Source organism: Methylocystis sp. L43 (assembly GCF_015709525.1).
In the GTDB taxonomy this organism is placed as follows: Bacteria; Pseudomonadota; Alphaproteobacteria; order Rhizobiales; family Beijerinckiaceae; genus Methylocystis.
In genome coordinates this window covers 1-55,480 of sequence record NZ_JADNRA010000027.1, presented here as the reverse complement: position 1 = coordinate 55,480, position 55,480 = coordinate 1, and the positions used below count along the sequence as shown (strand labels likewise).

Sequence of the window (55,480 nt, the reverse complement as noted above, 5' to 3'; positions counted from 1 at the left end):
TTCGCTTCGACGTCGAGATAGTCGTCGGTGACGAGCGCCTCGACGCCGTAGCGCGCGGCGGCCTCGCGAACGTCGCGCGCAAATTCACGCGCATAGGTTCCAAGGCCGACGACCTCGAAGCCGAGTTCATCCTGCGCGATGCGCGCGGCGGCGATGGCGTGCGTCGCGTCGCCGAAGATGAAGACGCGCTTGCCGGTGAGATAGGTCGAGTCGACCGAGCGCGAATACCAAGGCAGGCGCGAGTCATTCGTCTCCAACGCCGTCGCGGGATCGATTTCGGCCATCCGGGCGACTTCCACGACGAAGTCACGCGTCGCGCCGACGCCGATCGGAATGCTGCGGGTGAAGGGCTGGCCATGCGCGCGCTCCAGCCATTGCGCGGCGGCGAGCCCGATTTCCGGATAAAGGAGCACATTGAAGTCGGCGTCGCCGAGGCGCGTCAGATCCTTCGGACTGGCGCCAAGCGGCGCGACGACATTGACGTCGACGCCGAGCGTTGCGAGCAGCTTTTCGATCTCGCGCACGTCATCGCGGCAACGAAAGCCCAGCGCCGTTGGGCCAAGAATATTGCAGCTCTTGCGAGCGCGTGATGGCCTATCGCGGCGCGCGCCAGCAAGGCCGCGCACGAGACGATAGAAAGTCTCCGACGCGCCCCAGTTCTCCTTTTTCTGATAGGCGGGCAGTTCGAGCGGAATGACGGGACATGGCAGATCGAGCGCCTTGGCGAGACCGCCGGGGTCGTCCTGCAGCAGCTCCGCCGTGCAGGACGCCCCGACGATCATCGCCTGGGGGGAGAAACGCTCATAGGCCTCGCGCGCCGCGCTCTTGAACAGTTCCGCCGTATCGGCGCCGAGGTCGCGCGCCTGGAAAGTCGTATAGGTCACTGGAGGGCGCATATCGCGCCGTTCGATCATCGTGAAAAGAAGATCGGCATAGGTGTCGCCCTGCGGCGCATGCAGCACGTAATGCAAGCCGCGCATGGCCGCCGCCACCCGCATGGCGCCGACATGCGGCGGTCCTTCATAGGTCCAGAGCGTCAGCTGCATGGCCTAGACCTCGAGCCGGGCGCGGCGGTTGAGCGGCCGCGCGAAGAGTTCGGCGAGATCGCCGGCCTGGTCGTACCCCTGAATGGGCGAGAACAGGAGTTCGATCGACCATTTCGTCGCGAAGCCTTCCGCCTCCAAAGGATTGGCGAGGCCAAGCCCGCAGACGACAAGATCGGGACGCGCGGCGCGACAGCGATCGAGCTGCTTTTCAACGTGCTGGCCTTCGACGATCGGCGCGTCCTTCGGCAGCAGATAGAGTTCGGCGGCCATGTGACGGCGATGCAGATAGGGCGTGCCGATCTCGACGATCCGCATCGCCATTTCGCGGGCGAGAAAGCGCGCAAGCGCCGGCTCGAGCTGCGAGTCCGGGAAGAGGAAGACGCGCTTGCCGGCGAGCGCGTCGCGATAATGGGCGAGCGCCTGCTCCGCGCGCGCGCGCGCCGGCGACGTCACTGCGTCGAAACGCGCCTCGGAAACGCCGAAGGCTTTAGCTGCGGCGCGCAGCCAGAGCGTCACGCCTTCAGCGCCGAGCGGAAACGGCGCCTCGATCCAGCGGGCGCCCCGCTCCTGCAGCGCATGCGCCGTATCGGCGAGGAAAGGTTGGGCGAGAAGAAACGACGTGCTGGGGCCGACCGGCGGCAGGTCGGCGGCGCGGCGCATGGGGAGGAAGCGTACAGGCGCGACGCCCAGCACGTCGAAGAGGCGGGCGAACTGGTCCTCGACGATATCGGCCAGCGCGCCGACGACCAGCAGCGAATGCGGAGCGCCTTCCGCCTCGGGCGGAAGCGTGGGCACGAGAGCGGCGAGACAGGCGTCTTCGCCCTGCGTGAACGTCGTCTCAATGCCGCTGCCCGAATAGCTCAGAATGCGCACACGCGGCGCGTGCTGTCTCGATTGGCGCGCGGCGGCGCGCGAAAGATCGATCTTGATCACTTCCGACGGGCAGGAGCCGACAAGAAACAGAAGCTTGATCTCTGGACGTCGCGCCAGCAGCCGATCGACGACGGCGTCGAGTTCGTCATCGATGTCGGCGACGCCGGCGAGATCGCGGTCTTCGAGAATGGCGGTGGCGAAGCGCGGCTCGGCGAAGATCATCACGCCCGCCGCCGACTGGATGAGATGCGCGCAGGTGCGGGAGCCGACGACGAGAAAGAACGCGTCCTGGATTTTGCGGTGCAGCCAGACGATGCCGGTCAAACCGCAGAATACTTCGCGCTGGCCGCGCTCCTGAATGACGGGCGCGGCGTCACAGGCGCCGTTGGCGAGTCCCGAAAGGGGCGCGAGCGCATTCATCGCGCGCATTCCATTTCGGTTTTTTCGCGTGCTGGCTCCTGCAGGCGCGCGGCGCGCAGCTTGAGCAGGAACTGCGTGGCGTTGACGACATAGGCCGCGTAAGCGGCGAGCGCGAGGAACATCAGGCCGCGCGCGTCGAGCCAGCCGAAGGCGAACGCGGCAAGATAGGCCGTGTGCAGCGCCAGCACCAGCATGCTGAACACGTCTTCCCAGAAAAACGCCGGCGCGAAGAGATAGCGGCCGAAGACCTCTTTCTCCCAGATGGAGCCGGTGATCATGATGGCGTAGAGCGCCAGCGTCTTGACGACGACCGACGCCGTCGCCGCGGCCTCGCCGTGTCCGGTCGCGAGATAGCGCAGCACGAGAATCAGGCTGACGAGGAAGATGAAGAACTGCGCGGGCGCGAGCACGCCCTGGACGAGGGTCCAAACCGACGCGTCGCGGCGGCGGCGTTCCTCGGCCGTATACAGCGGTCTGGCAATTTGAGGCCGGTGATCGCACATGCCCGCTTCCTCGCGCCGCATTGTTCTTGCGAGTGATTTGCCCCGTTTGCGAGCGGCGCGTTTCACCCTTGGAGGAAGCTTAAGGCCGTTTGGCGGAAAGTGTCAACTAAAATTGACGTTATGTTTACATGACAAAACCGCGGTCCTGGTTTATGGTCCTTAGAAAGTAGGCGCCGGCGGGCGTCCCAGTTGGACTCGGAAAAATTTTATCGGCGCGCGACGATTGCGACGCGTCCCGGCCATTACAGCGAGACTCGGCCGGAAGGTCTTGAGCAATGCGCGCGCTATCGCATGCGAGCGCCGGTTGCGGCGCGGGGCGGCCGAGAGGGGCAGCCTTCTTGCTAAGCTTTGGGCGAGTTTGTAAGCATCAACGCACAGACCGCTTGTCGGAGTATCTGGTCGAAACCGAAAGAAACTCTTTGTGAGCGACGCGCCCTCCTCCGCGACCACGACGGGATTTCTAAGCGCTGACGCACGACTCGGCGCGCTCGACGCGCAAGGAGTCGCCGGCCTTCTCGCCGCCGCCGCCGATATGACGCTCATCGTTGACGCGAAAGGCGTCATTATCGACGCGGCGGCCAGCGCCGAATGCAATGCGCCCGTGCGCGAATGGGTCGGCCGGTCTTGGCTCGATACGGTGACGATCGAGAGCCGGCCGAAAATCGAAGCGCTGCTGCGCGACGCGCAAAAAGGGACGACGCCGCGCGGGCGGCAGGTCAACCATCCGGCGGCTTCGGGTCCCGATCTTCCGGTCCGCTACAGCGCCGTGCGGGCCGCCGCCGGCGGCGCCATCGTCGCGTTCGGCCGCGATCTTCGGCCGCTCGCCGCGCTGCAGCAGCGCGTCGCCGAGGCGCAACAGGAGATGGAGCGCGAATATCACCGCATCCGCAACGCCGAGAAGCGCTATCGGCTGTTGTTCCAGCTCGCGTCCGAAGCGATCTTAATTCTCGACGGCGCCGGCAATCGAGTCGCCGAGGCCAATCCCGCCGCTCTCGCGCTGATCGGCAAGGGCGCCAAGAAAATCATCGGCGCGCAGTTTGGCGATCTTTTCGACGAAACGAGCCGCCGCGCCGCGCAGTCTTTCGTCACCGCGCTGCTCGTCGCGCCGCGCGTCGACAATGTCCACGCCCAGCTCGCCGAAAGCAGGGAATCGCTACTGCTTTCTGGCGCGCTGTTTCGGCAGGACGGCGCCGCCAACATCATTGTCATACTGTCGCGGATGAGCGGCGCAACGGCGCTCTCGGGCGAAAAGACCGGCATGCTCAACGCGCTCGAGCGGATGCCGGACGCCTTTGCGTTGACCGATAGCAACCGGCGGATTCTTGCCGCCAATGCGGCTTTCGTGGATCTGGCGCAAGCGGGTTCGGAGGAACAGTTGCGCGGCGAACCGATCGAGCGCTGGATCGGGCGGCCCGGGGTCGACGCCGAGGTGCTCTTCGCCAATCTCCAGACGCATGGCGTCGTGCGCCATTTCTCGACGCTCGCGCGCGGCCAATACGGCTCCTCCGAAGATGTCGAGATTTCCGCCGTCGACGTCGCCGAGGGCGCACGCCACTATCTTGGCTTTTGCATCCGCAGCGCCGGCTGGCGCGCCGGCCGCGAGCGGCTCGGCGGCCATGAGCTGCCGCGAACGGCCGAGCAGTTCGCCGATCTTGTCGGCCGCGTGCCTTTGAAGAATCTCGTGCGCGAAACCACCGATCTCATCGAACGCTTGTGCATCGAAGCCGCGCTGGAGCTGACGCATGACAATCGCGCCTCGGCGGCCGAAATGCTCGGCCTCAGCCGCCAGGGTCTCTACACCAAACTGCGCCGCTATGGGCTTGGCGACCTCGACGACGACGAAGCGGCGGGCGACGGCGAGTGACGCCACGTCCCGCATTTTTGTGTAAATCTAGATTGACATAAATTAGCGTCAAGCATAGCGTCGCATGATGCAGACGCCGAAACCTGCTGCCGTTCTCGAGCTTCTCAAGCCCATCACATGGTTCGCGCCGATGTGGGCCTTTGCTTGCGGCATCGTTTCGTCTGGCGTCTCGCCGCTCTCCCGCTGGTCCTTTGCGCTCGCCGGCGTGGTTCTCGCCGGACCGCTGGTTTGCGCGACGAGCCAGGCCGTCAATGACTGGTATGATCGTCACGTCGACGCCATCAACGAGCCGAACCGGCCAATTCCCTCGGGGCGCATTCCCGGCCGCTGGGGCTTCTACATCGCCTGCCTCTGGACCGTGTTGTCGCTCGCCGTGGCGGCGGCGCTCGGCCTTTGGGTGTTCGCCGCCGCCGTGCTCGGCCTCGTTCTCGCATGGGTCTACAGCGCGCCGCCGCTGCGATTGAAGCAGAATGGCTGGTGGGGCAATTCCGCCGTCGCGCTCTGTTACGAAGGCCTGCCCTGGTTCACCGGCGCCGCCGTGATGGCGGCCGCGCTTCCCGATTGGCGCATCATCGCGCTCGCCCTGCTCTATAGCTTCGGCGCGCACGGCATCATGACCCTGAACGACTTCAAGTCCGTCGACGGCGACCGTCGCATGGGCGTTCTGTCATTGCCGGTGCAGCTTGGCGTCGATGAAGCGGCGCGCTTCGCCTGCTACGTCATGGCGGCGCCGCAGTTCGTCGTCGTTGGACTTCTCGCCTATTGGGAGCGCCCTGTTTATGCGGCGATCGTCGCGGCGCTGCTCGCCGGACAATTCGCGCTGATGCGCAGACTTCTCGCACATCCGCGCGAACAGGCGCCCTTCTATAACGCCACGGGCACGACTCTTTACGTGCTTGGCATGCTGGTCAGCGCCTTCGCCATGCGTGGATAGGGGACATCGATGAACGCGCCGCCGCTCGCCTGGTCCGGCATTATCCGGCTCGGACTTGTCCAAACCGCGCTCGGCGCCGTCGTCGTTCTGATGACCTCGACCATCAATCGCGTTATGGCGGTGGAACTCGCGTTGCCGGCCTTTGTGCCTGGAGTGCTCGTCGCCTCGCATTACGCGATCCAGGTTCTGCGCCCCGCCTGGGGATATGGCGCCGACGTCGGCGGGCGTCGCACGCCCTGGATCGTCGGCGGCCTCGCGGCGTTGGCGCTCGGCGGAATTGGCGCCGCGCTCGCGACAGCGCTTGCCGCGACAAACCTCGCCGCGGGCTTGGCGCTCGCCGCTTTCGCCTTTCTTCTCGTCGGCATGGGCGCCGGCGCCGCCGGCACGTCGGTGCTCGCGATGCTGGCGACGCGCGTCGCGCCTGAGCGCCGCGCCGCCGCCGCGACGACCGTTTGGGTGATGATGATCCTCGGCTTCGCGGTGAGCGCCCCGCTCGCCGGGCACTTTCTTGATCCCTTTTCGATGCAGCGCCTCGTCGTCGTCACGGCCTGCGTCTGCTCCGTGGCCTGGTTGACGGCGACGATCGCCGTCATTGGTTTGGAGACGGACGCCCCATCGCCGGTTTCGGCGGCGCAGAGGCCGCCCTTCCGTGCGGCCTTCATGCAGGTGTGGAGCGAGTCGGCGGCGCGCCGGTTCACCATCTTCATCTTCGTTTCGATGCTCGCCTACAGCATGCAGGAACTGCTCGTTGAGCCCTTCGCCGGCGTCGTCTTTGGCATGACTCCCGGCGCGACCACGAAGCTCGCTGGCCTCCAGCACGGCGGCGTTCTGCTCGGAATGATCGGCGTCGCGTTCGCCGCGACCGGGATTGGCGGACCGCGTCTGGGCTCGCTGCGGATGTGGACCGTCGCCGGCTGCGCCGCGTCAGCCGCTTCGCTCATCTGCGTCGCGGCAAGCGGCTACGCCGGACTCACGCTGGCGCTGCGCGCATCTGTCTTCGCGCTCGGCGTTTCCAACGGCGCTTTCGCGGTCGCCGCGATCGGGTCGATGATGGGCCTCGCGAGCGAAGGCGCGCACGCGCGCGCCGGCACGCGCATGGGGCTGTGGGGCGCTGCGCAGGCCGTCGCCTTCGGCCTCGGCGGCTTCGGCGCGACGGTTCTGGTCGATCTCGCGAAACTCGCCGTCGCGACGCCGCTCGCGGCCTATTCGCTCGTTTTTGTTGGCGAAGCCCTGCTCTTCGTCGTCTCGGCCGCGCTCGCGAGCCGAGTCGCCTCGCCACAGCCCGCGCGCGCGAGCGCGCCATTGCCGCCGCATGTCGCGACGGCGCAATCCTAAAGGAGCCGCTGATGTGTGAAGACGCGCTCTTTGACGTTGCTGTCGTCGGCGGCGGACCCGCGGGCGCGACTGCCGCGCACGATCTCGCGCGGCGCGGCCGCAAAGTCGCGCTCATTGACAAGGCAGGCCGCATCAAGCCGTGCGGCGGCGCGATCCCGCCGCGGCTCATTCGCGACTTCGCCATTCCCGACCATCTGCTGAAAGCGCGCGTCTCCTCGGCGCGGATGATTTCACCCAAGGGCGTCGCCGTCGACATGCCGATCAAGGGCGGCTTCGTCGGCATGATCGACCGCTGCGAATTTGACGAATGGCTGCGCCGCCGCGCGGCTGCTTATGGCGCGATGCGCGTGACCGGCGCCTATGAGAGGATCACGCGCGACGAAGACGGCGTTGCGCGCGTGCATTACCGCGCCAAAGGCGAAACTGAGCCGCACTCTCTTCGCGCGCGCTTGGTCATCGGCGCCGATGGCGCGCTTTCCCAGGTCGGCCGCCAGGAAGTGCCCGGCGCCGATAAGACACGCTTCGTCTTCGCCTATCATGAAGTCATCGAAACGCCGCCTGCCGAAGCCAGCGACCCTGATCGCTGCGAGATTCATTATCGCGGCGCGCTCTCGCCGGATTTCTACGCCTGGATTTTCCCGCACGGCGACACGATGAGCGTCGGCACGGGAAGCGCCAACAAAGGCTTTTCACTTAAAAACTCTGTGCGCGATCTGCGTGACGGCACGGGCCTCTCCGATGCATCGACCGTGCGCCGCGAAGGCGCGCCGATTCCCCTGAAGCCACTGAAACGCTGGGACAATGGCCGAGACGTCATTCTCGCCGGCGATGCGGCTGGCGTTGTCGCGCCCGCGTCGGGCGAAGGCATTTATTACGCCATGCTCGGCGGCCGACTTTCGGCGGACGCTGTCGAAGAATGCCTGCGCACGGGCGACGCGCGCGCGCTTTCGATGGCGCGCAAACGTTTCATGAAGCTGCATGGGCGGGTCTTCTTCATTCTCGGGATGATGCAATATTTCTGGTATCGCAATGATCGGCTGCGCGAGGCCTTCGTCAATATCTGCAAGGATCCCGACGTTCAGCGCCTCACCTGGGAGGCCTATATGAACAAGGAGCTTGTGCGCGCCGATCCGATGGCGCATGTGCGCATCTTCTTCAAGGATCTCGCGCATCTCTTGCGGCTCGCATCGCCATGACGGATTCGCTCGCGGCCGATCGATGGACTCTCGTCGCCATCGCGACCGCGATCGTCGCGCTCGTGGCGCTGCTCGGCGGTCTCGCGACTGAAATCAGCGATTGGTACGAGGGCTTGAATTTTCCGTCATGGCGTCCGCCGAACTGGCTGTTCGGCCCGGCATGGACGGTGATTTTCCTGCTGACCGCGACGAGCGGCGTTCTCGCCTGGGAACAGGCGCCGGACGATGGGGCGCGCGTGTGGCTTTTGGCGCTCTTTGCGATCAACGCCGTGCTGAACATCGCCTGGAGCCCGCTGTTCTTCAAGCTGCGGCGGCCCGACTGGGCGCTGGTCGAGCTCATCTTCCTGTGGCTGTCGGTCCTGTCGCTCGTCGTCGCCGTCGGCGCGATCTCGACATTCGCCGCAGCATTGCTCCTGCCCTATCTCGCCTGGGTCAGTTTCGCGGGCTGTCTCAACTGGCGCATGGTCGAACTGAACAAGCCCTTCGCAACCTATTGGCCCAAGGCCAAACGCCCGGCGGAACGCGCATGAGCGCCTTCATGGTAGACCCGCAACTCATCGACTGGATCTTGATCCTCGTGGCGCTCGAAGCCATCGGCGTTCTTGGTCTGCGAACACTCACCCGTGGCGGGCCGCCGCCAGCCGGCTTTCTCTGCAATCTCCTGGCTGGGGCGGCTCTGCTCGTCGCGCTGCGCTGCGCCCTCGCGGGCGCGCCGACGCTGGCGATCGCCGCAAGTCTCGCCATGGCCTTCCTCGCGCATCTCGCCGATCTCGCGCTTCGATGGGCGCCGCGCGAGACTCAGTCGATGATCGGGAACGTGACGGCCAGCGCCCAGGCGAGGCCGAAGGCGGCGCCGAGCGCGCCGGCGCGGGGATCGCGCGTGCGCGCATAGACCCATCTCCCCACCAGCCCATAGACCGTCAGCAGAATGACGATGACGATGGCGATAATGACGAGAAAGAACAGCCGCCTTGGATTCAGCGCCACCGCGATCGCAAGTGAGGCGATGAAGCAGAACTTGCTGAAGACATAGCCGCCGCGCGCGGCGCCCGGGCCGCGCGTCATCCATTCGTCGGCAAGAAAATAAAGCGCGCAACCGATAAACATTATTGGGACAAGCGGCGCGCGCGCCCCCGTCGGCAGGAAAGCGATGACATAGGCGTCAAGCGGCAGACCGAGAACGAGCGTGTACATAGCGGCAAGCGCCACGGCCGCCACAAGCAGAGGCTTCCAACACGGCGGTCGAAGGACTGGCAAGCCTCCCTGTGCGAGCCATAGGCCGGCGAATATCAGGACGCCGTAGACCGCGAGATGAGCGACGAGGTAATCGCCGAGCAGGATCGGCAGGAAATTAGTCGGCGCCTTCCATAAGATAAGCGGTGTGAGCAACGCTGGCGCTATGGCGATGGGCGCCAAGCGCCGCCACGGCAGCCCTGCGCCAAGCGGAACGGCCGAGACTTGCGGCAGGAACTGCGCGAGCGGCCGCATCAGCGCGATGAGGCCTGCAAAGAGCAGCGCGAGCCACGGGCCGCGCGCGTCGATATAGCCGGCCTCGCTTCTCCCGAAGACGGCGTTCATCCAGTTGAGCGTCTCGGTCATCGCGTCGCGACTGTAGAGAACGCCGATATGTTCGACGCCCCGCGCGATCGCCAGCCGGCGCCCGGTTCCACGCGCGATGTCGCCATAGGTGACGCCCGCCTGCGCCGTCCCGCCGGCTGTTTGCGAAACGACGCGCACGCCGGCCTCGATCAGCCGTTGCGACTCCCATGCGCCGTCGATGATGACGAGATTTTTCGGGCTTTCGCGCGTGACGCCTTCGCCGAAGAAGGAAAACGCTGCGACCGCGGCGATCTGCGGATCGCGGATCGCGTGACGCACGACAAGATCCGTGGCCATCGAATGGCCGACAAGCGCGAGCCGCCCATCGGCCCAGGGCTGACGCCGCGCGAAGCGCACGACCTCGTCGATGTCGTTGAGGAGCGCCGCCGTGCTCGTTTCGAGTTTGGCGAGTCCGCCTGGCATAGGCGTCGGATTTCGGCCATGCCCGGAGAAGTCGAAGGTGACCGCCACATAGCCGTTTCGCGCGAGCGTCGTTGCGATCGGCGCCATCAATTGCTGAGAGCCGGAAAAGCCGTGGGCGATCACGATCGCCGGCGCCGGCGGACTGTCGAACTTGCGCATCACCGTGACAGGGGCGTCGCCGATGTGAAGACGTTCGATCACAAGACCGGCTTCGGACTCCCATAAACCGTGAAGCGAGAGCGTAACGGCGCTGAATGCGACCAGCGCAAAAAAAATCGAGCGCATCTTTTTCATCATGCTGCCCTGCGCGATTTCGCAGCGAACGGATTCTAAAGCCCATTGCCGGGCTCTCGCATGTGTCCGTGCTGCATGACACACTCCAGCTTACCGCAAAGCTACCGTCAATTGAGCTTTACTATCGCGTTTTTGTGCGTTTGAATGCTTTTACGCGGGCGATGGCCTGCTGTGAGCTCGAACGGCGCACTCAGGAAGCGTTAAAAAACTCTTCATTCTCATAATAATAGAGGCGAGGCCGCTCGCCCGAAAAAACCGGATGGCTGTCAAGCTGTAGCGCTTGAAATGTCCGTTCGGAAGGTCGGAACGCAACAACGATGATTTCGGGGCATGGGCGCCGGCGGGCCATCGCCGTGGCGACCGGCTCGGGAGGCCAGACGATGACCGATCTAGGCGAATTCGATCCCGCTTCAGCCCGACGCGCGATCCCTGGCGCGTCCCCATGCCCGAACGAATTTCAATGGCCCGAGCCTGACGTCATCGTTCGATCCGACCTCCAGGCGCGGCAGGCGCGACTCGCCTGCGTGATCCTCGACGACATCGTTCCACGTCTCCAGCTGATGCACCACGCGCTGTCGGCGCATGAACCGGAGAAGGCGTTTCAAACCGAGGAGATCGAAACCTTCGGCGCGCTGTTGACGCATGGCGACGGCGAAGAATCATCGGCTTTCTTCGACAAGATGCGGGCGAAAGGCCATTCGCTCGAAACGCTTTTCGTCGGCCTCCTCGCCGAAGCGGCGCGTCACCTCGGCGTTCTTTGGGAAGAGGACCGCTGCGATTTCATCGACGTCACGCTCGGCGTCGCACGCATGCAGAAGCTGATGTGCCGCTTCGGCGGCGTCGAGGAATCGGCGGCGTGCGATCCGCGCCAGCGCGCGCTGCTCGCGACGCTTCCCGGTGAAAAGCACGTCTTCGGCGTCGACATGGTTGCGGTGTTCATGCGCAACGCCTCCTGGGACGTACGCGTCGAGAGGGACCTCGACGCCGACGGCGTCGCCGACGTTTCGGCGAGCGGTTGGTTTGGCGTCTTCGGCATAACGCTGAGCGCCGAGTCGGAGCTGGAGACGCTGGCGCGCACCATTCGGGCGGTGCGCGAATCCTCCGCGAACGCCGACGTCGGCGTGATGGTCGGGGGGCCCCTCTTCAAACGCAATCCCAATCTCGTTGCGCAGGTCGGCGCGGACGCCACCGCGTCTGATGCGGCGACAGCGACGATTCTGGCGAAAAAGCTGGTCCTGCGTCAGCCGTGCGCGTCGACGCGCCAGGCTACGACGGAACGCCGCGTTTAGTTTCGCTGCTTGCGTCGATCGCGAAGCGTGCGAGGCCAGACGGAGCGGCGCGCCAATCGAACATCCACTCTTCGAAGATCCGAAAGGTTTCGACCGCAGCGTCGATTGCGCGCGCTTGTTGCACGCCAGGCGCCAGGGTCTCGACGCGCGCCAGCAGGCCTGGCCAGACCTCTAGCCGTGACGGGCCGCCGAGAAAAAACCGGCGCGCCTCGCCAACGACCGGCGCCAGCGCTTCGGCGATCAGCGCGCCGCCAAGCGCAGAGCCCTCGACCACATAGAGCGCGCCGAGCGCGCAAGCCTCGCTCGAAGGCTGACGCAGCGCCGCGCACTGCGGCAGGCGGCAAACATCGAAGCGCATGATCCCGAGCGCGGCGAGATCCAATGCAATAAGCTCAGCGCGCGAACTCGCGATAAAGCCGAGCTTCTGCATGGCGCTTGCGTGAGTATTCTCGAAGGCTAGGTGAAAACCATAGAGCCGCATGAGCAATTGACGGTAATCGTCAAGGCCGATCGCGCCGCGCGCCGCCGCCGAAAGTCCGGAATGCCGATGCAAACGCTGATGCGTCTCTCGAGTCGCGGCGCGCAGCGCCTCGCGAACGGACGCACGACTCGTCATTTTTTTCCGCCGTAGCTTTTCGAAGCCGAGCGTCCGTCCGCGGTCGAGGCGCCGTCGACCGAAATATGTTCGAGCACTTCCGCGGCGCGCGCGACCGAAGCCCGAACGCTCTCGAGGGTGTCCGGAATGCCGGCGGTGTCCAGACCGTCGGCGATTTCCAGCGCGGCGAGCTGCGCATTGTCAATGATGCTCGACATCACGTTCTCGATGGCGAGCGCCGCGCTCGAGTCGATGCGCCGCATCAGCCGCCGCTGGCTCAAGAGGAGATTATCGCGAAAATTCCGGCGCGCCGCCTCCGCCGCCCTGCGCTCGGTGAGATCGGTGAAAAGAATGACATATCCCAATATGCGCTCGCGCGACGCCAGCACGGGATCGGCGCGCACGGCGATGGGCCGCGTTTCGCCGATTCGATCGACAAGCAGCGCTTCGCCGCGCCAGGGCGTGTGGCTGTCGCGCAGCGCGCGCAACCTCTTTTCCACCTCGTCGGGATCAGCGAAATGGGCGCTTAATTCATCGAGATGACGAAGCGGTCGCGGCAGGCCAAGCAACAGATTGAGCGCCGAATTCGCTTCGATCACGGCGCCGTCGGCGGCTGCGACGACAATCTGCTGGTTGGAGGAATGAACCTGGCGCAGAACGTGCTCGAGCTGATCTTGCGCGACAAGAATCCGTAGAGAGCGAAACTGCGCGACGACGTCGGTGACGCTCTCGCCGATCAATCGCGCGGCCGCGCGATCCGCGGCGGTCCAAGGATCGGAGGTGCCCTCGACGACCTGGTGCCACTGGGCGAAGGAGCGGCGCGGCGAAAGCTCGTTTGGGTCGTCCCCATCGGATGGCGCTTTGAAGGGATTGCCGCCCCAAGTCACCGTTCGCACGCGCTCCTTGCGAAACCAGATCAGCAGTTCGCCCGGCTCGCTGGAAATGCGCGTCGCGATCACTCCGCTGGCGAGCCCTGTCAAAGGCGCGAAGGCGGGCTCTTGCGACGGGAGCGCGGATGTTGCGAAGACGCCGTCGTTGACGCGCCGTTCCAGCCATTGACCGAGATCGCGGATTTCTTCGGACCCGGGAACGTCGCCGACGGTTTGCGTCTTGCCTTCAAACAGCAGCGCGGCGCCGCTGGCGTTGAGCGGCAGCAACAGGGAGCGCGCTCTGTCGAACAGCGCCCCGCGCCAGTCTCCGTCGCGCGTCACGCTTTCGATCATGCGCTGCTCCAGACGGCGCACCGAGAGTTCGGCCTGTCCTTGCGCAAAACTCTCCAGCGCCGCGATGCGTGTCCCCATGACCTCAGCCAGCAACTCGCAGACCGCGCGCATCTCGAAATGAATCAGGCGCGGCGCGTAATGATGACAGGAGATCAGGCCCCAAAGTTCTCCGCCGACCATGAGCGATACGACAAGCGTCGCCGCCACATCCATGTTTTTCAAATATTGCAGATGGATGGGCGACACGCTGCGCAGGAAGCACATCGACATGTCGAGCTCTTCGCCTGTGAGCGGCGAAAGGCGCGGTTCGAGAACCGACGGCGTATAGCCGACGTCTGCGAGCAGCCGCACGCGGTTGCGCTCATAGAGACGACGCGCGATCTGCGGAATGTCCGAGGCGGGATAGCGGTTGCCCAGAAAAGCTTCAAGTTCCGGGCGCTTCGTCTCCGAGAAGACCTCGCCATGACCTTCGTCGTCGAAACGATAGATCATGACGCGATCATAGCCGGTCAAATCGCGAAACATCCCGGCGCAGGCGTCGCACAGGGCGCGCAGGGTCGAAGATGAGAGGATCGTGTCGACGCCCCGCTGAATCGCGAGCGTATAGTCGACCGGCGGGCCGGCATTTTCCAGTTCGACGATGAGGCCGCCATGCGACGCACGATGCAAGAGGGCGTTGAGGGGCTCTCCTCTGGCGCCGGCGGCGCACCGCAGGGCCACGGGGATGGCGTCTACCGGGCGGTCAAGGTAAAGGCGGCTGCGGCTCCAGAGGTCGCCGCCAAGCTTGCGCAGATGCGCGCCGCGCAAGGGTTGGGCGTAGCCAAGAAAGGAAGCTGCGTTGCCGCTCTCCTGCACGATGACGCCGTCCGACTCACGAACCGCCAGAAGTGCGCCGTGCGGTTGAATCGAGCCGGCGAAATGAATCTGCTCGCGTTCGCAATTCGAAAGATTCGCCTGACCGAAGGCCGGCGAGGCGGCGGGATCGAGGGTCACGGCTTAGCTTCCCCTGCCTGCGAATAGAATGGATGTTGTAACCTATTCTCGTTGGTATTTTTTTAGTTTCGCATGCAGGCTCTGCCGGCTCAAACCCAGATGGCGGGCGGCGACCGTGCGATTGCCCCGGAACCGTTCAAGCGCGCGCGCAATGGCTTTGCGCTCGATCGTTTCGGTGGTCATCTTGACGATCTGCTCGAGCGTGCGATTGTCGAAATCGTCGACTGCAACCGATGCCTCGGCGACCGGCTGTGGCGGCGCCTCTGCGGTCCCACGGCGATGACCAAGATCGCGGATGAGAAGCCCGAAGTAGCTCGGCTGCGAGGCCTCGTCGCCGATGGCGGAAATCTCGACGGCGGTCGATTGGCCAAGCTCTCCGTCAATCGTGGTCTGAAAGCGCCGCACATCGCCGTGTTTTTGAATGAGCCCGATCACCAGATTGGCGTCGGCGCCGGGGCTTGAGAGCCATCGCATCAATTTGCGGCCGATCGCCGCCGCCTCCGAACCGATCTGCACGAGATCGAGGAAAGCGCCATTTGCGGCCTGTATGACGCCGTCGCGATCGACGACGACAAAGCCGTCGGGCATCCGATCGACGAAGCTTCTCATCGAAAAGCCATCGGCCTTATCAGCTGCGCCCGGATCACGCATCGGCGCGAGCTGGAAAAGATAAAGCGCGCCGGACTCGGCATTCATCAACGACGCGCGCAGGCTCCACAGTTCGCCGAACGCCGTCACGCGCAGCACGACGCCAGGCGCGCGGCCTTCTTCGCGCGTCTTCGCCAGCATCTCATCGAGGACGCGCCGGTCGCGCTCATCGAGCCGCGCCAGGAAGGGCGCGCCGGGGGCGAGATCAAGATTCTTGGCGGCGCAGAGATTGGCTTCGACGACGCGAAGATCGGAGACGTTGACTAGCGCCACAGCTTCGCTCGTCGCATCAAACAGCGTGCGGTAGCGCGTCTCTATTTCGCGCATTTTCCAGTAGTCTCGCTCGCGCGCCTCCTGGGCCAGCTGAAGACGCGACTGCAATTCGCTGATCGCCTCGAGACTACGTCCGATGGCGACAAAACCCGCCGTTTTGCCAAGACTGAAGGTCGTATATTCCATCGCCAATTCGCGGCCGCTCGGAAACCGCTGACGCACCCGAAAACAAGAGGCGTCGCCACCCAAGCGCACATCCTCGATCTTCTGCAGCGCGCCCTGGTCGATCGCCGGCTCCATCATCTCGTCCCAGCGCCGGCCGAGCCACCCATCGAGCGGCTCCTTCGCCAGTGACTTCGCCCGCACGACATTCTGGATGACGCCGTCTTCGTCGAGCGTCAGCGTCAGATCGGGGCGCGTGTCGGACCTATCGGTCATAGCCGATCCCCGGCGGGCCGAAGGTAGGCCCGGCTAAGGCGTCCCACAGCCCCTCAAGGCGTCCGGCGTTGACGCCAGCAGACATGAACAGACCCCCGGTTTCATTCAGCCCCATCAGAGAATGGACCCTGTTGGTGGAGAATGCTACGCCACAGCCGTCAATTTCTGCCGATTAATTGACTAAATCTGTCACGCGAGCTTGCGCGGAGCGGCCAAAGGTGTCAATTTAAAATGACACATGGCGTGTAAGCACTTCGCGCCGAGCCGAGAGGACCGTGCATGTCGCCGCTTCCGGTCAAGCTTTCACGAACAACGACGCGCGCCATCGACGCGCGCCGCATGCAAGCTGAAGGCGCGCTCGCGGCGCAGAATTTGTCGCCGCCCGACTCGCTCGCGCCATTTCCCTTCACCGCGATCGTCGGCCAGGACGACATGAAGCTCGCCTTCGTGATCGCCGCGATCGATCCGTCCGTCGGCGGCGTGCTCGTCTTCGGCGACCGCGGGACGGGAAAATCGACGGCGGTGCGCGCGCTGGCGCGCCTGCTGCCGCCCATGCGTTCGGTCGTCGGCTGCGCCTATAATTGCGATCCCGCAGCGCCCGCCGCGCTTTGCGACGGCTGCAAAAAACGCGCCGCGCAGGGCGCGCTCAAAACGACGCTGCGCGGCGCGCCGGTCGTCGATCTGCCGCTCGGCGCCACCGAGGATCGCGTCGTTGGCGCGCTCGACCTGGAACGGGCGCTGACGCAGGGGGAGAAGTCCTTCGAGCCCGGCCTGCTCGCCAAGGCCAACCGCGGCTTTCTCTACATCGACGAAGCCAATCTTCTCGAAGATCATCTCGTCGATCTTTTGCTCGACGTCGCCGCGTCCGGCGAAAATGTCGTCGAACGCGAGGGGTTGAGCGTGCGCCATCCGGCGCGCTTCGTGCTGATCGGCAGCGGCAACCCCGAAGAGGGCGAGCTGCGTCCGCAGCTCCTCGACCGCTTCGGCCTCGCCGTTGACGTGAAGACGCCGACCGACATCCCGGTTCGGATTGAGGTCGTGCGCCGCCGCGACGCATTCGAGCGCGATCCGGCGCGCTTCGCCAAGGCCTGGTCGGTCGAAGAGCACAAGCTGCGACGCAGGATTGCGACGGGACGCGAACGCGTGGGCGCCGTCGCGGCGCCGGACGAAGCGCTGGAGAAGGCCGCAATGCTATGCGTCGCGCTCGGAGCCGACGGCCTGCGCGGGGAACTGACGCTGTTGCGGGCCGCCCGCGCGCTCGCGAGTTTTGAGGGCGTGGAGCGCGTCGGCGACGCGCAGCTGCGGCGCGTCGCGCCCTTCGCGCTCGGCCACCGGCTGCGGCGCAATCCGCTCGACGATATCGGCTCGGCGACGCGCGTCGCGCGCGCCATCGAGGAGATTTTCGGCGCATGAGCGGCGACGGCGAGGCCGCCGCCTGGGCGCGCGCGAGCCATGCCGCGGCGCTGTTTGCGGTTGACCCTTTGGGTTCCGGCGTCTCGCTGAGAACCCCGCCGGGGCCCGCGCGCGACGCCTGGGTCGCCCTGCTGCGCGACTATCTCCCGAGCGGCGCGCCGATGCGCCGCGCCCCGCTCTCCATCTCGGACGACCGCTTGCTGGGCGGACTCGATCTCGCCGCCACGTTGCGCGCGGGACGGCCCGTCGCCGAAACCGGCCTGCTCGCGCAAGCCGATGGCGGAGTCCTCGTGCTGACCATGGCGGAGCGCCTCGGCGGCGCGACGGCGGCGCGTATCGCGGCGGCGCTCGATTCAGGCGAGATCGAACTCGCACGCGACGGACTTTCGGCGCGCCAGCACACGCGCATCGGGGTCGTCGCCCTCGATGAAGGGCATGACGATGACGAGCGGCCGCCAGCGGCGCTGCTCGACCGCCTCGCATTTCATCTCGACCTCGGCGAGGTGAGCCATCGCGCCGTCAAAGAGCGTTGCGCAAGCGCCGCGCAGGTGGCGGCGGCGCGCGCGCGACTCCCGTCGGTCGTCGCGCCTGCCAAGGCGATCGACGCGCTCGTCGCCGCCGCCGCGCGGCTCGGCATCGACTCCTTGCGCGCGCCGCTGCTGGCGCTGCGCGTCGCCCGCGCGTCCTGCGCCCTCCGCTGCGCGGATGTGGTGGACGACGAAGACCTCGCGGTCGCCGCCTGCCTGGCGCTGGCGCCGCGCGCGACCTGCGCGCCGCCGATCGAAGAGAGCGAAGTCCCTCCCGAGGAGGCGGGTGACGAGCCCGGCTCAGAGAAAAATGACGCCGACCCCAAGAATGACAATGCGCAGCCGCGCGAGGCGCCGGCGCCCGACGATCTCATCGTCGCCGCCGCCCGCGCCGCCATTCCGGCCGATGTCTTGGCGCGGCTCGCAACCGACGCGCGAACGCGCGCGCCCGCCGCACGCGGCGGAAAGTCTGGCGCCGCTCTCGTCTCCGCTCGGCGCGGCCGGCCGATCGGCGCAAGGCGCGGCGCGCTGCGCGAGGGACGCCTCTGCCTCATCGAAACCTTGCGGGCCGCCGCGCCCTGGCAGCCGCTGCGGCGCGTGGATGCGCCTGACGACGCGGGGCTCGCCGTGCGCGTGCGCGCCGACGATTTTCGCGTCACGCGTTTCCGCGAGCGTCGCGAAACCACCGCCATCTTCGTCGTGGACGCCTCGGGCTCCTCCGCCATGCAGCGCCTCGGCGAGGTGAAGGGCGCGATCGAACTGCTGCTCGCCGATTGCTATGTGCGGCGCGATAGCGTCGCCCTCGTCGCCTTCCGCGGCAAGAGCGCGGAAATCCTGCTGCCGCCGACGCGTTCGCTGGCGCGCGCCAAGCGGCTGCTCGCGGCGCTGCCGGGCGGCGGCGGCACGCCGCTGGCGCACGGACTCGACGCCGCCGGCGCGCTGGCGGAAAGCGTCAGGCGCAAGGGCCAGACGCCGCTTCTGATTTTGCTGACCGACGGGCGCGGCAATATCGACCGCAAGGGCGCGCCCGATCGCGCCAAAGCGCTCGACGACGCGCTCGACGCGGCGCGGCGTTTACGCGCGCCTGGCCTCGCGGCGCTCGCCATCGACTCCTCGCCTGCAGCCGCGGCGCGCGCAGACGCCCCGACGCGCAAAATCGCCGAGGCGATGAACGGCCGCTATCTGAAAATGCCCTTCGCCGACGCGGCGACTCTGTCGCAGGCGGTGCGCGCGGCCGCGCCGGCGCCGTGATCCTCCCGCATCTCTTCGCGCCCGTCGTGCGGCTCACACTCGAGCGTGACGGCGCCGACTGGCCGAACCGAGAGGCCAGCCGCATGATCGAAGCCGGCGGCGTCTGCTGGCATGTCCAGCTCATGGGCGCTGGCCCGCCGCTGCTGCTGTTGCATGGCGCGGGCGCGTCGGCGCACTCCTATCGCGACCTCGCGCCGCTGCTTGCATCGCGTTTTTGCGTCATCGCCCCCGATCTTCCCGGCCACGGCTTCTCGACGTCGCCGGGCGCGACTACGCAATCGCTGCCTGGCATGGCGAAAGCGCTCGCCGCCTTGCTGCGCGCGCTCGGCGCCGCGCCGGAGATCGTCGTTGGCCACTCCGCCGGCGCCGCCGTGTCGGCGCGCCTCGAACTCGACAAGGCGATCGCGCCGCAACTGATCGTCGCGCTCAACGGCGCGTTCGCGCCCTTCGGCGGCGTCGCCAGCCACGTGCTGCCGTCGCTCGCCAAGGCGCTGTTCCTCAACCCTTTCGCGCCGCGCTATTTCGCCTGGTCGGCGGACCGCGCCGCGGTGGCGCGACTTCTCGCCGGCACCGGCTCGACGCTCGACGCGCGCGGCGTCGATCTTTACGCCAGGCTGATGCGCAATCCGGCGCATGTCGAAGGCGCGCTCGCCATGATGGCGCATTGGGATCTGCATGCGCTCAATCGCGACCTTCCGCGCCTCGCCACGCCGCTTGCCCTGATCGTCGCCGCCAATGACCGCACCGTGCGGCCGCAAAGCGCACGCAACATCGCCGCACGCCTGCCGACGTCGCGCGTCCAGGAGATCGGCGGCCTTGGCCATTTGGCGCATGAGGAAGCCCCCGCGCTGCACGCGAGATTGATTTTTGACCTCTGGGACGCCGCGCAGCGCCGCCCCATCGAAGAACTGGCCACCGTCACGCCGTGAGGCGATCCGTCGCGCGTTCATGGCGCCCTGAAATGTCAATCTCCGTTGCAAAACGTCAAGTATGATTTACGATCAGCGCAATTGACAAACGTCGGAAAGGGAAAGCATGCGCATCCTTTTCATTCATCCGAATTATCATTCCGGCGGCGCGGAGATCGCCGGCAATTGGCCGCCGGCCTGGGTGGCCTATCTTTCCGGCGCACTCAAGAAGGCCGGCTACGCCGACATCAAATTCATCGATGCAATGACCTTCGACATCGGCGAAGAGGATTTGCGCAGAGAGATCGCCGACTATGCGCCCGATGTCGTCGGCGTCACCTCGATCACGCCGTCGATCTACAAGGCGGAGCGCGTGCTGCAGATCGCCAAGGAGGCGGCGCCCCGGGCCGTCGCCGTGCTCGGCGGCGTCCATGCGACTTTCATGTATCGCCAGGTGCTCGCCGAAGCGCCGTGGATCGACGCCATCGTGCGCGGCGAAGGCGAGGAAATCATCGTCGATCTTGTGCGGACGATCGACGAAGGCGGCTGGCCCGCACAACGCGACGCCATCAAGGGCATCGCATATGCACAGGACGGCAAGGCGGTCGCGACCGCCGCGGCGCCGACGGTGAAGGATATCGATTCCATCGTCGCCGACTGGAGCCTGCTGAATTGGGACAAATACAGTTACATCCCGCTCGGCGTGAAGGTCGCCATTCCCAATATGGCGCGCGGCTGTCCCTTTACGTGCAGCTTCTGCAGCCAGTGGAAGTTCTGGCGGGATTACCGCATTCGCGATCCGAAGAAAGTCGTCGACGAGATCGAGACGCTGATGCGCGATCACGGCGTCGGCTTCTTCATCCTCGCCGACGAGGAGCCGACGATCAACAAGAAGAAATTCGTCGCCTTCTGTCAGGAGCTGATCGACCGCAAGCTCGATATTCTCTGGGGCATCAATACCCGCGTCACCGACATTTTGCGCGATGAAGCGCTCCTGCCCTTCTACCGCAAAGCGGGATTGATCCATGTTTCGCTCGGCACCGAGGCGGCGGCGCAACTAAAGCTGGATCTCTTCAACAAGGAGACGACCGTCGCGCAGAATAAGAAGGCGATCGAGCTGCTGCGCAGCGCCGGCATCGTCGTTGAGGCGCAATTCATCGTCGGCCTCGAAAACGAGACGGCGGAAACACTGGAAGAAACCTATCAGATGGCGCGAGACTGGAAGCCGGACCTCGCCAACTGGTCGATGTACACGCCCTGGCCGTTCTCCGATCTCTTCAAGGAGCTTGGGGACAAGGTCGAAATCTTCGATTATGAAAAATACAATTTCGTCACGCCGATCATCAAACCGCAGGCGATGGACCGCGGCGAACTGCTCGACCGGGTGATGAACAATTATCGTCGCTTCTACATGAAGAAGGCGCTGTTCTCCTATCCATGGGCGGGCAGCGGACAGCGACGACGCTATCTCCTCGGCTGCCTCAAGGCCTTCCTCAAGGCGGGCTTTGAGCGAAAATTCTATGATCTCGGCAAAGTCGACTATTGGGGGCCGCAGTCGCGCTCCAAAGTGAAGTTCAACTTCGACGCGACGCGCCTGCGCGCCGCCGACGAGGACGTCGAGTGGCAGGTCACGCATAAGCGCCCCGCCAGCACGATGCATGAGGCGGCGCAGGCCATGGCCTGCGGCGGCGGCAAGGAACAGCTCATCGAGCAGGCGGACGACGCGCCGTTCGAGCCGGCCATTATGCGCGAATCGGCGACGCCGCATGAGCATCGCGCTCGCTGAAGGCGAGACGGCGCGCCTCGGTCTGATCGGACCGAACGCCATCACGCAAATGGCGGCGGCGCTGTCCGACGCATGCGGCGCGCCGCTGCGCCGCGACATTTTTGAAGACGCGGGACTTGCGCGCTATCTCTGCGCGCCGCCGACGCAAATGATTTCCGAAGACGACGTCGCGCGGCTGCATCGGGCGGCGATTGACCGGCTTGGCGAAGCGAAAGCCGCCGAGGTCTCGCGCGAGGCGGGACAACGCACCGGCGAATATCTTCTCGCCAACCGCATTCCCGCGCTGGCCCAACGCGTTCTGAAGATCACGCCGCGTCCGCTTGCGGCGCGGATTCTCGTCGCGGCGATCGCCCGCCATGCCTGGACGTTTTCAGGAAGCGGCGAGTTCTCCTATGAATTCGCGCCGCATCTGCGCTTACGCATCGTCGGTTCGCCGATCTGCAAGGGTCTCCTTACAGAAGCGCCGGCCTGCACATATTTCGCCGCGACCTTTGAGCGTGTGTTCGGCGAAATGCTCGGGCCTTCGGTGAGCGTCACCGAAACCGAATGCACGGCGACGGGCGCCGCCGCCTGCGTCTTTGAGGCGCGCTGGTAAGCCCCGCGCCCCCTATGCGGAAAGCGAAGCAATCCCTTAGCCGCTCTGCCCGGGAGGGTCGCTTGCGCTCCTCGCAATCACGGCGCGCGATTAGTTTCCGGCTGGAACGAGCCAGTCTTCGGCTGGCGCGTAGCCTTCGCCCACCGCCTTGCGATAATGCATCGTGAAGCCGCTGATCGCTTTCCGCAATGCATCGCCTGGCGTATCCGCCTCCGACGCGCAGCTCCAAAAGGGGCTCGGCTGGCGCGGCGTCTTGATCGCGTGGCTCAGGCGATAGGCCGTGCGCGAACCCCAGGTCCGGCGCAATCGAATGGTGACGACGGTCTCGAGCGTCCCGATCCGGATCATATAGGCGCCTTCGTCGTCTCGCCTTTGAACGACGCTGACGCAATCATCTTGAAGCGCGCTTTCCACTGTGCACACGGCGTCATCCCCCCTGCTTTGCGCCCAGCGAAACGAAAGCAAAGCTCCAAACTGCCGGTATTGAGACGTGCGCGACCATCGTTGTCAAAAATGGCTAAAAAGCGCCCGGCCGACGTGGCCATCGGCCGGGCGAAAAGCCGACGGTCAGGGCGCGGCCTTGCCGCCGAGCTCGGGGAAGTCCTGCAACATGCTCTGACCGTAAAGCGGCTTGCTCACGCCCTGATGACAGGTCCCGCAATTGGCCTTCGGGCTGTCGCCGAGCGGCCCTAACCGATTGGCGGGATAGAGAGGTTTCAGCGTTTCCAGATAGACGGCGTTCAGTTCCCGCATCATCTGCAAGCCGTTCCAGGCGGCCGTGCGCTGCGGCGCGCTCTGGGACCAATCCAGGAATGCGCGGCTATTGTGACAGAAGGTGCAATTAACGCCGAGCGCTTGTGACATGTGCATCATCAGCGCATAGCTCTGCTCCGTTTGCTGGATGGAGGCGCCCCTTGTGGTCGGCAAGGCGGTTTTGCCCACAACGCGAATATTATCGTCGCCGAGCAGATGCGGCGTGAACGGATCGACGGGAAGCGCCGTCGTTCCATTCGACGTCGATGGATGGCCGAAGCCATAGTTATGCGCCGCCATGCCGCCGGCGTGCCGCGCGCCCGGATTTTCGTACCAGACGTTTTTGGGCACAGGCTGGCCGCGGTGACAGGTGTAGCAGGTCACGCCGACATCGCCGACATGCGACGTCCATTCCTTGTTGATGTCACGCGTCATTGCAATCATGCGCCGCGAGACGATCTTTGTGTAAACGCCGTCGTCGGCGAGATCGTCGGTGTGGCAATAGCCGCAGCCCTGGTCGGGCGACACCCATTGCGTGATGGCGACCATCAGACGGTTGAACTCATCCGTGCTGAGGTCGGTCAGCACTTTCACGTTCTTGTAGGCGCTGGTCGCGCGCTCGCCCGAGGGCGACGCCTTGTCGATCGGCGCCGGCAAAGCATTGGCCGCTTCCAGAATGCGCTTATTCTGGGCGCTGATGAGCTGCTCCTGGCCCGTGCCGCGGTAGCCGGTCTGTGTGCTGATGATCGGCGGGCGAACCCATCCGGGGGTGAACAGCATGGCGACCGTGAGCAGCGTCGCCACGACGATGCCGAGGAGAGAGAAAGCCAGTCTCATGGCGCGCCTCCGGTAGTGAGCGCAGGATCGACGACCGGCGCGAAGACATGCGGATATTCCGGCGCAATGCCATGCAGCACGCCCCAGAGATACCAATTGTCGACGACGGTGCCGGTGAGGAGAATGCCAATGCCGCCGCTCAACGGGCACAGCACGGCGAACCACCAGGCCCAACGGTGGATCGACTCCATCGTTGCGTTGAAGCCCATCGTCCAGCGCCAGAACAGCGCCGCACGCTCCGACGCTGTGCCGCGATCGATGATCTGCTCGATCTCGCGCTCGCCGCCGAAGCGCCCGACCGCCAGAATCGTCGCGCCATGCATGGCGAACAGCAGCGCCGATCCATAGAGGAAGGCGATCGAGAGCATGTGGAACGGATTGTAGAAGAGATTGCCGTAGCGGATGGAAAAGGCCGCGGTCCAATCCAGATGCGGGAAGATACCGAACGGCACCGCCTCACTCCAGCTGCCCATCAGCAGCGGACGGATGAAGCCCAGCACCAGATAGAGCCAGATCGCCGAGAGAAAGGCCCATGCGGTATGCGTGCCGAGACCCAAGGCCCGCGCCCGGCGATACATGCGCCACCACCACAGCAACACGGATGACGTCAGGAAGAAGCCGGCGAACAGCCACCACCCGCCCTCGCTGAGCGGCGGAAAAATTTTGATTCCATATTGCGGCTTTGGCGGCTCGAGCGCCAGCCACGGCAATTGCCGCACGAACTGCACCGGATCCCAATTCACCGACGCCCACATGTTGAGGCCGATGATTTCGAAGGCGATGAATCCGAAGACAAGCGACAGCGTGCCGAGATAGCCGAGATAGATCGGCCCGATCTGCGCATTGCCGATGCGTCCGAGAAGATGGGAAAACGTCGCCCAACTCGTTCGCTTCATTCCGGGAACGGGAACGCCGGGGTGCGGCGCATCGGCGCGGACCTGAACCTGCGTAAAGATGTTCTGATAATAGGCCACGGTTCGTCTCCCTACGCGTTAGCGCCAGACGGGAAGATTGAGCCACCAGTTCCACCACTCGGGCCAGCCGCGAGTCCAGAACGGGCCGCTGATGATCATGCACACCGCGCTCCAAAACGCGGAGGACACCGCCAGAAACAGGCCGAGCCGATGAATGCCGAGCGTGCCGATGGAGTAGCCGATCGAGTCGCGGAAAAATGTGTCTTCGTGTGCGGGCGTCTTCACGGCCTCGCCCTTGCCGGGATTGGTCGCCGAGAGCACCAGCGCGCCGTGCAGCGACAAGCCGAAACATGTCGCGAAGAAGAACGACACCGCGATCATATGCGCGGGATTGTAGTGAAAATGCAGATATTGGTAGCCGGTGTTCGACACCCAATCGAGATGACTGATGATGCCGTAGGGGAAACCGAAGCCCCAGGCGCCCAGCAGCAGGGGACGAATCACGACGAGCGACACATAGGCGAAGATCGCGAAGCCGAAGGCGATGGGCACATGATAGTTCATGCCGAGCTTGCGACAGATTTCGACCTGGCGCAGCGCCCATGAAATGAACGCGCCGGTTGCGCAGAAGGTGATGATCTGCCAGAGCCCGCCTTCCTTCAGCGGCGCCAGCGCCAGTCCATATTTAAGATCGGGCGGGGCGATGTTGATCTGCCAGATGTTCCAGGTCGGGCCCATCGCCGCGCCCCAGATGATCAGCGCCGTGCCGAGCGCCGAGAGGATGATTGTCGTCACGCCGAAAAACCCGACGTAAAACGGCCCGACCCAGAAATCGAAGAGGTCGCCGCCGATGAGCGTGCCGCCACGCACGCGATATTTTCGCTCGAAACTCAGCAGGGCCATGGCCGCGCCTCCCTCGGATGCCAGTCAAATTGTCTGCGTCCGCGGGCGGAAGCGAAACGCGTCCGTCCGCAGCGCGTGATGTGCGTCGAACCGATCAGCCGACTGCGGCGGGCGGGCCGCCGGGAATCGTCTGTTCGATCTGTCCTGTGCGCGCGGGACGCGGTCCTTCCAGCCAGTTGAAGCGGTCGGTGCTGAGCAGAATGAAATGAATCAGCAGCGCCAGCGTGAACAGGAAGGTAAAGAGCGCGACCAGCGTGCGACGCGGATCGAAAAGCAGCCATACTTTGTGCATGCCGATCTCCTATCAGCCGAGGAGCGACAGCGCCGCATGAGCGGCGTTCGTCACGCCGTCGAGCAGAGCGTAGCCCTTGGGACCCGGCAACCAGGGCCGCCAGAACCACACCAGCACATGCGCGATGATCGCGATGAAGGTGAAGATCAGGAAGCTCCTGACGAAGAGGCTATGAAATTCCATAGCCTCCGGCTCTGTCAGACCTGACAGAGAACTCCTTTCTCTCTCGATGGCCATCTATTGACCTCCGTTAGAATTGCCGCGCACGCCTTACGCGGCGGTAGCATCGCAACCCGAGAGTCACGACAGGCGTTCCGCCCGGCTTTCCCGGGCGAAGCTCTGCAACATCGCGCGCGCGATCAAGGCGTAGGAGATCACGATCAGCATGTTCTCGCGCGCTTCGGCGACGACCGACGCGGTCGATGGTTGCGGCGCTTCGCCATGGCTGCGCGCGCGCTGCAAAAGGCGCTGCGCCGCCGTCGCGACGAGGAACGCCGGGAACAGCACGCCGAGCAGCAGCTGGATTTTGAATTCGGTCGCGCGAAGATCGGGAGTCGAATAGATCGCGGAACTCATGGCTTCTCCTTCCATGCGAGAACGAGAGTTTTCACCGACGTCGGTCTGCGCCGCCTCATGCCCCCCGCCCTTCCATCACCAAATCGCGGGCGCGTTCGACGCGCGCCGCCGTCACCATGTCGTCGCCGGCGCTGCGCGCCGCGCGTTCGGCGGCGTCACGCAGGCGTTTGGCCGCAGAGATGCGCACCAGCAGCGGCGTCGCTTCGACAAGGTCGTCGAGCATCGATTTCGCGGCGTCATCCCATGCGATCTCGCGATGCAGCCGCGCGGGCGTCGGCTCGACCTTGTCGAGCTCAGTCCCGAGCGGCAGAATGTTGAAGAGCGCATCGAACAGCGCGTTGCAGACTTCCTGCACGAGATAGACGGCGCCCGAATAACCCATGAACGGCGTGCCGGCGTGGCGCCTGATGATCGCCCCGGGGAAGGACGCCGGAATATAGATTGAGCGTCCGCCGGCTTCCGCGCCGTACATGCGCTCATTGTAGCTGCCGAAGAGAACGAGCGGCGGCGTCTCCTTCACCGCCTTGCGCACCGCCGCGTTGTCCGTCTTCTCGCCGGGACGCCGGCCAATGGCGAAGGCGCAGGGCAGACCCATTTCGTCTTCGAGAAAATGCCGCACGCCGCGCGCATAGGTCTCTGACGCGACGATGCCGAATGTGGCGGCGCCGAAGAAATCCTGCGTCACCGATCGCCACAGATCCCACAGCGGCTTGATCGTCGTGTGCTTCTCGCGTTCGATGAACGACTCGGGATCGAGACCCAGTTCTTGCCCGAGCGTGCGCAGAAATTTCGTCGTGCTGTGCAGTCCGATCGGCGCCTGCAGATAGGGACGCTCCAGCGCCTCGCAGAGATGGCGGCCGAACTCGCGATACATGCAGATGTTGACGTCGGCGTCCGCGAGTTTCGGCGTGTCGGCGATGTGGCTGCCGAGCGGAAAGATCATGTTGATTTCCGCGCCGATTCCTTCGACCAGCCGCTTCATCTCCGCAAGATCGGAGGGCGTGTTGAAGACGCCGTAGCAGGGGCCGATGATGTTGACGCGCGGCTTCTCGCCGGCTGCGCGCGCTTTGCGCTTCGGAGTCTTGCCTTTCTTCAGGCCATATTCGCTCCAGAGCCAGCTCATCGCGCGATTGGCGCACTGCCACTGATCCTCGTCGATCGTGCGCGGCAGAAAGCGCTGAATGCCGGTGCCCTCAGGCGTCACCCCGCCACCGATCATTTCGGCGATCGAGCCGGTGACGACGACGCTCGGCAAGTCGGGATCAAGCGTCGCGTGGGCGCGCTTCATCGCGCCTTCGGTGCCGTGGCGCCCGAGTTCTTCTTCCGACAATCCGGTGACGACAATCGGCAGCTCATGCGGCGGCAGGGCGTCGGTGTAATGCAGCACCGAGGTGACGGGCAGATTTTCGCAGCCGACAGGACCGTCGATGACGACCTGTAGGCCTTTGATCGCCGTGAAGACATAGACGGCGCCCCAATAGCCGCCGGCGCGATCGTGATCGAGGACTAGCATGCGCCCATCTCCTCGATGGGCTTCGCCGCGGCTTTCGCGCGCTGCTTCTTAGCGAACTCGGGACGGTCCCGCGGAACATCCTGCCAAACGCCTGCCGCGAATCCCTTGCCCACGCCTTCGAAGAAATCATTCATTTCGTCGAAGCGCGCCCGATTTGCGATGGCCGTGTTGACGACTTTCGCAAGCGAGCCGGCGCCGGCGACGCCCATCAGCGGGCGCGCGGAGATGAGATTGGTGAAATAGAGCGCCGGCGTCGCATTCTGCTTCGCCTTCTGCACCACCGGCGTTGTGCCGATGGCGAGATCGGGCTTGAATTCGTCGAAGGCGGCGAAGTCCTGTTCGAGCGAGGCGCGAAACTGCACATGCACGCCCTTCGCTTCGAGCCAGTCGCGGTCGGCCTCGGAAAAGCGCGTGCGCGGACAGGCGGTGCCGACATAGCGAAGATCGGCGCCGGACTCGACGAGCAGGCGTCCGACGAGCAGCTCGGAGCCTTCATAGCCCGAGAGCGTCACGCGTCCGGAGATCGGGGCCGCTGACAGGGCGCCTTTTATTGCAGGCAGCAGGCGATTCTTCGCCGCGTCGATCGTTTCGCGCGCGACGTTGCAGGCGGCGCCGATCGCCTCGAGCCAGGCGGCCGTTCCGTCGTGACCGACGGGCGCCGAACCCACCACGGCGCGCCCAGCGGATTCAAATTCACGCACGCAGGAGGCGTAGAACGGATGAATCGCGGCGACCGCCGTGCAATCCAGCGCGCCATAAAGTTCGCGCCATTCGCGCGTCGGCGTCACCGGGCCGGCGGCGAGGCCCATGAGATCCAGCATCGCGCCGATCTGTATCGGATCGGCAGGAAACATTTCGCCGAGCAGTGAGACGGTCGGCTTCTCGGCGCGCGGCGCGCGCGGCGCCTGTACGGGTCCCTGCTCCGCCTCGAGCCGCGCGAAGCGCAGCATGGCGCCGGCGAGCACATCCTTTGCCTCGGCATGCGTCGGCACGCCAAAGCCCGGCACGTCGATGCCGATAATGCGCACGCCGTTGATCTCTTTCGGCAGCAGTCGAAGCGGCACGCCCGACGCCGTCGGCACACAGAGATTGATGACGACGATTGCGTCATAAGTCTCAGGATCGGCGAGGGCGTGAACCGCGTCGCGAATGTCCTCGAATAATTTGCCGGTGACGAGCGTCTCGGAATTGAACGGCACATAGCCGACGGTGCGCTTCGCGCCATAGAAATGCGAGGTGAAGGTGAGGCCATAGACGCAGCAGGCCGAGCCCGAAAGCACCATCGCCGTGCGGCGCATGCGCAGGCCGACGCGCAGCGATCCGAAGGCGGGACACATGCTCTGCGGCTGATCGTGCGGGCCTTGCGGATAGTCTTTCGCATATTGGCCGAGCGTCTCGCTCATGCCGGCGGCTTCGGCGGCGGAGCGCAGCCTCTCCTTGCCCGCATGACAGCCGAGCCCATCCGTCTGCAGCGCCGGGGCGGCGATATCATTCGCCGTGTCGAGAGCGATCGTGTTGGAGCCGAGATCATCCATCTTTCGCTTCCCTCAGATCGCTTCGTAGACGACTTCGAGAGAGGGTTTTTGCGTCAGCGTTCCGCCGCACATGTCCTGCGGCGTCGCAGGCTCGAGCACGACATCGCGTCCGACAGATTCGCCGGAGAAAAGGCCGAGCAGTTCGTCCTGCGTCAGCGGCGTCGGACGATGCGCCTTCGCGTCGGCGACATTTGCGGCGAGTTCGGCGAACAGCGCGCCCCAGCGTCCATCGGGACGGCCGATGATTTCGTAGTTCGCGCTCTTTCGGCGGATGTCGTCGTCGGCCGGGATTGACGCCAGAATCGGAATGCCGGCCGCCTTCGCAAAGGCCTGCGCTTCGCCCGTGCCGTCGTCCTTGTTGATGACGAGGCCGCCGACGCCGACATTGCCGCCGAGCTTATGGAAATATTCCACCGCCGAGCAGACATTGTTGGCGACATAGAGCGACTGCAGATCATTCGAGCCGACGACGATGACCTTCTGGCACATGTCGCGCGCGATCGGCAGGCCGAAGCCGCCGCAGACCACATCGCCGAGGAAGTCCAGCAGAACGTAGTCAAATCCCCATTCATGGAAGCCGAGCTTTTCCAGGAGCTCGAATCCGTGAATGATGCCGCGTCCGCCACAACCGCGTCCGACCTCCGGCCCGCCGAGCTCCATAGCGAAGACGCCGTCGCGCTTGAAGCAGACATCGCCGATCGCGACCTGGTCGCCCGCAAGTTTTTTCTTCGTCGATGTTTCGATGATCGTTGGGCAGGCGCGTCCGCCAAACAGCAGCGAGGTCGTGTCGCTCTTTGGATCACAGCCGATGAGCAGCACTTTCTTTCCCTGCTGCGCCATCATGTAGGAGAGATTGGCGAGGGTGAAGCTCTTGCCGATGCCGCCCTTGCCGTAGATCGCGATGATTTGTGTGTCTTTGGTCGCGGTCGTCGGCGCCGGATCTGGTTCTATTGCGGCTTCCTCGCGCAGAATATGCGCGGGCGGATTGGCGAGTTCGTCGGCGGTGAGAAAGCCTTGCGCGTCATTCATGCTACCGCTCTCCAATCGAGAACCATTTTTAGACAGCGCGGATCGTCGAAGGCGATCGGATAGGCGTCTCGCGCTTGCAGCGCGAAGCGCCGATGCGTGATCAACCCTTCGAGCGAAAGACGTCCTTCTTCGACGAGACGAATGACGCTCTTGAGATCGTCAGGGCGCCACTGGGCCGCGACCCGCAGGCGCGCCTCGCGCATGAAGGCGGGCGGAAAGGCGAAAGCGAGGGGACGCTCATAAAAGCCGGCGAGAACGATCTCGCCGCCAGGCGCGAGACGCGCGATCAGAGCGTCGAGTATCGTCGGATCGCCGCTGACGTCATAGATCACGCGATAGTCGCGGCGCGCATCTTCTTCCGGCGTCGTCACGAGATAGGTTTCGGCGCCTTCGGCGCGTTGCGGATCGCGCTCCCACACGGTCGGCGCGCCGCCGGCAGCGACGGAAAGACGCGCGAGCAACCGTCCAAGCACGCCATGTCCGACAATGAGCTCGGCGCCTTGCGCCGCGACGTCGCCGCGCGCGTGTTGCGCGGTGGCTGCGAGCGCAAGCAGCACGCCTCTGTCGCCAAGCTCCCTGGGAATGGCGGCGACGCGAGCGCCCTTGACGACAAGATGCGAGGCGGCGCCGCCAAACAGTCCTCGAACGGCGCCGTAGCAGGTCGCTCCCGGCGCAAAGACGCGCTGACCGACGCTATAGCCGCTGGCGGGACCCGCTTCGACGATTTCGCCGACGGTCTCGTAGCCGGGGACGAGCGGATAGCCCATGCCCGGGAAGTCCGGCATGCGCCCGCTATAGAGGAGTCGCTCCGTGCCAGTGCTGATTCCGCTCCAGGCGGTTTCGACGACGACGTCGTCGGCGCCGGGCGCGTCGAGCGGCAGGCGGCTGAGCGCCAGCCTTCCTGGCTCTTCAAGGACGATGGCAAGCGCTTCCAACATCATCGGCCTTTCGCGGCGCGCGCTTGGGGCAACGTAAACCTACCCCGACATTCTGTCAGTTTATAAAGACAGAATAAAACGTCAAGTAAATATTACACTCGGTGCGCGGTCAGAACGCTGGCAAAGAGCGGACGCGGCGATTTGAGGAGGCGAATGCGTTCAAAACCAGTGGCCTGGATGATCTGAAACATCTCAGCCTTTCGGCGCGGCCGACCGCTGCCCATGGCGAGCAGATAGAAGCCGAAATAGGCGTCGCCGATCTCCTCCGCCCCCCGCGTCTCCGCCAAGGGTTCCGCGACGAGCAGCCTTCCCCCCGGCGGCAGCGCCGCGTGGGCCGCGCGCAGCGCCGCGAGGGCCGTGGCGTCGTCATGATCGTGCAGCACGCGAATGAGCGTCACGACGTCGGCGCCTGTGGGCGGCGGCGCTTCGAGAAAGCTTCCCGCATGAACCTGGACGCGCGCGAGCCCTCGCCCAGCGAGCATGCGGCGCGCCCGCGCAGCCACCGGCGGCAGATCGAAGAGCTGCAGGCGCAGCGCTGGATGCCTTGCCGCGACGGCGGCGACGAACGCGCCCTCGCCGCCTCCCAGATCGAGCAGACACTTGTGGCGGCCGAGCGGATAGGCGTCGAGCACGTCTTGCGCGATGAGCTTTTGCGAGCGCGCCATCAGTTCGCTATAGGCGCCGCACGCCGCCTCATCCCCGGCGCCGCCTTTGGCGTAGGGCCAGAAATCCGAGAGCCGCGTCCTCGTTTCGCCGCGCAGCAGCGCGACCGGGTCGCGCAGATCGTCGTAAAGCAGCGTGTGATGCTCGACAAAGGCGGCGACCGAAGGATTGCCGAGCATCGAGGCGCCAAGATCATCGAGGGCGAAGCGATCATTCGGCAATGCGCGTAAGAGACGCAGCGACGCCGCGGCGCGCAGCAGGCGCTGCGCGGCCTCGGGCGAGAGTGCGAGTCGTGAAGCGATCTCGTTTACATCCTGCGGGCCGGCCGCGAGCGTCTCAAAGAGGCGCAGCCGCACGCAGGCGAGCAGGATCTGCGAATAGACGAAGCCGGCGCAAAGATCGAAAAGCGCCTTGGCGCGGCGCTGCGCAATGGATCGCGTGAACGGCGAAACCGCCGCCCAGCGCTGGAATCGCGGATCGGCGACGAGGCCGTTGCGCCAGTTGAGCCAGCGTTCGCGCCAAGCGGCGCGACCGCCAGGCGCGGGATGTGAGGCGGCCGACACCCGTCGGCCCCTCAGGCCGCTTCACGGGCGAGCTGTTTGGGAAAGAACAGCGCCGTCTGAGCCTTGATCAGCGCGCGCAATTCGGCCGCTCCGGGACAGTCGGGAATGGATTCGACCGCCCCCTTGACCAGCTCCTCGAGCCTCGCCTTGGCGCCGCCGACGCCGAGCTGCGCCGCGGCGTTGGGGCGCAGGCGCACGGCGTCCTGGCCGATGGGCTTGCCAAGTTCGTCAGCGTCGCACAGCACGTCGCGCAGATCGTCCGCGACCTGATAGGCCTCGCCGAGTTTGTCGCCGAGCATGCGCCAGGGCTCGGCGTCAACGCCGGCGGCGGCCGCGCCGGCACGCGTCGCGGCGACGAAAAGCGCGCCTGTCTTTGCCCGCTGGTAATCGGCCAGCGGCACGGCGACTTCGCATTCCCAGGCCTGCCCGGCGACGATGCCGCCTGGCGATCCGACCGCCTCGGCCACGATGCCGAGCAGCGCCGCCATCCGCGCCGGGTCGCGCGCCGCGACCGGCCGAAGCGTCGCAAAGGCGTGAACGATGAGCGCGTCGCCGGTCAGCACGGCGAGGGGCGCGCCATATTCGGCGTGGACAGAGGCCTTGCCGCGACGCAGGGCGGAATCGTCGAAACAGGGCAGATCGTCATGGACGAGCGAGGCGCAATGCAAAAGTTCGATCGCCGCCGCGGCGGCGTCGGCCGACTCCGGATCGGCGTCGCCACAGGCGCCTGCCACGGCAAGGCAAAGCTGCGGGCGGATGCGGTGGCCTGCGGGAAATACGGCGTAGCGCAGCGCCGACGCCAGCAGCGGCGGCGCGCCGGGACCCTGCGCCAGCGCCACGGCGCGGTCCAGCGCCTGTTCGATACGGTCGGCAATTTGCATGGCCCGCCTCCGCTATGTAATGTTTTGTGGTCTTCATTTATGTCAATATAGATTGACACAAGCTGGAAGTTCGATCAACTCTTTTTCCGACGTGGTGACGCAGCGGCGCGGCGCGCGTGCGCCGCTATCTGCTATCGGGATGGAAGCGAATGAGAACGCATCGCGTCGTCGTCATCGGCGCTGGCATCGGCGGGCTCGTCTCCGCGCTGCTGCTGGCGACGCGCGGTTTCGACGTCACATTGCTCGAGCGCGCGCAGTCTCCCGGCGGCAAGATGCGGGAGATCGAAGCGGGCGGCTTAGCGCTGGACGCCGGGCCCACCGTCATGACAATGCGATGGGTCTTCGATCAAATCTTTGATGACGCCGACGCCGATTTTTCCGATCGCGTAAAGCTGCTTCGCCTGGAAACGCTTGCGCGCCACGCCTGGAGCGAAAGCGAACGACTGGATCTTTTCGCAGATCCGGCGCGCAGCTTTGACGCCATCCACGCCTTCGCCGGCAAAAGAGAGGCCGAAGGTTTCGCGCGCTTCTGCGCGCGCGCGCGCGGCATCTACGAGACGCTGCGCGACTCCTTCATTCTCGCGCAGCGGCCGACCCCGATCGATCTCGTGCGCCGCGCCGGCGTTTCCGGCCTCGCCAATCTCACGCGCATTTCGCCCTTTGCGTCGATGTGGGACGAACTCGGCAAATATTTTCGCGATCCGCGGCTGCGCCAGCTCTTCGGGCGCTACGCGACCTATTGCGGCTCGTCGCCGTTTTTGGCGCCGGCGACTCTGATGCTCGTCGCGCATGTCGAAATGGACGGCGTGTGGCGCGTCGAAGGCGGCATGCATCGGCTCGCCGTCGCGCTTGCCGATCTCGCCCGCGCGCGCGGCGCGCGGATTTTCTATGGGCAAAACGCAAGACGCATTCTCGTCGAGGGCGGGCGCGCCACCGGCGTCGAGACCGAGCAAGGCGAGGTCATCAGCGCCGATGCGGTGGTGATGAACGGCGACGCCGGCGCGCTGCGCGCGGGGCTTCTCGGCGCGCCCGCGATCGCCGCGCTGAACAGCGCGACGCGCGCGCAGCCGTCGCTTTCGGCCGTGACATTCGCCATGCGTGCGCGGGTTCGCGGCTTTCCCCTCGCCCATCACAATGTGTTCTTCTCGCGCGATTACCGCGCCGAATTCGACGACATCTTCCGCGATCGCCGGCTGCCGCGCGCGCCGACGGTCTATGTGTGCGCGCAGGATCGCGGCGACGAAGACGTCCGTTCCAGCGACGAAAGGTTGTTCGCGCTCGTCAACGCGCCCGCCGTCGATGGCGCGCGAGACATCTCGACCGAGGAGTTACGCCAATGCGAGGAGACGACCTTGCGATTTCTCGCCGACTGCGGTCTCGACATCCAGGCGCCGCGGCAGGCGATCGCGCGCACGACGCCCAAGGACTTCGCGCAGCTCTTTCCCGCGACGGGCGGCGCGATCTACGGCCAGGCGTCGCACGGCTGGATGGCCTCCTTCACGCGGCCGGGATCGCGCACGCTTCTTCCGGGTCTATATCTCGCGGGGGGCAGCGCGCATCCGGGCCCGGGCGTGCCGATGGCGGCGATATCGGGTCGTCTCGCTGCGAAGAGTCTGATGGCGGACCTTGCTTCGACGCGGCCGTTGCGCCGAGCGGCTATCGCTGGTGGTATGTCGATGCGTTGAGCGATGATGGCGAATACGGTGTGACGGTCATCGCCTTCATCGGCAGCGTCTTCTCGCCCTATTACGCCTGGTCGGGTTGGGCCGACCCCTTCAATCATTGCGCCGTCAATGTCGCGCTTTACGGGCCGCGCGGCGCGCGCTGGGCGATGACCGAACGTGGCCGCCAAAGTCTTAAACGCACGCGCGACGTTCTCTTGATCGGACCGAGCTCGCTGGAATGGCGCGACGGCGCGCTGACAATTCGCGTCAACGAGATTGCGGCGCCCCTGCCCAAACCGATCCGCGGCGAAATTGTTGTGAAGCCTCTGGCGATCAACACGAAGGAATTTTTGCTGGAGACCAAGGGCAATCATATCTGGCAGCCGATCGCGCCCGTTGCGCGCGTGTCGCTTGATCTCGATGCGCCAGACCTGCGCTGGAAAGGCCACGGCTATTTCGACACGAACGCCGGCGACGAGCCGCTCGAAAAGGCCTTTGCTTTTTGGACATGGTCGCGCGCCAATATCGGCGACGCCGCCGCAATTCTCTACGACGCCGAGCGACGCCGGGAAGCTCCGCTGTCGCTCGCCTTACGATTCAGCGCATCGGGTATGGAGACGCTCGACCCTCCGCCCCTCGCCCCGCTGCCTTCGACGAAATGGCGCGTCCAACGCCGCACGCGCGCGGATGATGGAGTCGCGCAGGCGCTGCGCAGCTTCGAGGACGCGCCCTTCTATTCCCGCTCGCTTGTTGCGGCGAAGTTTGGGGGCGAGGCGGTCAACTGGATCAATGAGAGTCTCTCGCTCGATCGCTTCGCGAATCCGCTCGTCCGGCTGATGCTGCCGTTCCGGATGCCGCGCCGCGCCTGACGCCGCGCAAGTTCAGCCTCTCTCGTCAGGCTTCGACTTTTCGTCGCGCAGACGCTTTCTTGCCTTCTCCAGCGCCCAAAGCTGCCAGACGCATAGGCCGATGACCAGGCCGAAGGAAAGGACCATTTCGACGAGGCCGAAATATTCATCCGACATTGCGCTAGTCGCCGTAGCGTTCGGCCCGCTCCAAACGTTCAAACATTTCGAGCACGCGCAGGAACTGCGGCAGGGCGCCCTCGTCTGCCTCGCGCAGCGGGCGGACCGGATGATGCGCAACCGCTTCGATTAAAAACATCGCGGCGTCGAGCGGCGGCAGAGGCTTGCCGCCCGAAAGCCAGGGCGACGCGACGCCGGCTCTGGCGACGAGCGCCAGCTTTCGAGCGCAGCCGACGCGCGCGCGATGCGTGATCGAATCGAGCGCGCAGCGCGACGTGAGTTCGCGCCCGATTTCGGCATAAAGCATCGCAGCGGCGAGAATCGCGGGCCGACAGGAAAGAGGAAGTTGCGCGATGCCGCGCCGCGCGCGCGTGTAGAGCGCGTCAGCTTCGCGTAGCAGCCGCGCGACGACGCCTTTGAGCGCCGGCGTTGCGTTTGGGCGCGCGAGAAACCCTTCAGGATCGACGCCCGCCTCGCGCAGCCAGCAAAGCGGCAGATAGAGCCGGCCGGCGCGCGCGTCCTCGCCGACGTCGCGCGCGATGTTGGTGAGCTGCATGGCGATCCCGAGATCGCACGCCCGAGCCAATGTCTGCGGCGCGCGCGCGCCCATCATCAACGTCATCATCACGCCGACGGTTCCGGCGACGCGCGCGGCGTAATCGAAGAGTTCGTCGAGCGTCTCATAGCGGCGCCCTTCGGCGTCCCATGCGAGGCCATCAAGCAGCGCCTCCGGCACGGCGCGCGGAATGGCGTAACGGCGCACGAGATCCGCCATGGCGCGGTCCGCGGCGACGGGATACGGACGGCCCTCATAGGCGCCCGCCAATCGCTCCCGCAGCCGTTCCAAGGCGGAAAAGGAGCCGCCTTCGACATCGACGGCGTCGTCCGAGAGACGACAGAAGGCGTAAAGCCCATAGGCAGGCGCGCGCACGCGACGCGGCAAGATCAACGAAGCCGCAAAGAAAGAACGCGAGCCCTGTCTGATCGCCTCTCGGCAGGCGGCATGATCGTCTCGAGCGGCGAATGCGACGTCAGGCGAAAACGGATGCATCGGGCGCCACCTTGTCGAGTATCCGCGCCGACGACAGAACGCCCGGCAGTCCGGCGCCGGGATGCGTGCCCGCCCCGACGAGAAAAAGATTGCGCACGTCCTCGCTCGCATTATGCGGGCGGAACCAGGCGCTTTGCGTCAGTATCGGCTCCAGTCCGAAGGCCGCGCCGTGGAAGGCGTTGAGCTCCGCTTCGAAGCTCAGCGGAGTCGCGACCCGCGAGGTGACGATTTCAGAAGCCAGGCCCGGCAAGACCGTCTCTTGGAGGTTCTGTTCAATTCTCTGGCGATAGCGCTCCTCGAGCGCTGACCAGTCCTGGCCGCCTTCGAGATTGGGCACCGGCGAAAGAACGTAGAACGTATCGCAGCCCGGCGGGGCGAGCGACGGGTCGGTCGCCGTTGGCCGATGCAGATACAGGCTGAAATCTTCGGAGAGGGTCTTGTGCTGAAAGATGTCCTTCAGCAGCTCGCGATAGCGCGGCCCGAGCAGAATCGTATGATGCGCGACGTCCTCATATCTGCGCCGCACGCCGAAATACCAGAGGAAAAGTCCCATCGAGTAGCTGGCGCGATCGAGCTTGCGATCGCTCCACCGACGCCGAGCGGAAGCAGGCAACAGATAGCGATAGGTCCAGGCTGAGTCCGCGTTCGAAACCACGATGTCGGAGTCGATGCGTTCGCCCGACGCCAATTGCACGCCCTTGGCGACGCCCTTCTCGACGATGATGGAGCCGACCTCCGCATTACAGCGAATCTCGCCGCCCTGACTTTCGATGAGTTTGACGAGCCCGGCGACAAGACTGCCAGTGCCGCCCATCGCGAAATGCACGCCCCAACGCTTTTCCAGCGCCGCGATCAGACAATAAATCGCGCTGGCGCGAAACGGACTGCCGCCGATCAGCAGCGGATGGAAGCTGAAGATTGTGCGCAACCGCTCGTCGCGGAAGAATTGCGACACGAGCCCATAGACGCTGCGGTAGCCCTGAAGTCGGATGAGATCGCCGGCGATGCGCGCCATGTCGAGCGGCGACGAGAACGGAACATCGCCAAGCTCTTCGAAACCGATGCGACAGATCTCTCGGCTTTTGTCCATGAAGCGCGTAAAGCCGTCGACGTCCTGCGGCGAGAAGCGGGCGACCTCGGCCCGCATCGCATCCATATCGCCGCTGTAGTTGAAGCAGGCGCCGTCGTCGAAACGGATGCGATAAAAGGGCGACATCGGCCGCAATTCGATATCGTCGGCCATCTGGCGCCCACAGAGCGTCCAAAGCTCTTCGAAAAGGAAGGGCGCCGTGATGATCGTCGGCCCGGCGTCGAACGTAAATCCGTCTTGACGATAGACAGAGGCGCGGCCGCCCGGCACATCGCGCTTTTCCAGAACGGTGACGCTGTAGCCGCGAACGCCCAGCCGGATCGCGGCGGCAAGGCCCCCAAAGCCGCTGCCGATCAAGACGGCGCGGGGCTTCCTCCCGGTGGCCGCCGCCAAGCAGGGTCGCTCAGCAAGTGTCAACATAAGTAGACACTAGCGCGGTCCGGCGGAACGATCAAGGGTCTGCGATGGGCCGTGTCTACGCCATAAGGCGTCCACGCGCAGCCTTACAAATTCAGCACCAGCAGGTCGCTCTTGGCGCGCGAGACGCAGGCCAGAAAAAAGCCGTCCGCCTTTTCCTGATCGGAGAGACGCTTGTCGCGATGATCCGCCTCGCCTTCGATGACCTGGATCTTGCAAGTTCCGCACATGCCCTGTTCGCAGGAGGTGGGAATTTTGACGCCCTGCTCCTCGAGGAAAGCCGTGACGGTCTTGTCGCCGGGGACTTTGTATACGGCGCCCGTGCTGGCGATCTTGACTTCGAAGACCTTGTCGAGCACGGCCGGCGGCACTTTCGCAGTGAATCTTTCGACGTGGATTCGCTCCTTCGCCCAACTTTTCTGCTCGGCGAGGTGGATGATCGGATCCTGCCACCAATCCACGCCACAGATGAAGAGCTGCGTCTCTTCCGGTTGGTCCTGCAGAAGGGTCACCGGATTGAGCAGCTGATTGAGCTCGCTCGCCTCATAATAATATTTCGTATTCTCCGCGAAATTCGATGTCGCGATCATCTCGCTGAATGAACCCGGCGACATCATCGCGTAAACGTAGTGCAGATCGAAGGGAATCTTCTGACGCTTGAGATGGTCCGCGATGCTCAGGATCGGCGTCACGCCGATGCCTCGCGCCATCAAGATCGCGCGTTTCGTTTGCCGCGGCACGCGAAACCGATTTCTCGGCAAGCCCACCTGCAATTTGTCGCCGACATTCACCTGCGTATGCAGCGCCTTGGAGCCGCCGCGACTGTTCGCGTCGTTCCACACGCCAATGACATAGCGATGGCGTTCCGTGGCGCTGTTGCACAAGGAATATTGCCGCACCAAACCGCCGGGAAGCGTGACGTCGACATGCGCGCCAGGCGAGAAGGTCGGCAGTTCGGCGCCGGTGGGATCGACCAGTTCGAACGAGGCCATATTGTGGGCCTCCTCGCTCTTCTTGGCCACAATCACTTCACGCAGAGTTTCGTCCATCGCGTCGTCCGATCAAGATGCGGAACAGAGCGCAGAAAGTAGCAAGAAGCATACCCTTGCGGTCGCCGCAGGCCCGAGCCGCGGCGGAACCGACAATGTCACCTATCGGCCAAAAGCCCCGGGTTGCGTCTCCACTGTCGCGGTCTTGTGCGACATTCTTTCTCGCTATCTGGGCGCATTCCTTCCCGGTCCTTTAAAAGTCATTGATCTCGTTGGCTATTCTCAACCCACAAAACTGGGCGCCCTTCTTGAATTAAGAAGTCGACGAGGAGGCCGCATGGCGGACGCCGAAACCGAAATTCAGAGCCTGAAAGAACGCCCGCAGGACGCCGACGCTCTGCCAAGCGACATTCGCGGCTATCACCGGCGCACGAAACATGCCCCGACGCGCTACGCGCTGGGGCCGGCCTTTCTCGATTGGACCTCGCAGCCTTCGCCCTTCCGGCGCTTCGAGGGCGCACCGCGCATCGAACTGCCGTTACGCGATCGCGAAGAGACCGCGCCTTTCCCCGGCCCTGCGCTGCGCGCCGCGCCGCTCGACCGCATGGCGCTCGGCCTGTTCATGGAGCTCGGCTTCGGGATCAGCGCCTGGAAAAGTTACGAAGGCTCGACGTGGGCGCTGCGCAACAATCCTTCTTCCGGCAATCTGCATCCGACCGAAGCCTATCTCCTCGCCAACGCCGCCGAGGGGCTCGGCGAGACCGCCGCGCTTTATCACTATGCGCAGGAAGATCATGCGCTGGAGCGGCGCGCTGATTTTGAAACGCCGCTGGTTCTGCCCGAGGGCGGCTTTCTGCTCGGTCTGAGTTCCGTCCCCTGGCGCGAGAGCTGGAAATATGGCGAGCGGGCGTTTCGCTATTGCCAACTCGATGTCGGCCATGCGATCGGCGCCGCCGCGCAGGCCGCCGCCGCGCTGGGCTGGCGCGCGCATCTTTTGTGCGAACCGGGCGACGCCGACGTCGCGGCGCTGCTCGGACTCGATCGGCCGGACGCTTCTCATCGGCGCGAAGAAGAACATCCTGATGCGCTCTTGTGGATCGCCGCTGATGGGAACGCGCCCCCCGCCATCGACGTCTCCAACCTTGCGCGCGCGCCGCGAACGTGGACGGGCGCGGCCAATCGCTTGAGCGAAGATCACGACGGCTGGCCGCTCGTTGACCGGGCGGCGCGGTTCTGCGTCAAGCCGCGCACGCCGACAGTGGAGCCCTTGTCGCGCATGGCGCCGAAACCCGCCTTCCCGTTCCCGCTGCCGGACATCGGGCGCGTGGTGCGGCGTCGGCGCAGCGCGCAGCGCATGGACGGGATCGCCCGCCTCTCGCACGAGGCGTTTTGCGCGATGCTGACGTCGACGCTTCCCGGCGCCGAGCCTTGCCTGGCGCCTTTCCCCTGGCCGCCGCGCCTGAATCTGCTGCTCTTCGTGCATCGCGTCGAGGGCGTGGAGCCGGGTCTCTATCTGCTGCAGCGCGACGCCGAAACAACGGCGCGGCTGCGCGAGATGTCGGCGCTGGCGCTGCTTTGGACGCCGATCGAGATCGGGCCGCTCAAACTCTTTCGTCTGCGGCGCGGCGCCGTCGAACGCGAGGCGAGCATGAACGCCTGCCGCCAGGCGATCGCCGGCAAGGGCTGTTTCGCCGTCGCGATGATCGCCGATTTCGATCGCACGCTTCAAGAGGACGGCGGCTTCGGCTATCGCCGGCTGCACTGGGAGGCCGGCGCGATCGGCCAGGCGCTCTATCTCTGGGCCAGCGCCATCGGCCTCTCCGGCACGGGGATCGGTTGCTTCTTCGACGACGAGATCCACGCGATGCTCGGTCTGTCGCCAGAGCAATACGCCTTTCAGGACGTCTACCACTTCACCGTCGGCGCCGCGCTGGAAGACCCGCGCATGCTGACGCTCCCCGCCTACCCTGAAGAGATGCGCGAGCGAACATGAACATTCAAATCGAAAGGCCGCATGTCGAAGCGCTGATTGCGCGCTTTCCCGCCCATTCGGGGCTCTCGTCGCAACTGCGCTTCGGCGACAGAGTCGAACTCGATCTTGCGCATCTCTCCGGCGCCGAATTCGACTTCCTCGAAGAGCTGTATCAGCAATCGGGTCCCGAATTGCGCGCCAGAGCCGCGCAGCTCGCGACGCTGCGCTCGGCGCTGGAGTCGCAGGGCAAGCGCTTCGAAGCCGGCGATCTCGAAGACGTATTGCCGGCGCTGGTCAAATACATGACGACCGACGGGTTACGCGGCTGGCTGTTCACAGCCAGCGTCGCCGCCAAGGCGCTGCCCTATGTCGTGACGCGCTTCGACTATGTGCCGACCTCCAACGACGAGGCCGGCAAGATCCTGGTGGAACTGAAGGCCAACGCCAAGGGCACGCTGCAAACCAATCTCATGCGCATCATGGCGCCCGACATCGTCGGCCGAACCATCAGCGAAATCCTCGCCGCCAAAGGTTTTCTGCGCGAGACGCCGGCTTTGATCGAGGCCTTCGACGCGGCGAGCGAGACCTATTTCGATTGGCGCGGCCGCTATGGCGCGCAATTTTCGGGCAAGGGCTCCGGCTTTCACGCCGAAGACCCCAACGCCACGCATCGCGATACGGACTGGACGCGTAAGGACGTCATCGTGCTCTCGACGAGCGGCGGCGAGGCGCGTCTCGTCAATGACGAGGCGGTGCTCTCGGCGCGCAACCTGACGCTGGAGGCGCCAGGCGACGTGCTCGGGCATTTCCTGCGCAAGGCGGGCAAGAGCAACAATTTCTCCGGCGAGGACGAAATCGCCGAGCTGCGCGAACAGATTCCGCCGGGACTCTTCACGCAAGTTCCTGTGCATCCCTACATTCTGATGTTCCATCTCGATCTGCATCATCACGTCTGGGTGCATGTCGATGAGATGCGGCTTTATCGCTATCAGCCCGAGTTGAAGAGCAAGCTGGTGCTGCCGGAGGAGCAGACGGATCTCATCGACATTCTGACCGCCGAAATGGACGTGCTGATGGACGACATCGTCCAGGGCAAATCCGGCGGCACCACGGTGCTTTGCGCCGGCCCGCCCGGCGTTGGCAAAACGCTGACCGCGGAGGTCTATTCGGAAATCATCCAGCGTCCCTTGTACCGCGTGCATTCGGGGCAGTTGGGCCTCAACGTCGGCACGATGGAGACGGCGCTAAAGGAGATTTTGACGCGCGCCCAGCGCTGGGGAGCGGTGATGCTGATCGACGAGGCCGACGTCTACATCAAACGCCGCGACGACAACATCGCCATGAACGCCGTCGTCGGCGTTTTCCTGCGCGTGCTCGAATATTTCAATGGTCTGCTTTTCCTGACGACGAACCGCGTCGACGACATCGACGAAGCGATCGTCTCGCGCTGCATCGCGCTGATCAAATACAACCCGCCAGACGCTGACGCGAAGCGCCGCATCTGGCGCGTGATGACCGAGCAATTCGCGCTCAACGTCGATGACGCGCTCATCGACGACCTCGTCGAGATTTTCCCCGCCGCCACGGGCCGCGACATAAAGGGGTTGGCGAAGCTCACGGCGAAGTTCTGCCACCAGAAGAATGTGCCGCCGAGCGTCGCCGTTTTCCGCCGCTGCGCGATCTTTCGCGGCCTCGACACGGCGCATGCGGCGTAGCAGATTCAGCCGTCGAATCCGCCGGACAGTCGTTCGCGCCAGCGCTCGGCAAAAGCCTTCGCCACATCCGCGCTCGCAAAGACGACCTCGATCGACCATTCCGTGGTGCGCGTGTCGTCGGGCCACGCCCGTTCCACGCTACGCCAGATGATGTTTGGCCAGTCGGGATTGCGCTGCGGCTTGCCGCTCTCGCGCGACGACGGCCGGCCGACGCGTGCAATCAGCCAATCCATGATTTCCGGTCGAAAGGCGGCGCCAAAAAACAGCCCGTGCCGACCCATGCGGTCGGGCGTGCGAAAGATGCGCTGATTGAGCCAGGCGAAGGCAGGCGGATCAGGATCATTGTGATAGCAACGCAGCGCCAAAAGCCGGAACCCCATCGGAACGGAAAGCGCCGGCACAGCGTTGACGCAGCCCGCAGACTCCTGCAGCGCCGCCGTGTCGGAGCCATGATTTTCCGTCCTCACGCGCTCTCCCCCCGCGCCTCGGGCGGCGGCCGGTCGACGGCCTTTAGCGCATCGAGCACGGCGATCAGCGCCCGGCGTCCATCCTCCACCGCCTCCGCCTCGGTGTCGCCGACGCCAAAGCAGCCGGGAATCTCTGGATAAGACAGCACGTAATAGCCGCCCTCCTCTGGCGGTCCGCGGCCCAGCTCGGTTCGATAGCCGGGCGCCTCGCTCATTTGTCCAACTCATCCATGAGGTCCACCATCGCGACAAAGGCCTTCACGTGAACACTTCTCACCTTCGCCTTCATGGGGATGGCGACGCAATTCGGCACGGAAGGATGCGTGAACACGACATGCGTTCCCGTCACCTTGCGGAACTTGATCGCATATTGCGAGGCGGTGATTTCAAAATCGGCGGGCGTCCAGGCGCCGCCCGGATCATTGCGAAACGCCTCCAGGCGCTTGTTATGCACGGCGTCGCCTCCCGTCGGTCACGGCTCGAATCTTGCTCGCCGTCGATGCAAATTCGCAGCCAGCCTTACGGAGCGCCTTCATGTTTGTTCGCGTCTGCAAGGAAGACACACTCATGGAGGGCGGAATGCGCGTGGTCATCGCCGACGCGCAACTCATCGTTCTCGCCTGGCCGGAAGACGGCGTCGTAAAGGCGTTTCAGGGAGTCTGTCCGCACACCAATGTTCCCTTGGCGGACGCCGATTTCGACGGGACGACGTTGACCTGTCCGCTGCATTTCTGGTCGTGGGACATGAACAGCGGTCAACCCACCCACGAGCATGCGACGCCGCTCGCCGAATATCCGGTGCGGATCGAAGACGGCGTCGTCTATATCGACGCCGAAGGCATAGCGCCGATCTTCGCAGAACCCTGAACAACGCTGGTCTGCATATTGCGAGACCGCGATCACGCAAGGAAGGTGGGCGAGCATGGCGGTGGATCTGAAGACCGATTGGACGAATGACGATCTCGCCAGTCTGATGGCGTCCGTCGAAGACGACCGGGACTGGCGTCTTGAGGTCAGCGCCGCGGGAGTCGCCGATCTTAGCGACAAGACCGCCAATCCCACCGGCGCCGATTACGACGAGACGCTGCACTGCTTCTTCGAAACCTGGATGCAGGGAACTGATTTTGTCGGCGCCTCCGCCGCCGCCGACAAGACGCTCGTCGGAAAGATCGCGAACGCCTTGCGCGAAAATTATCCCGGACTGAAGGCGGGGAAATTCATTTACGTGGCTTTGTAGCGCATTCGGCGACGCCGCGAAGACGCGCGTCGCTTCAGTCGCTGGCGTGCGTCTTGCTTTCGCTGGGGCGCGGGGGGACGATGACACACGTGCGATTCTGCGAATTTCTGTCCAATCGAAGCGCCCCCTTCGTGGTCATTTTGGGCGCGAATGAGATTGCTTCGGCGGTTGCGGCGCGTCTGACGCGGGAGGGCTACCGCGTTGTGCTCAGTCACGACCCTTACCCGCCTGTCATTCGGCGTGGCATGTCGTTCCACGACGCTCTATTCCAAGATCGCGCCGAAGTCGACGGCATTCAGGGCTACCGCGGCGAGACTGCGCTGGAAATCGTACGGGTGTTGACGGTAACGGGCGTCGTCGCGGTGACCTCGCTGCAACTGACCGATCTCCTCGCGCTTCGCACGCCGGACGTGTTGATCGACGCGCGAATGCAAAAGAACCGTATGACGACGAATCTGCGGAAAATCGCCAATCTCGCCATCGGCCTCGGCCCGTATTTCGCCGCCGGATTGAACTGCGACGTCGCCATCGAGACGCATCCCGACCATGCCGGCGACCTCGTCGAAACCGGCGAAACTCGGCCCAACGACCATGTTCCACGCTATCTTGGCGGCGTCGGCCGCGGCCGCTTCGTCTATTCCGCCCGAGATGGCGTTTGGCGCACGCCCCTCGACGTTGGCGCGCGCATCTTCAAGGATTACCTCCTCGGCCTCCTCGACGGTCACCGCGTCCTTTCGCCGATGGACGGCTTCCTGCGCGGCATTGCGCGCGACGGGGTCGTCGTGCCGCAAAACGTGAAACTCGTCGAGGTCGATCCGCGCGGGCGCGCCTCGACTTGGACAGGCACCGACGAATATGGGCGCGCCATAGCGGACGCCGCCTATCGCGTAATCGCCAGGGCGGTCCACGCACGCCATTGGGCGCGGCCCATTACCGTAAGTTATCACTGAGGCTCGAGTCCGTGACGACGACCACTATCGACCATACCGTATCCATATACGATCGCATCGGCGGCTTCGACACGGTCGATCGGCTTGTCGAAACCTTCTACCGCAACATGGACGAACTACCGGAAGCGCGCGGCATACGCGCCGTTCACGCGGACGATCTTGGACCGACGCGCGCCATTTTGAAGGTCTATCTGGCCGAATGGCTCGGCGGCCCCAAGGATTATTCCGCCAAGAAAGGGCATCCGCGCCTGCGCATGCGGCATAGCCATTTGCGCATCGGTCCGGCCGAGCGCGACGCCTGGATGCTGTGCATGAACGGCGCGCTGGATGCGACGATCGAAGACGTCGGCATACGTGAAGGCCTGCGCGAAAATCTCGCAAAGCTGGCCGATTGGATGCGCAACGATCCGGATAATGCGCATGACAAGCGCCATTGAGCGTACAGTGGCGCATCCATCAACGTTGAGGTCGATGCGCTTACACGACTCTCACGCAGCCTATCGGCTGAGGCGCGCGCTTTGAATCAGCGATAGCCTTCTTCAGCGAGCACCTGACGGACGGCCGGGCGCGTTTTCATAAGCGCGTAATGCGCCTGGCAATTGCGCGGCAGCGTCATGCCCGTCTTGTCGGCCCAAAACTCCACATAGAACAGCGCCGCGTCGGCGACCGAAAAGCCGCCGGCGACATAGTCCTTGCCCGCAAGTTCCGCATTGATTGCGATCAGCGCCGAGGCGACGATTTCACGTCCTTCGGACTTGATCGCCTCGATGTCGGCCTGCCATCCGGCGTAGCGCTCCGGCGTGAACACGCGTCGAAAGCCGTCGCCGTGAATATGCTGTACGCAAAAATGCATGGCGGCCAACGCCGACTCGCGCGCATCCGCGCTCTCCGGCAGGAGCTTGCGGCGCGGATAGGCCTCCGCAAGCCAAAGCGCGATGGAGTGAAAATCCGTCAGCGCGACGCCATCGTCGCGCAACAGAGTCGGGATCGTTCCATGCGGGTTGATCGCCAGATAGTCCGGCTTGAGGTGATCGCCCTTGACCAGATTGACGATATAGGCCTCGAACACCAGCCCGATCTCTTCGAGCAGGATGTGTATGCCCGTGGAGCAGGATCCGGGCGTCATGTAGAATTTCATTCCCGGCTCGCCTTGCGCAGCTGATCGGCGTCGATTGATTTAGCCGAATTTGAACAGCACGCCGTAGCCGCCGCGCGGATAGTTCCATTCGATGTCGCCGCTCGGCTCGGCGATGATCCGACACGTGCCGCATTCGACGCAGCCGTCGGTCGTGATCTCGACTTGCCCGGTCGAGTTCATTTCATAGCAGTGCGCCGGACAGACGTTCACCAGACTGAGCAGTTGCGGCGAAGGCGTGGTGTGCGGACGCACCTTGATGTGGGCGCGGCCGGCGTCGACGAGATAGCGATTGAGGTAAAGCTTGTCCTCCACCCGGACTGCTGCTTCTGCGCTCATTGTCCTACTCCGTTGCTAGAGGGGCATCACGCCCAACTACCTCCACGCGCGCGCCAGCCGAAAGGCGTCGCCGACCAGTCCTGTCAGCGAACGCGCCGCCAGGAAGGAGCGGAACGTGGTCTTCTCTTTTTCGCGCTTCGGCGTGCCGTCGACGCGCAGGAAATTCGTCATCGCCTTCGAGACGAGCTGCGGATAGGTCAGGAAGAAGTTCTGCGCCTGAATGTGAAGCAGATCCGGCATGTCGCGATATTTCTTCAAATCCTTCATGACGAAGGACTCGTCGAGCATCTTCTTGTAGAGCGCCAGATTCTCCTTCGTCATCGGATCGCGGCGCGATTTGATCTGGAAGATCGCTTCCGCGGCGATCCGTCCGGAGGTCATCGCAAGATTTGAGCCTTCGCGATGTATGGCGTTGTTCAACTGCGCGGCGTCGCCAACGACGACCCAGCCGTCGCCATAAAGCTGTGGGATCGCCTTGAAGCCGCCTTCGGGGATCAGATGCGCGGCGTATTCCTTGACTTCCGAGCCTGCGATGAGCGCCGCCACCGATGGATGCTGCTTGAACTTTTCCAGCAGTCCGTACGGCGTCTGTCCCGTCTTCTCGAAGTCCGCGACGAGACAGCCGATGCCGAGCGAGATCGACTCCTTGTTGGTGTAAATGAAGCCCATCCCGGTCATGCCTTGCGAGATGGTGCCGACCGCCTCGATGACCGCGCCTTCGTCGCCGCGCAGATTGAAGCGGGCTTCCAGAGTTTCCTGCGGAAGGAAGTGCATTTCCTTCACCGCCAGAGCGACATTGCTCTTGTCGGGCGTCTTGCGCAGGCCGGCTCTTGTGCCGAGCAGCCCGCTCACGCCTTCCGCCAACACGACGACATCGGCGCCGACCTGTCCGTTCTTGCGGTCCGTGCGCACGCCGATGACTTTTCCATAGGCGTCCTGCAGCAGCTCCAGGACCGTGGTTTCGCACAGCACGACCGCGCCGGCCTCCTGAACCTTCTTGGAGAACCATTTGTCGAATTGCGCGCGGATGATGGTGTAGCGGTTGGGACGCTCCTCGTTGAATTCGTCCGAGCGATAATGGAGTCCCGTATGGGAGTTGTCGTCCATCATCCAAAAGCGCTGCTCGACGAGATGACGCTCCAGCGGCGCGTCCTCACGAAAATCCGGGACAAGCTTCTCGAGCATGTCGGAATAAAGGATCGCGCCCTGCACATTCTTGGAGCCGGAATATTCGCCGCGCTCCAACTGCAGGACTTTGAGGCCCTTGCGCGCCAGGGTCAGGGCGGCGGCGTTGCCGGCCATGCCGGCGCCAACTACGATCGCGTCGAATCTTTCTTCGATCATGCCTATCTCCCCTAGCTCGCTAGACGGTCGCGCTGATGCGGAGACAATCGTTTCGAGAACGCTTCCGTGAGTGCAGGCAAAAGCCGTACCGCGTCGGTGACGATTCCAACATGGGCGAAATCGAAGATTGGCGCATTTTTGTCGGTGTTGATCGCGACGATGTAATCCGCGCCCTCGACGCCGACGCGATGCTGGATCGCGCCGGAAATGCCCGCGGCGATATAAAGCTTGGGTCGGATGGTCTTACCAGTCTGGCCGATTTGCCGATCAGAGCTGACCCATCCCTTTTGCACCAGCGGGCGCGAACAGCCGAATTCCGCGCCGATCGTGCTCGCCAGCTGACGGATGAGCTGGAAGTTTTCCGGAGAGCCGAGGCCGAGGCCGCCCGCGACGACCACGTCGGCGAAAGCCAGGTTGGACTTTGTCGAATCGCGATCGGGCAGAAACGACAATACTTTCGTGACAATGTCGTCTTCCACCAGGCCGAGCGGATGTTCGATCACCCGGCCGAGCGGCTTTTCGACTCGCTCCGGCATCGGCATCACGCGCGGGCGAACGGTCGCCATCTGCGGGCGATAGTTCAGCGTGAAGATCGTGCAGAGCAGCGAGCCGCCGAACGTCGGACGCGTCGCGGCGAGCGAACCTTCCGCATCGACGTCGAGTTCCGTACAATCGGCGGTGAGACCGGTCAGCAGCGTCGTCGCCACCGAGCCGGCAAGATCGCGCCCCAAAATCGTCGCGCCCAGCAGCAGGATTTCCGGCTGATAGGCGTTGACCAGATCGGTCATCGCCTTGGTGTAGCTCTCATTGCGGTAATCGGTGAGGATGTCGTCCGCGACAAGATAGGCGAGGTCTGCGCCATAATTGAAGCTTTCGCGCACGACCGCCTGCGTCGCCTCGTTGCGAGCGCCGACGACGACCGCGGCGAGATTGACGCCGAGCTTATCGGCGAGAATCCGCCCCGCGCCCATCAGCTCCCAGGAGACCGGATGCGCTTGTCCACGCTCCTGCTCGATGAAGACCCAGACGTGCTTGTAGGCTTTGAGATGTTCGGGCAGCTCTTTTTTCGCCGCCGCGCGCCCCGCCGGAGCAGGAGCCTTAGCCGTGTCGTTCATGTGTCGCGCTCCTGTTTCAAGATCAATAGCCGCGCGTCAAGTGTCCGAGCTCGGATTCGAGTTTCGGCCGGCGCTTGAACAATTCATCGACGAAGACGTCTCCTGGCTTGTCGCCGAGTTCGATGAATTGGGCCTTTTCCGCGCGCGGCTTCGGCGCGAAGACGCGCTTGACGATCGTCGGCGAGCCGCGCAGCCCGCATTTGGTGATGTCCTCGACGCCGGCGTCCTGCGCGCTCCATTTGATGATCGTCGCGCGCGCCGCCGCCAACGCGTCGCTCAGCGAACCAATGCGCATCTCGTTGACGCCTTCGAGGACCGAGATCAGGCAGGGCATTTTACTGCGCAACTTCTGAACGCCGCCTTCGCTGCGCCGCTCGACGTCGATCGTTCCCGCCTCAAGATCGACGTTGTCGATGTGCGAGACATAAGTGAGCTGCATCAGGCCGAGCCGCTTGGCCACGCCGGGGCCGACCTGCGCCGTGTCGCCGTCGATCGTCTGCTTGCCGGTGAAGACGACGTGAGGCGGCCCAAACTCCACGCCGATCTTGCGGATCGCCGTCGCCAACGCATATGTCGTCGCCAGCGTGTCCGCGCCGGCAAAGAAGCGGTCGGTCAACAGCACCGCGCGATCGGCGCCAAAGCTCAGCGCCTTGCGCAGACTGTCCTCGGCGGAAGGCGGACCCATGGTGAGAATGGTGACCGCGCCGCCGAATTTTTGGCGCAGCCGCAACGCTTCTTCGATCGCGAACAGATCATATGGGTTGATGATCGTCGGAACGCCCTGGCGCATGATCGTGTTGGTCACCGGGTGAACGCGGATCTGCGCCGAGTCGGGCACTTGCTTCATGCAGACGACGATATGCATTAGAGTTGTCCCCGTTGTTCCTTAAGCGTTCACTTCAGAACGTTGAGCTGCACCAATGACGGCGGCGCCGCCGGCTTGACGGCGTCTTTGTGAACTTTGAACAGACGTTCGTCGATCGGCGTCGACGTTAGGAAGTCCTGGTAGGCGCGTTCCAAAAAGTCCTTGCAGCGCTGGGTGACCGTCGCGTCGTCCAGTTCGCATAGATCTTCGCTGAAGAGATATTGCCCCATGCGCCGCAGAATATGCAGGCGCGCGACATTGACCACTTTCGGATCATATTCGACGCCAAGCAGCGCGAAGAACTCTTCGGCGCAGGACGCCTTTTTCAATTGCTCCAGAACGGCGGGCTCCGACATTTTGGTCTCCTTCATGTGATTTCCGCCGGCTCCGCCTTTGGCGCGGCGCCATCAGGGGCCTTGATGGTCGATTGGCGTTCCCGCAGACGCCTTTGCAGATGTGACACGCGCGTCTCCAAGAACTCGACGCGATCGAGCAACACCGAGAATGCCTCGCCGACCGGATCCGGCATCAAATGGTGATTGAGGTTGATGCGGCCATCGAATGTGCAGCGGCCGACGTCGCGGTGCACGATCTTCGCCGGGATTCCGACCACTGTCGCGTCGCGCATCACACTTTCGATCACGACGGAATTGGCGCCGACCCGCGCATTGCGGCCGATCGTGATCGGACCGAGAATTTTTGCGCCGGCGCCGACGATGACTTCGTCCTCGAGAGTCGGATGGCGCTTGCCCGGCGACCAGGAGACGCCGCCAAGCGTCACGCCGTGATAAAGCGTCACGTCGTCGCCGACGACCGCCGTCTCGCCGATAACGACGCCGGCGCCATGGTCGATAAAAAAGCGTCGGCCAATCGTCGCGCCCGGATGGATGTCCACATTGGTCAGAAAGCGCGCGAACCAGGAGAGCAGACGCGCCCAGAAGCGATGATCATTGATCCACAGCCAATTGGCGAGGCGATGCCAAATGACGGCGTGCAGCCCGGGATAGGTGAGCAGCGTCTCGAAACGTCCGCGGGCGGCGGGATCACGAGTCGCCACGCACGCCAGATCCTCGCGGATCAGTTGCAAGCGCGTCGGCACGGGCGCCGCGGGCGCCGCCTTGGTCTGCGCTGCCTGGTTTGTCATCGTGGCGACTCGTTCGAGCATGACGCTCACATGCCTCTCGCGTGAGTGCTCGCACAGACGTTGCGCCAAATCGACGTCAAGGCTTCGCCGCTGACGGGCCCCTTGTGATCAAGCGCATGGGCGCGCACGCAGGAGACGATCTCGCCGAGCTCCTCGACGCTGACCGCCAAATCCAATTGCCGCAGTCTCGCGGTGACGGCCGCCGAACCGGAATGTTTGCCGATCACGATCTCATGCGCGCGGCCGAGCATGCTCGGATCGAAAGCTTCATAGGTGCGCGGGTCCTTGAGCAGTCCGTCGACGTGAATGCCGGACTCATGTGTGAAAACATGCTCGCCGACGATGGATTTGTTGAGCGGGATCGGCCGACGCGCCGCGGCGGAGACGAGCGCCGCAACGTTGCGCAATTCGGTGAGCACAATCCCGGTTTCGTATTTGTGCAGCTGACGCGCCGCCACGGCGACTTCCTCGAGCGGCGCATTGCCGGCGCGCTCGCCAAGCCCAATGACGGTGACTGACGCATGCGTCGCGCCTGCCTTGATGCCAGCCAAGGTATTGGCGGTGGCGAGTCCTAAATCGTCATGACAGTGGATTTCGATTTCAAGATCGCTCTGCGCGCGCAGTTTGCCGATCAGATCGAAAGTGGCGAAAGGATCAAGCACGCTCAACGTGTCGGCGACCCGGAATCGACGGGCGCCGGCGGCCTGAGCGACCGCCATCGTCTCCATTAGGAATTCCGGTTCGGCGCGCGAAGAATCCTCGCCGCCGACTGCGACGTCGAGCCCCTTGTCGCGCGCGTAGGCGACGACGCGCCGCGTCATCTCCAGCGCCTGGGCGCGCCCGCCGCGCAATTTCGCACGTATCTGCGTCTCGGAGACGGGGACGGAAAGATTGACCATCGAGACGCCCGACGCCAGCGCCGCATCAACGTCCTCGACGCGCATCCGGCACCAGGCGATCGCGCGCAACGGCAATTGCGCGTCGACGATCGCTCGGATCATCGCGATCTCCACAGCGCCCATCGCCGGCGTTCCGGCCTCGAGTTCAGTAACGCCGGCGCGCGCCAAGGCGCGTGCGATTTCGAGTTTTTCTTCGCAGGTGAAAGCGACGCCCGGGGCCTGTTCGCCGTCTCGAAGCGTGGTGTCGTTCAACACCACATCCAGCGCTCTCTGCGTCAGCGAAGCGACGGGAGGAAGCGAACTCTTTCGGGGCGCATATGTCGTCATCGACTCATACGAACGCTCGAGGCGCCCGCTTCCATGCAACCAAGGAACAACCGCACAACCGCTCCACGCATCCGCGCGCTCCTTCAGTTGAAGGATTTTTGACAGCCGCAGGTGGAGCTTGCGTTGGGATTCTCAAAGGTGAATCCGGATCCGGCGAGATCCTGTCGATAGCCGAGCGTCATGCCTTCGAGGCGCGGACGCGAGGCCGGATCGATTAGCACGCGCACGCCGTCGGCCTCGACGACGATGTCGTCGTTCCTCTGCTGCGGATCAAGATCGACGACATACTCGTAGCCGGCGCAGCCGCCTTCCTTGACCAGAATGCGCAGACCACCCTCTCGTTGAGAGGCCCGCGCCATCGCATCCTTTACCGCGGCGACGGCTGCCTGCGAGACCGTGATCATACTGGAGCCTCCGAGATGAACTTGCCTGTGCCTGTATCAAGCAATCGACATGCCATCCCCAGCGCGGGCAAAAACCGCCAGTCCGACCAGCAAATTATGAGATTGTCGAAAACTCGACAAAAGTTGTTCGAATGAACTTACACTGTCTGTTCGGCGGGCGTCGCGGGCGCCTGCGCCGCCGATGCGACGCGACTCGTCCCGGTTTCCGCGCCATAGCAGAGCGCGTAATCAGCACAGTTCGAGCACACCGGCGTGCTGCACATGACGAAACCGTCGTTCTCGCACATCATGCGGTAGATGAACCGCTTCCAGCGCATGTTCTTGTCGTTGCGTCGGGCGAGCGGCGCGAAATGGCGCGCGATCAGCCGCGTCAATTCGGATCTGTCGCGAAGACCGAGGTCCTCCCACAGATGGTTGGGCTCCATGGCGCGGCGCGCGATCATCGCGGCGAGCCAACGACCGAACTCGCCCTCGCTGGAGCGATTCTCAAGAAGGAGATCCCGCACGATTTCGATTTCGTCCGCGTCGACGAGACTCGTCTCGTGGTCGCCGGAAGATTCGATGTTTCGCGCAGCGAAGTAGTGAGAAAAAAGATCGCCGAGTTCAGCGGCCGTCAGACCGGCTCGCGCCGCAAGACTTCCGCCCTCGCTCGACGCTAAGGCGAGGATCGACGCCAGAACGTGGCGGTCGAAATGCGCATCGCCGTCGATATCCGCCGCGTCGGGCAAAACGCCAGTCAGATCGCGATAGGCGCTCTCAGCGTCACGAACGCCTGGCCCGCTCTCCGTCGCCGTGGATGCGGCGCCGCCGCTCTCGATATTGGGGAAGGCGTGCACCATTACGTCACGCTCCGCTGACAACATAACGTCGACCTCCCGCGTGCGGGAGGTCGACGCTTATGCGTTGACGGGTTAGGCGATCGCCTGGAGTTCGGCCGCAGTCTTGCCGATCTGGCTCTCGTCGACCGCCTTCATGATGCCGTGCTCCATCAGCATGTCTTCGAGCTCGTCCATCGTGATCGGCGTCGGGATGATGCCCTTGCCCTGGTTGGCGTGGATCTTCACCGCGAGATTGCGGTAATGATTCGCCTGCTCGGACTGCGGCGCATATTCCAGCACCGTCATGCGGCGCAGTTCCGCGTGCTGCACGATATTGTCGCGCGGCACGAAGTAGATCAGCGTCGTGCCGAGCTTCTTCGCCAGAGCTTCCGCAAGCTCGAGCTCCTTGTCGGTCTGACGCTCGTTGCAGACCAGACCGCCCAGGCGCACGCCGCCGGAATTGGCGTATTTCAAAATGCCCTTGGAGATGTTGTTGCCGGCATACATGGCCATCATCTCGCCCGACATGACGATGTAGATTTCCTGCGCCTTGTTCTCACGGATCGGCATGGCGAAACCGCCGCAGACCACGTCGCCGAGCACGTCGTAGGACACATAGTCGATGTCTTCGTAAGCGCCGTTTTCCTCGAGGAAGTTGATCGAGGTGATGACGCCGCGGCCCGCGCAGCC

At 64.4% G+C, this 55,480-nt stretch carries 58 protein-coding genes (1 of these 58 cut by a window edge); 20 read left to right on the top strand and 38 right to left on the bottom strand.

The features are described from left to right. The 3 genes in view from bchB to bchF are tightly spaced (at most 3 nt apart) and all read right to left on the bottom strand, a layout consistent with a single transcriptional unit that may run on beyond the window. Positions 1–1,046: the 5' portion of a ferredoxin:protochlorophyllide reductase (ATP-dependent) subunit B gene (gene bchB / locus IYX23_RS08880; RefSeq protein ID WP_196393115.1), read on the bottom strand. It extends 484 nt beyond the left edge of the window; the window shows 1,046 of its 1,530 coding nt (coding positions 1–1,046); the start codon lies at positions 1,044–1,046; its stop codon lies beyond the left edge, outside the window. 3 nt (positions 1,047–1,049) lie between these two features. Further along, a complete protein-coding gene (locus IYX23_RS08875) occupies positions 1,050–2,339 on the bottom strand; it encodes a ferredoxin:protochlorophyllide reductase (ATP-dependent) subunit N (RefSeq protein ID WP_196393114.1) in 1,290 nt (429 codons plus the stop codon). Next, positions 2,336–2,842, bottom strand: coding sequence for a 2-vinyl bacteriochlorophyllide hydratase (bchF, locus tag IYX23_RS08870; RefSeq protein ID WP_196393113.1), 507 nt, complete (start codon positions 2,840–2,842; stop codon positions 2,336–2,338). Before bchF ends, IYX23_RS08875 begins: the two co-directional genes overlap by 4 nt. 421 nt (positions 2,843–3,263) lie before the next feature. Here bchF and ppsR (IYX23_RS08865) point away from each other — a divergent pair, with 421 nt between their 5' ends. The 6 genes from ppsR (IYX23_RS08865) (at position 3,264) to IYX23_RS08840 (ending at position 9,063) form a co-directional block, all read left to right on the top strand. Further along, positions 3,264–4,706 carry a transcriptional regulator PpsR gene (gene ppsR, locus IYX23_RS08865; RefSeq protein WP_196393112.1) on the top strand — a complete coding sequence of 481 codons (1,443 nt, stop codon included), beginning with the start codon at positions 3,264–3,266 and terminating at the stop codon, positions 4,704–4,706. A gap of 67 nt (positions 4,707–4,773) precedes the next feature. Next, positions 4,774–5,640, top strand: coding sequence for a chlorophyll synthase ChlG (gene chlG, locus IYX23_RS08860; protein WP_196393111.1), 867 nt, complete (start codon positions 4,774–4,776; stop codon positions 5,638–5,640). Between the two features lie 9 nt (positions 5,641–5,649). After that, a complete protein-coding gene (locus IYX23_RS08855; protein ID WP_196393110.1) occupies positions 5,650–6,975 on the top strand; it encodes a BCD family MFS transporter in 1,326 nt (441 codons plus the stop codon). 11 nt (positions 6,976–6,986) lie between these two features. Beyond that, a complete protein-coding gene (locus IYX23_RS08850; RefSeq protein ID WP_196393109.1) occupies positions 6,987–8,171 on the top strand; it encodes a geranylgeranyl diphosphate reductase in 1,185 nt (394 codons plus the stop codon). After that, positions 8,168–8,701 (top strand): TspO/MBR family protein, encoded by a 534-nt coding sequence (locus IYX23_RS08845; RefSeq protein ID WP_196393108.1) that lies wholly within the window; start codon positions 8,168–8,170, stop codon positions 8,699–8,701. The genes IYX23_RS08850 and IYX23_RS08845 overlap by 4 nt, the downstream gene beginning before the upstream one ends. Beyond that, positions 8,698–9,063, top strand: coding sequence for a hypothetical protein (locus IYX23_RS08840; protein ID WP_196393107.1), 366 nt, complete (start codon positions 8,698–8,700; stop codon positions 9,061–9,063). The genes IYX23_RS08845 and IYX23_RS08840 overlap by 4 nt, the downstream gene beginning before the upstream one ends. On the opposite strand, the gene IYX23_RS08835 is transcribed toward IYX23_RS08840, so the two are convergent. After that, positions 8,970–10,490 (bottom strand): alpha/beta fold hydrolase, encoded by a 1,521-nt coding sequence (locus tag IYX23_RS08835; RefSeq protein ID WP_246716590.1) that lies wholly within the window; start codon positions 10,488–10,490, stop codon positions 8,970–8,972. The two genes, IYX23_RS08840 and IYX23_RS08835, sit on opposite strands and share 94 nt — an antisense overlap. 377 nt (positions 10,491–10,867) lie before the next feature. Between IYX23_RS08835 and IYX23_RS08830 the strand changes: the two genes are divergently transcribed. Next, the gene (locus IYX23_RS08830; RefSeq protein ID WP_196393105.1) at positions 10,868–11,776 is read left to right on the top strand and encodes a cobalamin B12-binding domain-containing protein; all 909 of its coding nucleotides are present in this window, start codon (positions 10,868–10,870) and stop codon (positions 11,774–11,776) included. Here the strand turns inward: IYX23_RS08830 and IYX23_RS08825 are convergent. From IYX23_RS08825 to ppsR (IYX23_RS08815), 3 genes are read right to left on the bottom strand one after another with little or no spacing between them, the layout of a single operon-like run. Then, complete coding sequence (locus tag IYX23_RS08825) at positions 11,754–12,392, bottom strand: biliverdin-producing heme oxygenase (RefSeq protein WP_196393104.1); 639 nt, start codon at positions 12,390–12,392, stop codon at positions 11,754–11,756. The genes IYX23_RS08830 and IYX23_RS08825 overlap by 23 nt on opposite strands. Next, positions 12,389–14,587 (bottom strand): GAF domain-containing protein, encoded by a 2,199-nt coding sequence (locus IYX23_RS08820; RefSeq protein ID WP_196393103.1) that lies wholly within the window; start codon positions 14,585–14,587, stop codon positions 12,389–12,391. Before IYX23_RS08820 ends, IYX23_RS08825 begins: the two co-directional genes overlap by 4 nt. A 42-nt stretch (positions 14,588–14,629) precedes the next feature. After that, complete coding sequence (gene ppsR / locus IYX23_RS08815; RefSeq protein ID WP_196393102.1) at positions 14,630–15,946, bottom strand: transcriptional regulator PpsR; 1,317 nt, start codon at positions 15,944–15,946, stop codon at positions 14,630–14,632. Positions 15,947–16,285: 339 nt separating this feature from the next. Here ppsR (IYX23_RS08815) and bchI point away from each other — a divergent pair, with 339 nt between their 5' ends. The 5 genes from bchI (at position 16,286) to bchJ (ending at position 22,426) form a co-directional block, all read left to right on the top strand. Next, positions 16,286–17,359 carry a magnesium chelatase ATPase subunit I gene (gene bchI / locus IYX23_RS08810; RefSeq protein ID WP_196393267.1) on the top strand — a complete coding sequence of 358 codons (1,074 nt, stop codon included), beginning with the start codon at positions 16,286–16,288 and terminating at the stop codon, positions 17,357–17,359. Then, complete coding sequence (locus IYX23_RS08805) at positions 17,356–19,137, top strand: magnesium chelatase subunit D (protein ID WP_196393101.1); 1,782 nt, start codon at positions 17,356–17,358, stop codon at positions 19,135–19,137. The genes bchI and IYX23_RS08805 overlap by 4 nt, the downstream gene beginning before the upstream one ends. Continuing rightward, entirely contained in the window at positions 19,134–20,066 is a 933-nt protein-coding gene (gene bchO / locus IYX23_RS08800) for an alpha/beta fold hydrolase BchO (RefSeq protein WP_196393100.1), read from the top strand. The genes IYX23_RS08805 and bchO overlap by 4 nt, the downstream gene beginning before the upstream one ends. Positions 20,067–20,172: 106 nt before the next feature. Then, entirely contained in the window at positions 20,173–21,831 is a 1,659-nt protein-coding gene (bchE, locus tag IYX23_RS08795) for a magnesium-protoporphyrin IX monomethyl ester anaerobic oxidative cyclase (RefSeq protein WP_196393099.1), read from the top strand. Beyond that, positions 21,812–22,426: a bacteriochlorophyll 4-vinyl reductase gene (bchJ, locus tag IYX23_RS08790; protein ID WP_196393098.1), complete on the top strand. Its 615-nt coding sequence runs from the start codon at positions 21,812–21,814 to the stop codon at positions 22,424–22,426. Before bchE ends, bchJ begins: the two co-directional genes overlap by 20 nt. Before the next feature lie 90 nt (positions 22,427–22,516). Here bchJ and IYX23_RS08785 read toward each other — a convergent pair whose 3' ends face one another. From IYX23_RS08785 to IYX23_RS08725, 13 genes are all read right to left on the bottom strand, one after another. Continuing rightward, positions 22,517–22,849, bottom strand: coding sequence for a hypothetical protein (locus IYX23_RS08785; protein WP_246716588.1), 333 nt, complete (start codon positions 22,847–22,849; stop codon positions 22,517–22,519). Between the two features lie 144 nt (positions 22,850–22,993). After that, on the bottom strand, positions 22,994–24,016 hold the full coding sequence (pufC, locus tag IYX23_RS08780; protein WP_196393097.1) for a photosynthetic reaction center cytochrome PufC: 1,023 nt from the start codon (positions 24,014–24,016) through the stop codon (positions 22,994–22,996). Next, positions 24,013–24,990 (bottom strand): photosynthetic reaction center subunit M, encoded by a 978-nt coding sequence (pufM, locus tag IYX23_RS08775; RefSeq protein ID WP_018406831.1) that lies wholly within the window; start codon positions 24,988–24,990, stop codon positions 24,013–24,015. Before pufM ends, pufC begins: the two co-directional genes overlap by 4 nt. An 18-nt stretch (positions 24,991–25,008) precedes the next feature. Next, positions 25,009–25,833, bottom strand: a complete 825-nt coding sequence (pufL, locus tag IYX23_RS08770) for a photosynthetic reaction center subunit L (RefSeq protein WP_196393096.1) — start codon at positions 25,831–25,833, stop codon at positions 25,009–25,011. Positions 25,834–25,927: 94 nt separating this feature from the next. Continuing rightward, entirely contained in the window at positions 25,928–26,125 is a 198-nt protein-coding gene (pufA, locus tag IYX23_RS08765) for a light-harvesting antenna LH1, alpha subunit (RefSeq protein ID WP_196393095.1), read from the bottom strand. A 12-nt stretch (positions 26,126–26,137) separates the two neighbouring features. Beyond that, positions 26,138–26,362, bottom strand: coding sequence for a light-harvesting antenna LH1, beta subunit (gene pufB, locus IYX23_RS08760; RefSeq protein WP_026222719.1), 225 nt, complete (start codon positions 26,360–26,362; stop codon positions 26,138–26,140). A 63-nt stretch (positions 26,363–26,425) separates the two neighbouring features. Further along, positions 26,426–26,701 (bottom strand): hypothetical protein, encoded by a 276-nt coding sequence (locus IYX23_RS08755; protein ID WP_196393094.1) that lies wholly within the window; start codon positions 26,699–26,701, stop codon positions 26,426–26,428. A 55-nt stretch (positions 26,702–26,756) separates the two neighbouring features. Beyond that, the gene (gene bchZ, locus IYX23_RS08750; RefSeq protein WP_196393093.1) at positions 26,757–28,214 is read right to left on the bottom strand and encodes a chlorophyllide a reductase subunit Z; all 1,458 of its coding nucleotides are present in this window, start codon (positions 28,212–28,214) and stop codon (positions 26,757–26,759) included. Further along, on the bottom strand, positions 28,208–29,749 hold the full coding sequence (bchY, locus tag IYX23_RS08745; protein ID WP_196393092.1) for a chlorophyllide a reductase subunit Y: 1,542 nt from the start codon (positions 29,747–29,749) through the stop codon (positions 28,208–28,210). The genes bchZ and bchY overlap by 7 nt, the downstream gene beginning before the upstream one ends. A gap of 12 nt (positions 29,750–29,761) precedes the next feature. Further along, entirely contained in the window at positions 29,762–30,778 is a 1,017-nt protein-coding gene (locus tag IYX23_RS08740) for a chlorophyllide a reductase iron protein subunit X (RefSeq protein ID WP_029648456.1), read from the bottom strand. Continuing rightward, positions 30,775–31,713, bottom strand: a complete 939-nt coding sequence (gene bchC / locus IYX23_RS08735; protein ID WP_196393265.1) for a chlorophyll synthesis pathway protein BchC — start codon at positions 31,711–31,713, stop codon at positions 30,775–30,777. The genes IYX23_RS08740 and bchC overlap by 4 nt, the downstream gene beginning before the upstream one ends. 95 nt (positions 31,714–31,808) lie before the next feature. Further along, positions 31,809–32,942, bottom strand: a complete 1,134-nt coding sequence (locus tag IYX23_RS08730) for a methyltransferase (protein WP_196393091.1) — start codon at positions 32,940–32,942, stop codon at positions 31,809–31,811. 11 nt (positions 32,943–32,953) lie between these two features. Continuing rightward, positions 32,954–33,823: a polyprenyl synthetase family protein gene (locus tag IYX23_RS08725; RefSeq protein ID WP_196393090.1), complete on the bottom strand. Its 870-nt coding sequence runs from the start codon at positions 33,821–33,823 to the stop codon at positions 32,954–32,956. A 149-nt stretch (positions 33,824–33,972) separates the two neighbouring features. Between IYX23_RS08725 and crtD the strand changes: the two genes are divergently transcribed. Continuing rightward, positions 33,973–35,508 (top strand): 1-hydroxycarotenoid 3,4-desaturase CrtD, encoded by a 1,536-nt coding sequence (gene crtD, locus IYX23_RS08720; protein ID WP_196393089.1) that lies wholly within the window; start codon positions 33,973–33,975, stop codon positions 35,506–35,508. 20 nt (positions 35,509–35,528) lie between these two features. Continuing rightward, positions 35,529–36,356, top strand: a complete 828-nt coding sequence (locus IYX23_RS08715) for a hydratase (protein WP_196393088.1) — start codon at positions 35,529–35,531, stop codon at positions 36,354–36,356. Positions 36,357–36,368: 12 nt separating this feature from the next. Here the strand turns inward: IYX23_RS08715 and IYX23_RS08710 are convergent, their stop codons facing one another. From IYX23_RS08710 to IYX23_RS08695, 4 genes are all read right to left on the bottom strand, one after another. Further along, on the bottom strand, positions 36,369–36,512 hold the full coding sequence (locus tag IYX23_RS08710; protein ID WP_196393087.1) for a hypothetical protein: 144 nt from the start codon (positions 36,510–36,512) through the stop codon (positions 36,369–36,371). Between the two features lie 4 nt (positions 36,513–36,516). Further along, positions 36,517–37,563 carry a phytoene/squalene synthase family protein gene (locus IYX23_RS08705; RefSeq protein WP_196393086.1) on the bottom strand — a complete coding sequence of 349 codons (1,047 nt, stop codon included), beginning with the start codon at positions 37,561–37,563 and terminating at the stop codon, positions 36,517–36,519. Then, positions 37,544–39,073, bottom strand: coding sequence for a phytoene desaturase (locus IYX23_RS08700; protein ID WP_196393085.1), 1,530 nt, complete (start codon positions 39,071–39,073; stop codon positions 37,544–37,546). Before IYX23_RS08700 ends, IYX23_RS08705 begins: the two co-directional genes overlap by 20 nt. An 83-nt stretch (positions 39,074–39,156) precedes the next feature. Continuing rightward, positions 39,157–40,119 (bottom strand): PDR/VanB family oxidoreductase, encoded by a 963-nt coding sequence (locus IYX23_RS08695; RefSeq protein ID WP_196393084.1) that lies wholly within the window; start codon positions 40,117–40,119, stop codon positions 39,157–39,159. 277 nt (positions 40,120–40,396) lie between these two features. On the opposite strand from IYX23_RS08695, the gene IYX23_RS08690 reads away from it, so the two are divergent. Next, positions 40,397–42,052: a SagB/ThcOx family dehydrogenase gene (locus tag IYX23_RS08690; protein ID WP_196393083.1), complete on the top strand. Its 1,656-nt coding sequence runs from the start codon at positions 40,397–40,399 to the stop codon at positions 42,050–42,052. After that, positions 42,049–43,746 carry an ATP-binding protein gene (locus tag IYX23_RS08685; protein WP_196393082.1) on the top strand — a complete coding sequence of 566 codons (1,698 nt, stop codon included), beginning with the start codon at positions 42,049–42,051 and terminating at the stop codon, positions 43,744–43,746. Before IYX23_RS08690 ends, IYX23_RS08685 begins: the two co-directional genes overlap by 4 nt. A 5-nt stretch (positions 43,747–43,751) precedes the next feature. Here IYX23_RS08685 and IYX23_RS08680 read toward each other — a convergent pair whose 3' ends face one another. Genes IYX23_RS08680 through IYX23_RS08670 form a run of 3 tightly spaced genes read right to left on the bottom strand, consistent with a single transcriptional unit; the run spans position 43,752 to position 44,667 of the window. Then, complete coding sequence (locus IYX23_RS08680; RefSeq protein WP_196393081.1) at positions 43,752–44,213, bottom strand: hypothetical protein; 462 nt, start codon at positions 44,211–44,213, stop codon at positions 43,752–43,754. Beyond that, positions 44,210–44,428 (bottom strand): type II toxin-antitoxin system HicB family antitoxin, encoded by a 219-nt coding sequence (locus IYX23_RS08675; RefSeq protein ID WP_196393080.1) that lies wholly within the window; start codon positions 44,426–44,428, stop codon positions 44,210–44,212. The genes IYX23_RS08680 and IYX23_RS08675 overlap by 4 nt, the downstream gene beginning before the upstream one ends. Then, positions 44,425–44,667, bottom strand: a complete 243-nt coding sequence (locus IYX23_RS08670; RefSeq protein ID WP_018406810.1) for a hypothetical protein — start codon at positions 44,665–44,667, stop codon at positions 44,425–44,427. The genes IYX23_RS08675 and IYX23_RS08670 overlap by 4 nt, the downstream gene beginning before the upstream one ends. Before the next feature lie 80 nt (positions 44,668–44,747). Here IYX23_RS08670 and IYX23_RS08665 point away from each other — a divergent pair, with 80 nt between their 5' ends. The 4 genes from IYX23_RS08665 to IYX23_RS08650 all read left to right on the top strand — a co-directional run bounded on the left by IYX23_RS08665 (position 44,748) and on the right by IYX23_RS08650 (position 46,837). After that, the gene (locus IYX23_RS08665; protein WP_196393079.1) at positions 44,748–45,080 is read left to right on the top strand and encodes a Rieske 2Fe-2S domain-containing protein; all 333 of its coding nucleotides are present in this window, start codon (positions 44,748–44,750) and stop codon (positions 45,078–45,080) included. Between the two features lie 55 nt (positions 45,081–45,135). Continuing rightward, positions 45,136–45,450 carry a hypothetical protein gene (locus tag IYX23_RS08660; RefSeq protein WP_196393078.1) on the top strand — a complete coding sequence of 105 codons (315 nt, stop codon included), beginning with the start codon at positions 45,136–45,138 and terminating at the stop codon, positions 45,448–45,450. Between the two features lie 80 nt (positions 45,451–45,530). Continuing rightward, positions 45,531–46,400 (top strand): xanthine dehydrogenase, encoded by an 870-nt coding sequence (locus IYX23_RS08655; protein ID WP_196393077.1) that lies wholly within the window; start codon positions 45,531–45,533, stop codon positions 46,398–46,400. 11 nt (positions 46,401–46,411) lie between these two features. Then, positions 46,412–46,837, top strand: coding sequence for a group II truncated hemoglobin (locus tag IYX23_RS08650; RefSeq protein WP_196393076.1), 426 nt, complete (start codon positions 46,412–46,414; stop codon positions 46,835–46,837). Between the two features lie 86 nt (positions 46,838–46,923). On the opposite strand, the gene IYX23_RS08645 is transcribed toward IYX23_RS08650, so the two are convergent. From IYX23_RS08645 to nifH, 11 genes are all read right to left on the bottom strand, one after another. Then, positions 46,924–47,538, bottom strand: coding sequence for a glutathione S-transferase N-terminal domain-containing protein (locus tag IYX23_RS08645; protein WP_196393075.1), 615 nt, complete (start codon positions 47,536–47,538; stop codon positions 46,924–46,926). 39 nt (positions 47,539–47,577) lie between these two features. Beyond that, complete coding sequence (locus tag IYX23_RS08640) at positions 47,578–47,874, bottom strand: ferredoxin family protein (RefSeq protein WP_018406804.1); 297 nt, start codon at positions 47,872–47,874, stop codon at positions 47,578–47,580. A gap of 36 nt (positions 47,875–47,910) precedes the next feature. Beyond that, a complete protein-coding gene (locus IYX23_RS08635) occupies positions 47,911–49,218 on the bottom strand; it encodes an FAD-dependent oxidoreductase (protein WP_018406803.1) in 1,308 nt (435 codons plus the stop codon). Positions 49,219–49,229: 11 nt separating this feature from the next. Further along, positions 49,230–50,333: an electron transfer flavoprotein subunit alpha/FixB family protein gene (locus tag IYX23_RS08630; RefSeq protein ID WP_029649192.1), complete on the bottom strand. Its 1,104-nt coding sequence runs from the start codon at positions 50,331–50,333 to the stop codon at positions 49,230–49,232. Positions 50,334–50,355: 22 nt separating this feature from the next. After that, positions 50,356–51,198 carry an electron transfer flavoprotein subunit beta/FixA family protein gene (locus IYX23_RS08625; protein ID WP_196393074.1) on the bottom strand — a complete coding sequence of 281 codons (843 nt, stop codon included), beginning with the start codon at positions 51,196–51,198 and terminating at the stop codon, positions 50,356–50,358. A 29-nt stretch (positions 51,199–51,227) separates the two neighbouring features. Beyond that, positions 51,228–51,569 (bottom strand): nitrogenase stabilizing/protective protein NifW, encoded by a 342-nt coding sequence (nifW, locus tag IYX23_RS08620; protein WP_196393073.1) that lies wholly within the window; start codon positions 51,567–51,569, stop codon positions 51,228–51,230. After that, positions 51,566–52,372, bottom strand: coding sequence for a serine O-acetyltransferase (gene cysE / locus IYX23_RS08615; RefSeq protein WP_348643641.1), 807 nt, complete (start codon positions 52,370–52,372; stop codon positions 51,566–51,568). The genes nifW and cysE overlap by 4 nt, the downstream gene beginning before the upstream one ends. Continuing rightward, a complete protein-coding gene (gene nifV, locus IYX23_RS08610) occupies positions 52,369–53,568 on the bottom strand; it encodes a homocitrate synthase (RefSeq protein ID WP_196393071.1) in 1,200 nt (399 codons plus the stop codon). Before nifV ends, cysE begins: the two co-directional genes overlap by 4 nt. A gap of 83 nt (positions 53,569–53,651) precedes the next feature. Next, entirely contained in the window at positions 53,652–53,972 is a 321-nt protein-coding gene (locus IYX23_RS08605; RefSeq protein ID WP_196393070.1) for an iron-sulfur cluster assembly accessory protein, read from the bottom strand. A 137-nt stretch (positions 53,973–54,109) separates the two neighbouring features. Then, on the bottom strand, positions 54,110–54,811 hold the full coding sequence (locus IYX23_RS08600) for a nitrogen fixation protein NifQ (protein WP_196393069.1): 702 nt from the start codon (positions 54,809–54,811) through the stop codon (positions 54,110–54,112). A 72-nt stretch (positions 54,812–54,883) separates the two neighbouring features. After that, positions 54,884–55,480: nitrogenase reductase (gene nifH / locus IYX23_RS08595; RefSeq protein WP_196398842.1), on the bottom strand; the 597-nt coding region annotated here is incomplete at its 5' end.

Excerpts from the sequence above, each read along its gene's own strand:
- IYX23_RS08875 (WP_196393114.1), bottom strand. The coding sequence starts at position 2,339 with ATGAATGCGCTCGCGCCCCTTTCGGGACTCGCCAACGGCGCCTGTGAC.
- bchF (WP_196393113.1), bottom strand. The coding sequence starts at position 2,842 with ATGTGCGATCACCGGCCTCAAATTGCCAGACCGCTGTATACGGCCGAG.
- chlG (WP_196393111.1), top strand. The coding sequence starts at position 4,774 with ATGCAGACGCCGAAACCTGCTGCCGTTCTCGAGCTTCTCAAGCCCATC.
- IYX23_RS08855 (WP_196393110.1), top strand. The coding sequence starts at position 5,650 with ATGAACGCGCCGCCGCTCGCCTGGTCCGGCATTATCCGGCTCGGACTT.
- IYX23_RS08850 (WP_196393109.1), top strand. The coding sequence starts at position 6,987 with ATGTGTGAAGACGCGCTCTTTGACGTTGCTGTCGTCGGCGGCGGACCC.
- IYX23_RS08845 (WP_196393108.1), top strand. The coding sequence starts at position 8,168 with ATGACGGATTCGCTCGCGGCCGATCGATGGACTCTCGTCGCCATCGCG.
- IYX23_RS08840 (WP_196393107.1), top strand. The coding sequence starts at position 8,698 with ATGAGCGCCTTCATGGTAGACCCGCAACTCATCGACTGGATCTTGATC.
- IYX23_RS08835 (WP_246716590.1), bottom strand. The coding sequence starts at position 10,490 with ATGATGAAAAAGATGCGCTCGATTTTTTTTGCGCTGGTCGCATTCAGC.
- IYX23_RS08830 (WP_196393105.1), top strand. The coding sequence starts at position 10,868 with ATGACCGATCTAGGCGAATTCGATCCCGCTTCAGCCCGACGCGCGATC.
- IYX23_RS08825 (WP_196393104.1), bottom strand. The coding sequence starts at position 12,392 with ATGACGAGTCGTGCGTCCGTTCGCGAGGCGCTGCGCGCCGCGACTCGA.
- ppsR (WP_196393102.1), bottom strand. The coding sequence starts at position 15,946 with ATGACCGATAGGTCCGACACGCGCCCCGATCTGACGCTGACGCTCGAC.
- bchI (WP_196393267.1), top strand. The coding sequence starts at position 16,286 with ATGCAAGCTGAAGGCGCGCTCGCGGCGCAGAATTTGTCGCCGCCCGAC.
- IYX23_RS08805 (WP_196393101.1), top strand. The coding sequence starts at position 17,356 with ATGAGCGGCGACGGCGAGGCCGCCGCCTGGGCGCGCGCGAGCCATGCC.
- bchE (WP_196393099.1), top strand. The coding sequence starts at position 20,173 with ATGCGCATCCTTTTCATTCATCCGAATTATCATTCCGGCGGCGCGGAG.
- bchJ (WP_196393098.1), top strand. The coding sequence starts at position 21,812 with ATGAGCATCGCGCTCGCTGAAGGCGAGACGGCGCGCCTCGGTCTGATC.
- pufC (WP_196393097.1), bottom strand. The coding sequence starts at position 24,016 with ATGAGACTGGCTTTCTCTCTCCTCGGCATCGTCGTGGCGACGCTGCTC.
- pufL (WP_196393096.1), bottom strand. The coding sequence starts at position 25,833 with ATGGCCCTGCTGAGTTTCGAGCGAAAATATCGCGTGCGTGGCGGCACG.
- pufA (WP_196393095.1), bottom strand. The coding sequence starts at position 26,125 with ATGCACAAAGTATGGCTGCTTTTCGATCCGCGTCGCACGCTGGTCGCG.
- pufB (WP_026222719.1), bottom strand. The coding sequence starts at position 26,362 with ATGGCCATCGAGAGAGAAAGGAGTTCTCTGTCAGGTCTGACAGAGCCG.
- IYX23_RS08755 (WP_196393094.1), bottom strand. The coding sequence starts at position 26,701 with ATGAGTTCCGCGATCTATTCGACTCCCGATCTTCGCGCGACCGAATTC.
- bchZ (WP_196393093.1), bottom strand. The coding sequence starts at position 28,214 with ATGCTAGTCCTCGATCACGATCGCGCCGGCGGCTATTGGGGCGCCGTC.
- bchY (WP_196393092.1), bottom strand. The coding sequence starts at position 29,749 with ATGGATGATCTCGGCTCCAACACGATCGCTCTCGACACGGCGAATGAT.
- IYX23_RS08740 (WP_029648456.1), bottom strand. The coding sequence starts at position 30,778 with ATGAATGACGCGCAAGGCTTTCTCACCGCCGACGAACTCGCCAATCCG.
- IYX23_RS08725 (WP_196393090.1), bottom strand. The coding sequence starts at position 33,823 with ATGCAAATTGCCGACCGTATCGAACAGGCGCTGGACCGCGCCGTGGCG.
- crtD (WP_196393089.1), top strand. The coding sequence starts at position 33,973 with ATGAGAACGCATCGCGTCGTCGTCATCGGCGCTGGCATCGGCGGGCTC.
- IYX23_RS08710 (WP_196393087.1), bottom strand. The coding sequence starts at position 36,512 with ATGTCGGATGAATATTTCGGCCTCGTCGAAATGGTCCTTTCCTTCGGC.
- IYX23_RS08705 (WP_196393086.1), bottom strand. The coding sequence starts at position 37,563 with ATGCATCCGTTTTCGCCTGACGTCGCATTCGCCGCTCGAGACGATCAT.
- IYX23_RS08700 (WP_196393085.1), bottom strand. The coding sequence starts at position 39,073 with ATGTTGACACTTGCTGAGCGACCCTGCTTGGCGGCGGCCACCGGGAGG.
- IYX23_RS08695 (WP_196393084.1), bottom strand. The coding sequence starts at position 40,119 with ATGGACGAAACTCTGCGTGAAGTGATTGTGGCCAAGAAGAGCGAGGAG.
- IYX23_RS08690 (WP_196393083.1), top strand. The coding sequence starts at position 40,397 with ATGGCGGACGCCGAAACCGAAATTCAGAGCCTGAAAGAACGCCCGCAG.
- IYX23_RS08685 (WP_196393082.1), top strand. The coding sequence starts at position 42,049 with ATGAACATTCAAATCGAAAGGCCGCATGTCGAAGCGCTGATTGCGCGC.
- IYX23_RS08675 (WP_196393080.1), bottom strand. The coding sequence starts at position 44,428 with ATGAGCGAGGCGCCCGGCTATCGAACCGAGCTGGGCCGCGGACCGCCA.
- IYX23_RS08665 (WP_196393079.1), top strand. The coding sequence starts at position 44,748 with ATGTTTGTTCGCGTCTGCAAGGAAGACACACTCATGGAGGGCGGAATG.
- IYX23_RS08660 (WP_196393078.1), top strand. The coding sequence starts at position 45,136 with ATGGCGGTGGATCTGAAGACCGATTGGACGAATGACGATCTCGCCAGT.
- IYX23_RS08655 (WP_196393077.1), top strand. The coding sequence starts at position 45,531 with ATGACACACGTGCGATTCTGCGAATTTCTGTCCAATCGAAGCGCCCCC.
- IYX23_RS08645 (WP_196393075.1), bottom strand. The coding sequence starts at position 47,538 with ATGAAATTCTACATGACGCCCGGATCCTGCTCCACGGGCATACACATC.
- IYX23_RS08640 (WP_018406804.1), bottom strand. The coding sequence starts at position 47,874 with ATGAGCGCAGAAGCAGCAGTCCGGGTGGAGGACAAGCTTTACCTCAAT.
- IYX23_RS08635 (WP_018406803.1), bottom strand. The coding sequence starts at position 49,218 with ATGATCGAAGAAAGATTCGACGCGATCGTAGTTGGCGCCGGCATGGCC.
- IYX23_RS08630 (WP_029649192.1), bottom strand. The coding sequence starts at position 50,333 with ATGAACGACACGGCTAAGGCTCCTGCTCCGGCGGGGCGCGCGGCGGCG.
- IYX23_RS08625 (WP_196393074.1), bottom strand. The coding sequence starts at position 51,198 with ATGCATATCGTCGTCTGCATGAAGCAAGTGCCCGACTCGGCGCAGATC.
- nifW (WP_196393073.1), bottom strand. The coding sequence starts at position 51,569 with ATGAAGGAGACCAAAATGTCGGAGCCCGCCGTTCTGGAGCAATTGAAA.
- nifV (WP_196393071.1), bottom strand. The coding sequence starts at position 53,568 with ATGACGACATATGCGCCCCGAAAGAGTTCGCTTCCTCCCGTCGCTTCG.
- IYX23_RS08605 (WP_196393070.1), bottom strand. The coding sequence starts at position 53,972 with ATGATCACGGTCTCGCAGGCAGCCGTCGCCGCGGTAAAGGATGCGATG.
- IYX23_RS08600 (WP_196393069.1), bottom strand. The coding sequence starts at position 54,811 with ATGGTGCACGCCTTCCCCAATATCGAGAGCGGCGGCGCCGCATCCACG.